This window comes from Pigmentiphaga soli (assembly GCF_039541095.1).
In the GTDB taxonomy this organism is placed as follows: domain Bacteria; phylum Pseudomonadota; class Gammaproteobacteria; order Burkholderiales; family Burkholderiaceae_B; genus Pigmentiphaga; species Pigmentiphaga soli.
In genome coordinates this window covers 55,357-110,039 of sequence record NZ_BAABFO010000017.1, presented here as the reverse complement: position 1 = coordinate 110,039, position 54,683 = coordinate 55,357, and the positions used below count along the sequence as shown (strand labels likewise).

The window sequence follows — 54,683 nt, the reverse complement described above, 5'->3', positions numbered from 1 at the left end:
CCCTCGGCTTCGTGCGACGCGGGCGCGCCGGGGTAGCCGAGGTCGGCCTCGTATTCGACCGGGCCGGCGTGCGCGGCCAGCTGTTCGCCGGCGATCCGGCGCAGCGCGGCGCATGGTTCGGCGCCGAGCAGGCCTGGCACCACTACCAGGCCATCGTTGCGGAGAATCCGGACTTGTTCGTCGACGGGCAGGGTAGCCATGATGCTTCTACTACCGGATAGCGGACGGAAAGGCGGCTAGCATACGCTTTTTGCGCCTAGGGGTGGCCCCTAGCCGTGCAGCGCCGCCATTTGCCGCCGCAGCACGCGCTGCGGCGAACGTCCGGGGTCGGCCATGGCGTCCACTGGCAGCAGATAGGTCTGTTCCAGCATGAACTGGCCGGTCATCGCGGCGTGCGGGGCCTGGTCGGAAAAACAGATCCAGGTGCTGCCGGGCGGGAAGTCGATGCTTTGCTGCAGGCCCTCGCGCTGGTAATCGGCGTCGGCCTTCATGCGGTCGTGCAGATGCAGCATCAGGTGGTCGTATTCGCTGCGCCGGCTCTTGGTGACGCCGACCTTGTGCAGCAGCCATGCCGCGGCCGGGTTGTAGCGCGGGATCGATGCCAGGTAGCGCGCCGCCAGCCCGCCGAAGTCCTCTCCCACCCGCCAGCGCCGGACGTCGCCGTGCGGATTGATGTTGTTGAACACCCTCAGGATCCGCTGCTCGCCGGTGGGCCGCGACGGAAAGGCGTCGACGTGCAGCCGGGTGTCGTCCTTGCGCCACGACGGCTGCCAGGTGCCGATGCGGTGTAGGCGCAGGCTGGTGGTGGGGCTGTGCAGGTGGGCCGCGTAGCCGGGCAGCAGCCGGGCCAGCAGGGCGCGCGTGGCTTCGTAGTAGCGCCGGACCAGCGCGCCGATGGCGTCGCGCCGGGCGTCTTCGACCGCCACGCCCGTAAGCACGCCGGTGCGCGCGTTCAGGCTGATGTTCTTGCGCTTGGGATCGACCAGCGCGGGATCCAGCAGCGCGGTTTCGGCCGCATCGAGCGGGAAGGCCAGCCGCGGAAAATACAGCACCTTGCCTTGTTCCAGGTCGTCGACGGCGCGGTTGTCGTGCGCAATGCCGGGCGCGTCCCAGCGGTCGATGTCGAGCACGACGATGCGATCGGAAAGCATGGCCGGCGCGGTCAGCCCTTCAGCGCTTTCTCGATCTCGGCATGGAACTCGGCCACGTCGGGTTCGCCCAGGTAGCGCTTGACGATGCGGCCTTGCTTGTCGATCAGGAAGGAGGTCGGGGTCAGCTTGACGTCGTCGAAGCGGCGGGCGATCTCGCCCTGCGGATCGAGCGCGATGCGGAACGGCAGCCCGCGCGTTTGCGCGTAGTTCAGCACGTAGTTGGGCGGATCGTAGCTCATGGCGACCGCCACCATCTCGTAGCCCTGCGGGGCGTACTTCTTGTAGGTGTCGATCATCATCGGCATTTCCTTGACGCAGGTTTCGCAACTGGTGGCCCAGAAGTTGACCAGCACCACTTTGCCGCGCAGGCTCTCGGTGGTGAATTTTTCGCCCTGGATGGACGTGAAGGTCGTGTCGGGCACCGGGCTGGCCGGGGCGAGCGTGAACCAGGCGCCGGCCGCCGCGACGGCCGCCAGCGCCAGTGCCGCGGCAAGCCGGGCGGCGCCGCGCTGCGTGCTGGAAACGGGGGCAGACGATGTAGACATGGAAGCGCTCCGGAGAAAACGCGCGAAACCCGCCGGCGATCCGATCCGCCGCCGACGAAACACCCCCATTATAGGCGCCACAGAACAATCACGGTGCCGCCTTGTCCTCATCGGACTTGGTCTTGGCCAGCCCTTGAAGTTCTTCTTCGGTGATGTAGTCGAACACCTTGACCACCTTGTTGACGCCACTGACGCCGGCGGCTATGGCCGCGCCGCGCTTGCCCTCGCGGTCGGTGACGCGGCCCATCAGGTAGACCGTGCCGCGCTCGACGACTATGTGGAAGGAATTGGCGAACAGGTCTTTCGCATCGATCAGCGAGGCCTTGATCTTGCCCTCGATCAGCACGTCGTTGGAGCGGGTGGACAGGGAGCTGGGCGGAGCGACCGCCAGTTCGTTGACCACGCCGCGCACGTTTTCGATCCCCAGTACGACCTGCTCGGCATCCTGCTTGGCGGCATCGGTGGGCACCTCGCCGGTCAGCAGCACCTTGCGGCTGTAGGAGGTGGCGTTGATGTGGCCCTTGTCGCCATAGCGGTTGGACAGCCGGGCCGAGGCCTTGAGCTCGATGTTCTGGTCTTCCACCTGGATGCCGACGGTGCGGCGGTCGGTTGCCGCCATCGTGCCGACCAGGGCGCCGCCCAGCACGACGGGCGCGCAGGCCGACACCGTCATGACGGTCGACGCGGCGGCCAGCCAGAGCGTAAGCGGCCGGGCCAGCGAAAGCAGCTTGCGGTAATGCATCAGAGATCTCCCAGTAATTGCGCGTCGATGCCGTCGCACAGGGCGTGCAGCAGCAGCATGTGGATTTCCTGGATGCGCAGGGTGCGGTCGTGCGGCACGCACAGGTGGATGTCGTCCTCGGTCAGCATGGCGCCGATGCGTCCGCCGCCCTTGCCGGTCAGCGCGATGACGCGGACGTCGCGCGAGTGCGCGGCGTCGATCGCTTCGATCACGTTGGCGGAGTTGCCGCTGGTGGAAATGGCCACCAGCACGTCGCCCGGGCGTCCGAGGGCGTTGACCTGTTGCGAGAAGATCCGGTCGTAGCCGAAATCGTTGCCGACGGCGGTGAGGATGGAGGTGTCGGCGCTGAGCGTGACCGCCGCCAGCGGCAGCCGTTCGCGCTCGAAGCGGCCGACGAGTTCGGCCACGAAGTGCTGGGCGTCGGCCGCCGAGCCGCCGTTGCCGCAGGCGAGGATCTTGCCGTCGTTCGACAGCGCGAAAACCAGGGCGTCGACCGCGGCTGCCGCCGGTCCGGCCAGCGTGTCCTGGCACTGTTCGTGGAGGGCGATGGCATCGCGGAAATGCGCGGCAATACGGGAGATCAGGTCCATCCGGCGATTATCTCATGTGGCCGCTACGGTAACCGTGTTGCCGACGCAGCGCCTGCGCGGAAGTGTTGCGGCTGTAACCATCGGCAGCATAGCGCAGGCCATGGGGCGCCGGCCGTCAGGCCGCGGGGGCGTCAGCTGGCGTCGTTTTCGAAGGCGTCGCGGATCCAGAGCGGCATGCCGGCGTCGATGGCTACGACGTCGAAGCGGCACGGCGGCACCGGGCCGCGCCAGGCGGTTTGCAGGAAGCGTTGCGCGGCCAGTTGCAGCCGGCGCCGCTTGGCGGCGTCGATGCTGGCCGCCGCCCCGCCGTGGCGCTTGCCGCCGCGCGACCGTACCTCCACGAACACCAGCACGCCGCCATGCCGCATGATGAGGTCGATCTCGCCGCCGCGGCACTGGAAATTGCGCGCCAGCAGGCTCAGGCCGGCGGCCTGCAGGTGGCGGCAGGCCACTTGTTCGGCAGCATCGCCGGCGCGCTGGGTAGGCGAGCGTTGCACATCTGCGGTGTCGCGTCCGGGCGGCGCGGCCGGACGCCGGCGCCGGCGGCGGTACGCATGCCGCTGCGCCCGATGCGCTGCGGCGTACAGCGACGCATCGCCCGGTTCCGGCAAGGCCGGGGGTGCAAAGGATGGAGACGCGGAGGTCGGAGACGCAGGGAGCGGGGACGCGGGAATCGGGGAAGCCGGTGGCGGGTCGGCAGGCGCTGGCCTCGGGTATTCTGGCGGCATGGACGATACTTTCGAGAGCGAGGGCGGCTGGACGCGCGTGGCGGGCAGGGTGGCGATGCAACATTGGCCCGCGCCTGCGCTGTACGTGGTGGCCACGCCGATCGGCAACCTGGGCGACCTGACGCTGCGGGCCTGGATGTGCCTGCAGCGGGCCGACGTGATTGCCGCCGAAGACACGCGCCTGACGCGCCCTTTGCTGGACGCCTGGGGCATTCGCACGCCGCTGCTGGCGGCGCACCGCCACAACGAGGCCCAGGCCGCGCAGGCCATCGTGGGCCGGCTGGCCGCCGGCGAGCGGGTGGCGCTGGTGTCGGACGCCGGCGCGCCCGGGGTCAGCGACCCCGGCGCGCGCATAGTGCGCGCCGTGCGCGAGGCCGGTCATCCGGTGGTGCCGCTGCCCGGCCCGAGCGCAGTCGTCGCCGCGCTGATGGCCGGCGGCGTGACTTCGGACGAGAACCCGGCCTTCGCCTTTGCCGGTTTTCCGCCCGCCAAGGCGGCCGCCCGGCAGCGCTGGCTGGCGCAATGGTGCGCGCTGCCGGCGCCGGTGGCGATCTACGAGGCGCCGCACCGCGTGGCCGCCACGCTGGCCGGCCTGCTGGCCGTGTGCGGGCCGGCGCGCCGCGTGACCGTGGCGCGCGAACTGACCAAGCGCTTCGAGGAAATCGCCGCCATGCCGCTGGCCGAGGCCGGGGCCTGGCTGGCCGGCGCGCCGCACCGGGAACAGGGCGAATTCGTCCTGATCGTGGAAGGCGCCCCCGAAAAGCAGGCATCGGCCGCTGGCGCCGACGATCTGCTGCGCGCATTGCTGGAGATGCTCAGCGTGCGCGATGCCGCCAAGGTCGCGGCGCGCGCCACCGGTACGCCGCGCGATGTGCTGTACGCGCGCGCGCTGGCGCTGAAGGACGGTGCGGAGGGCTGACGGCGCGGCGGCCGGGAGGCGGAGAGGGCGCATTGCCCCAGCATGCCGGTCTTGCCATGGCGTGTCGATGGGGCGCATGGACGCTTTTGTCCGGCGTCCGGCCGGTCCGGCAGGCCGTTGCCGCTGGCCCAGTCCGCGAGCCGGAACGCTCAGCGCGCGACGATGACCGGGATGATATCGGTGCGCGCCTGCAGGACGCGGGCCGCCGCCAGCGCGCTCTCGCGGCTGGCGTAGGGGCCGACGTGGATCCGGTGCAGGTTGCCGATGGTGACGATGCGCATCGGTTCGGTCCACGCCCCCACCTGGGCGCGTACCTTCGCCAGCAGATCTTCCGCGTTGCGCTCGCCGCTGAAGGCGCCCAGCTGCAGGAAGACGCCGCCGGCCGGCGACGCGAATGCGGTGTCGGCTCCCGGTGCCGCGAGGGGCGTGGCAGGCGGCGCGGCAGCGGTGGAGACGGGGGGCGCGGCCGGCGTCGCAGGCGTTGCGGCGCCGGCCGGGGAGAGGGCCGATGCGGGGGCCGCCGTGCCGGGGGCTGCGGCGATCGCCGGCGCAGCCCTCCCGGCCGGGGCCGGCATCGGTGCCAGCTCGCTCACCCGGGTCGTGGACGGCGACATCGCCACCGGCAGGGCCGAGGCCACGGCATCGCCGTCGTCCCCTGGCCCGCCCCCCGCGGCCGGGCCGGCGCCGGAGGCCGCAACCGCCGCAGCCGGCGATGCTGCAGCCGGTAATGCCGTGGCTGATGATGCTACGGCCGAAGACGCCGTAGCCGGCGATGCCATGGACGCGGTCATCGTCGACGATGCCAGCGGCGCCGCCGGCGCCGCCGGCGCGGCGGCCAGCGCCGGCTCGCCGCTGCGCTCGGCGCGGATGCGCGCGATTTCGTCGGGCAGCAGACGTTCCACCACCACTTCCGCGCTGCCCGGCCCGAGGATGCCGAGCTTGTAGGCCGCGGTGTACGACAGGTCGATGATCCGGCCGTCGTGGAACGGCCCGCGGTCGTTGACCCGCACCAGCACCGACTTGCCGGTGGAGACCCGCGTGACGCGCGCGTAGCTGGGAATCGGCAGCGTGGGGTGGGCCGCCGTCATCGCGTACATGTCGTAGATCTCGCCGTTGGAGGTGCGGGCGCCGTTGAACTTGCGCCCGTACCACGAGGCGATGCCGCGCTCCCTGTACGGTTGCAGCGTGATGTCGGGCACGTAGCGCTTGCCGAAGATCACATACGGCCGGTTGGCGCCGCTGGCCAGCGGCTCGACCGCCGGCAGCGGATCGGGCACCTGGTCCAGGTTGGACGGCGGGTTGGCCTCGGGCCCGTCATCCTTGTAGTAGCCGCCGCCTCCGCCCCCGCCCTTGCGGGGCGCGCTGCCGCAGCCCGCCAGCAGGATGGCGAGCGCCAGCGCCGCCACCAAAAGCCTGCCGCCCGCGCGGAACCCGCCTGATCGGATCATTTCAATTCCCATGGGGTTGCGGCCCACCGTGGTGCTCCGGTTCGTACAGGTCGAAATGCTTTTGCGCCCGGTGGCGCACCAGCACCTGGCCCTGGTCGGCGAACATCGCGGCCAGCCGCTCGACGACGTAGACGGAGCGGTGCCGGCCGCCGGTACAGCCGATGGCCACGGTCATGTAGCTGCGCGTGTCCTGCATGTATTGCGGCAGCCAGGTGCGGACGAAGCCGGCGATGTCGTCGATCATGCGGCCGACGCTCGGAATGGCTTCCAGGAAGCCGGCCACCGCCGCGTCGCGGCCGGTCAGCGGGCGCAGCACCGGATCGTAGTGGGGATTGGGCAGGCAGCGCACGTCGAACATCAGGTCGGCGTCGAGCGGCACGCCTTCCTTGAAGGCGAACGATTCGAAGGTCAGGATCAGCGGCACGCTGTCGGCCTGGATCACGTTGCGGACCCAGGCGCGCAGTTGGCCCGGCGTCAGGCCGGTGGTGTCGATGACGTTGCCGAGTTCGCGCAGCGGCCCCAGCAGGTCGCGTTCGGCGGCGATGCAGGTTTCGAGCGACGGCGACACGCCCGCGTTGAACAGTTTCTGCGACAGCGGATGGCGGCGCCGGCTTTCCGAATAGCGCTGCACCAGCGTGCCGGTGTCGGCATCGAGGAAGACGACGCGGATCTCGGTGCCGAGCGCGCGCAGCGAGGTGATGATGGCGGGCAGGCGGGCGATGTCGCCGCTCGAACGGGCGTCGATCGAGACGCCGACGCGCTGCAGCCCGTCGTCGTGCGCGGTGGCGATGAAATCGTGCAGGAAGCGGACCGGGAGATTGTCGACGCAGTTGTAACCCGCATCTTCGAGGGTGCGCAGGGCGACGGACTTGCCCGAGCCCGAGATACCGGAGATGAAGACGACGCGCAGCACGTGACCGAAGATTCCTGGGACAGAGGTTCCTGAATGACCGCGCTAGTCTAGCGCGCCCTACCCCCCAGCGGCTACCGCACCCCCAAGCGCCGATTCAGGGCACCGCGGATCCGGCTTTGCCGGTCCGCCAGTGCCGCCCCTTGAGGGGAGCGGCAAGGCCGCTGGGGGTGGGGCTTTCCTTCCGGTCCGCCAGTGCCGCCCCTTGAGGGGAGCGGCAAGGCCGCCGGGGGTGGGGCTTTCCCTTCCGGTCCGCCAGTGCCGCCCCCGGGGGAGCGCGCGTCAGCGCGTAGGGGGGGGACCATTGATCGCGTCGAGTTGCCGTTCCATGAATTCGCTCAACGTGTCGATCCCGCGCAACTGCAGGATGGCGTTGCGGACCGCCGCCTCGACCAGCACCGCCAGGTTGCGGCCGGCGGCCACCGGCAGCACCACCTTGCGGATCGGCAGGGCCAGCACGTCTTCCGTCAGCGCCTGCAGCGGCAGGCGTTCGAACGTGGCCTCGGGCGAAGTGTTGCGCACCAGGTGCACGATCAGCTTGAGCTTCATCTTGCGCCGCACCGAGGTCTCGCCGAAGATCGCGCGGATGTCCAGCAGCCCGAGGCCGCGCACTTCCAGCATGTTCTGCAGCAGCGCCGGGCAGCGGCCTTCGATGATGTTGGGCGCGATGCGCGAGAATTCGACGGCGTCGTCGGCCACCAGGCCGTGGCCGCGCGAGATCAGCTCCAGCGCCAGCTCGCTCTTGCCCAGCCCCGATTCGCCGGAGATCAGCACCCCCATGCCGAGCACGTCCATGAAGACGCCGTGCACGGTGGTGACCGGCGCCAGCCGCTTGGCCAGGTAGATGCGCAGCAGGTCGATCACGTGCGCCGCCGCCTTGGGCGTGGCCAGCAGCGGCACGCCCTGGCTTTCGCAGTGTTCGACCAGTTCCTCGGGCGCGGTCAGGTCGTCGGCCACGATCAGGGCCGGCACGCCGCCCGCGATCAGTTCGTCGAGGTGGTGGGCGCGCTTGCGGGGGTCGAAGCGGCTGTAGTAGGACAGCTCTTCGTGGCCGAACACCTGGATGCGCGACGGATGGATCAGGTTGAGGTGGCCGACCAGGTCGGCCGCCGCCAGACAGGTATCGGGCAGCGGCGAACGGCCGGCGCTGGCGCGGCCGGCCAGCCAGCGCAGCGCGATCTTATCGGCATTGTCGTCGACCAGTTTTTCGATGGTGAGCATGAAGGGCACGCAAAAAGGGAGTGGCGGAGCGGCCCGGACGGGCGCTCAGGCCTCGGACTGCGCCGGTTCCCAGTGGGTCAGCAGGGCATGCACGGCGCTGGCCGAGGATTCGCCGGCCAGCGTTTCGCGCAGGGTCTTGTTCGACAGCATCTGCGCCAGTTCCGACAGGATCTCCAGGTGCTGCTGGGTGGCCTGCTCGGGCACCAGCAGGAACACCATCATCTGCACCGGCTTGCCGTCGGGCGCCTCGAAGCCGATGGGGTGGGCCAGCCGCACGAACGCGGCGATGGCTTCGTCCAGGCCCTTGATGCGGCCGTGCGGAATGGCCACGCCGTGGCCGAGGCCCGTGGAGCCAAGCCGTTCGCGCGAGAACAGGCTGTCGAACACCACTGAGCGGGCGATGCCGTGGTTGTTTTCGAAAAGCAGGCCGACTTGCTCGAAGACGCGCTTCTTGCTGGTGACTTCCAGGTCGAGCAGGATATTCGACGGAGGAAGAATCCGCGAAATCAGGTTCATGGCAGTGGGAATCGGCCGGCGGCGCGGGCTAAAAAAGGGACGGGGCCGGGGACCGAAAAATGGAAGCAACAGAATTTCGATTATAGCCAGCTGAAAAAGTCTGTCACCAATCGGGGTGCCGCCCTGCGCGATCTTGCAACATGCCGCGCGGACGGCACCGGGCTCACTCACGCAGGCGATCGGCCTGCGTGCTGGCGCCGCCGCCCGCTATAGGTTGGCGGCCGCCTGTTTCTTGGGGGCTTCTTCGATGCGGGGGCGCTGGACGCGATCCTTGTACTTGATGACCTGGCGGTCGACCTTGTCGATCAGCGTGTCGATGGCGGCGTAGAGGTTTTCCTCCAGCGCTTCGCAGTGAACGTCTTTTCCTCTGAGGTGCAGGGTGATGTCGGCGCGGTGTTGGAGTTTTTCCACCGAGAGCAGAACCTGGATGTCGATCACGTGATCGAAATGCCGCAGCACCCTGGCTAGCTTGTTCATCACGTACTCGCGGATGGCAGGCGTCACGATGAGGTGATGTCCGCTGATGCTCAGATTCATGTATAGCCCTCCTTGAGCTGTATGCCGGAGACGGGCTCCGGAAACTGCGCGGGCGGCCGCGACGCCGCCTGCGCACCATGGCACGGGCGTGCCACTCTGCTTGGGTCGCGCCGGGAGTTCCCGGACCAGGCCACGCAAGCGAAGTGGCGGGCGCATGCATTCAGCGTTTGGAAACTACATGGGCGCCGGTCCGGCTCGTTCAAGGGCGGGTTTGCCCGAAGCGCGTCTTAGGCGGGCGCCGGGCCGTCGCACGCCCCCTCGGAGGCCATCGTTCGGGGGCCGTTAAGGCGCCCGAACGATCGGGGGCTCCTTCAAATCGCCTTGCGCAATGACACCGGGGGGATCTTGAGGGCTTCGCGGTACTTCGCGACGGTGCGGCGGGCCACCACGATGCCTTGCTCCCCGAGCATCTGCGCGAGCTGGCTGTCGGACAAAGGCTGGGTCGGTTCCTCCGCGCTGACGAGCTGCTTGATGAGCGCCCGGATCGCGGTCGAGGATGCTGCCCCCCCGGTCTCCGTGGCGACGTGGCTGCCGAAGAAATACTTCAGCTCGAACGTACCCAGGGGCGTGAGCATGTACTTCTGCGTCGTCACCCGTGAGATCGTCGATTCATGCAACCCTAGTGTATCCGCTATTTCGCGCAGCACAAGGGGGCGCATGGCCACTTCGCCATGGTTGAGGAAGCCGTGCTGGCGTTCGACGATGGCCTGCGCCACGCGCTGGATGGTGTCGAAGCGTTGCTGCACGTTGCGGATCAGCCAGCGCGCCTCCTGCAGCTGGGAGGACAGCCCGGGGTGGGCGGAGGCGCGTTCGGACTTCAAAATCTGCGCGTACAGCTGATTGACGCGCAGGCGCGGCACGGCCTCGGAGTTGAGGATGGCGCGCCACTGGTTGCCGACCTTGCGCACGACCACGTCGGGCACGACGTAGTCGGCCGCCGGCGACGAATAGCGCGCGCCAGGCCGCGGGTCTAGCCGGCGGATCAGCGACTGCGCGGCGCGCAGGCGGTCATCGTCGCAGCCGAGCGCCTTGCGCAGGCGGGCGTAGTCGCGCGCGCCCAGCAGCGTCAGGTGTTCGTCGACGATGATGCGGGCGCAGGCCAGCGCCTGGGGGTCGCGCGCCTCGGGTAGCCGGTCGAGGTCGGGATCGCGCAGCTGCAGCCGCAGGCATTCCGACATGTTGCGGGCGCCCACGCCGGCCGGGTCGAACGATTGCAGCAGGCCCAGGGCCGAGCGCAGCTCGTCGCAGTCGATCTCGAGTTCCTCGGGGAACAGCGTGGCCAGTTCTTCCAGCGAGCTGCCGAGATAGCCGTTGTCGTCGAGCTCGTCGATCAAGGCGCGCACCAGCGCGCCGTCGCGCGTGGTGACCTGGGTCAGCGACAGCTGCTCCAGCAGGTGCTCGCGCAGCGAGGCCGAGCGGGCCGCCAGCTGCGGCGCGGTGTCGTCGTCGTATTCGCCGCCCGGCCGGTGCAGCTCGGGCAGGTCCGGCACGTCGGGCGCATCGGGCACGTCGTCGACGGCGGCCGGCGCCTCGGACGTTTCGGCGCCGGATTCGGCGGCGCCGTGGTCCGCCGCGACCGTCACTTCATGCACGCTGCCGTCGGCGTCCACGCGCAGCGCGCCGCTCGGGACGTCGTCGTCCCGTTCCAGCAGCGGGTTCTCCTGCAGGATCTGCTCGATCTCGTGTTCCAGTTCGAGCGTGGACAGCTGCAGCAGCTTGATCGACTGCTGCAGCGCGGGGGTCAGCGCCAGGTGCTGCGAGGTGCGAAGTTGAAGGCCGGGTTTGAGCATGGGCTCCGCCTACATGCGGAAATGTTCTCCTAGGTAGACGCGCCGCACGGCCGGATCGCCGACGATTTCCTCGGGCTGGCCGTCGGCCAGTACGGCGCCGTCGCTGATGATGTAGGCGCGGTCGCAGATGCCGAGCGTCTCGCGCACGTTGTGGTCGGTGATCAGCACGCCGATCCCGCGTCCCTTCAGGAAGCGCACGATGCGCTGGATCTCGATCACCGCGATCGGGTCGACGCCGGCGAAGGGCTCGTCGAGCAGGATGAAGCGCGGGTCGGTGGCCAGCGCGCGGGCGATCTCGACCCGCCGGCGCTCGCCGCCCGACAGCGAGATCGCGGCGTTCTGGCGGATGTGGCCGATCTGCAGTTCTTCCAGCAGCGCTTCCAGGCTTTCCTGCACATGCGCGGCGGTCAGCGTCGCGCCTTTTTCGTCGCGCTGCAGTTCGAGCACCGCGCGGATGTTCTGCTCCACCGTCAGGCGGCGGAAGACGGAGGCGTCCTGCGGCAGGTAGGACAGGCCGCGCCGCGCGCGCTGGTGGATCGGCATGCCGGTGATGTCGGTGCCGTCGATGTCGATGGCGCCGGCCTCGGCCGGGACCAGGCCGACGATCATGTAGAAACAGGTCGTCTTGCCGGCGCCGTTGGGGCCCAGCAGGCCCACCACCTCGCCGCCGCGGACCTCGAGGGAGACGTCCTTGACCACCGTGCGGCCCTGGTACGACTTGCGCAGCCCGCGTGCGCGCAGCCGGCCGACGTGCTTGATCTCGCCGGCGATGCCGATGGGGGCGCCGGTTTCGGCCGTGGGGTGTTCCGCGCTGGAGGCCGAGCCTTGCGGGATGGCCTCTTCCGCGTCGGAACCGTATTCGCCTGGCAGCCGCTCGCTCATTGACCCCCCTTGGCCGGCGGCGCCGGGCAGGGCTGCGCAGGCGCGGCGGCGGCGCCGCCGTCCTGCCCTTCCTTGGGCTGGATCACGGTGCGCACGCGCTGGTTCGGCGTGGCGGCGCCGGGGCCGCCGTTGGCGGTGTAGGTTTCGGTGCGCTGGTTGTAGGTGATGCGCTGGCCGCGCACCTCGTCCACCGTCTGTTCGCACACCAGCTTCTTGACCTGAGCGCGGGTGATGAAGTGGATCAGGTCGTTGCGGCCGTCGAATTCGGCGCGTTCGCCCACGCCCTCGATGTATTCGTCGGTGCCTTCGCGGCGCTGGCGCACGAACACCAGCTTGCCCTTGGACGCCGTGGCCACGCCGTACTGGTAGCCGTCGGGGTCTTCGTGCAGTTCGAGGCGGTCGGCGCGCAGCACCAGCGAGCCGCGGGTCAGCACCACGTTGCCGGTGAATACGCTGGTCTGTTTCAGGTCGTCGTAGTGCAGCGCGTCGGCGTCGACCATGGTCGGTTGCTGGTTGTCGGCGCGCGCGGCGGCGGCCGGCGCGGGGGGCATGGCCAGCGCGGCGAGCGCCAGCAGCGCGCCGGCGGCGCGCCGGAAGATCGGCAGAAGATGCACGGTTGTCTTGTTATCCATTCTGGGCGGGCCGTCGTGGCGGGGCGGGGCGCTGGCCGGCCGGCGCGATCTGCACTTGCGTGCGCTGCTGGACGGTGAGCTCCCGCGTGATGTTGTCGTAACGCATGCCCCGGCCCTGGATGCGCGAGCGGCCGTTGACGATGGTCGCGGGCTGGTCGGTGGTGGCCACTTCCTCGTCGGGGTACAGCGTCATGGTATCGCTGCGCACGTCGAGCGCGGGGCGGTCGGCCGTGGCCAGCCGTTCGAAATGCGCGTCGCCGTTCATCACGATGCGCGCGCCGTCCTGGTCCATGCGGGCGCGCTGCGAGGTGGCGACGGTGAGCGGCCGGTCGGCGCGCTGGCTGACGGCCTTGGCCTGGGTCACGGTGGAGGAGTCGTCGTCGGGGTAGTGCTCGAGCCGGGCGCCTTCCATGCGCGAACTGGGGATGCCGTCGGGGCCGCTGCGGACCATGACGAAATCCTCGATGTAGGAATCGATCTCGTGCGTCAGGCGGCGCGGCGGATCCTGCGGCACCGCGCGCTGGGCATAGTCGGCCGCCCACCACGTGCCGGCCACCAGGGCGGCCAGCAGCGCGATCGAGACGAAGGTGGCGAGGCGGTCTTTCATGGCGCAGTCCGTCCGGGCTACTGGGGCGAGCCGGCGGTGGTGAGCGCGCTGCGGCTGCCGCTGGCGATGAAGCCGCCGAGCCGGCCCTGCGCGGCCAGGATCAGGTCGCAGCATTCGCGCGCCGCGCCGAAGCCGGCCGGGCGGGTGGCCACCCAGTGCGCGGCCTGCGCCACGTACACCGGCGCCTCGGCCACGCTGGCGGCAAAGCCCACGCGCTGCATCGCGGCCAGGTCGATGATGTCGTCGCCCATGAAGCCGACCTCGTCCAGGTCGAAGCCGTGGCGCTGGGCCAGCGCGGTCACCGCGGCGCTCTTGTCGCGCACGCCCTGCTGCACCTCGGCCAGGCCCAGGTCGGCCGCGCGCCGCGCCACGGTGGGCGAGTCGCGGCCGGTCATCAGCGCGACCTCGATGCCGATATCGTGCAGCATGCGCAGCCCGTAGCCGTCGAGCGCGTGGAACTGCTTGACGGTTTCGCCGTGCTCGCCGTAGTTCAGCACGCCGTTGGTCAGCACGCCGTCGACGTCGAAGATCATCATGCGCAGCCGCGCGGCGCGCAGGCACACTTCGCGCGTGGCGCGCGCCAGGATCAGCGCTTCGGCGGGATGGGTGGGAAGGGGTTTGATCGCCATCGTATTGTCAGAGCACCTTGGCCGCCATCAGGTCGTGGGTGTGCAGGGCGCCGATCAGCGCGCCGTCGCCGTCGACCACCAGCAGCTGGTTCTTGCGGTTTTCGTCCATCAGGGCCGCGGCCTCGACCGCCAGCGCATCGGGGCCGATCGTGCGCGGGTCGCGGGTCATGCCGCGGTCCACCGTCAGCGCGCGGATGTCGCCTTCGCGCTCGATCAGCCGGCGCAGGTCGCCATCGGTGAAGATGCCCACCAGGCGGCCGCCGTCGACCACCGCCGTCATGCCCATGCCCTTGCGGGTGATTTCCAGCAGGGCCTCGGTAATGGATGCCGTGACCGGCACGGTGGGCACCGCGTCGCCGCGGCGCATGACATCGCTCACGTGGGTCAGCAGGCGCTTGCCGAGGGCGCCGCCCGGATGCGAGCGGGCGAAATCCTCGGGGCCGAAGCCGCGCGCCGCCAGGCAGGCCACCGCCAGCGCGTCGCCCAGCGCCAGCGCGGCGGTGGTGCTGGCCGTGGGCGCCAGGTTGTTGGGACACGCTTCCTGCGCCACGCTCGCATCCAGGTGGACATCGGCCAGCTGCGCCAGTTCCGACCCGGGCCGGCCGGTGATCGCGATCAGCCTGGCACCCATGCGCTTGACCAGCGGCACCACCGTCAGCAGCTCGACGCTGGTGCCGGAATAGGAAATCGCCACCAGCAGGTCGTCGGCCGTGATCATGCCGAGGTCGCCGTGCACGGCTTCGGCGGAATGCACGAAGAAGGCCGGCGTGCCGGTGGAGGCCAGCGTGGCGGCGATCTTGCGGGCGATGTGGCCCGATTTGCCGATGCCGCTGACGACCACCCGCCCGCGGCAGTCCAGCAGCATGCGCACGGCGGCGACGAAGCTGTCGTCGAGCCGGCCTGCCAGATCTTGCAGCGCCTGGGTCTCGATGGCGAGCGTGCGCCGGGCCGAGGCCAGCGCGTCGGCGGCCAGGGAGGCGGGGGAGGAAGCGGTTGCTGTCATGGCTTGCGATTTCAACTGGTGCGCGCCGGCGTTTCGGGCGAAAATGCCTGCGGCCGGGCGCCGCCCGGTCTGCGATTTTACGGCGAGGACCGATCAGTATAGTAGCAAGGGCACGATCCTTGCTTGCGAAATCGCCGGGTCAGCTGCCACTACGCGGGCCGTCTCCTCCGTCTCCGGTTTCCGTCCACCGTCTGCCACACGCCGAGCCCACCATGTTTCTGGACCCGAACTACATCCGCAACCGTATCCGGACCGTGCCCGACTGGCCCGAGCCGGGGGTGTTGTTCCGCGACATCACCCCTTTGTTGCAGGATCCGCGCAGCTTTCGCGTGCTGATCGAACTGTTCGTCTACCGCTACATGAACCAGCGGCTCGACCTGGTGGCCGGCATCGACGCGCGCGGCTTCATCGTCGGCAGCGTCATCGCCCACGAACTGAACCTGGGCTTCGTGCCGGTGCGCAAAAAGGGCAAGCTGCCGTTCGATACCATCGTCGAGCAATACCAGCTCGAATACGGCAGCGCCTCGGTCGAAATGCATGCCGACGCGGTGCGGCCGGGGCAGCGCGTGCTGCTGGTCGACGACCTGGTGGCCACCGGCGGCACCATGCTGGCCGGCATGAAGCTGCTGCAGCGGCTGGGGGCCAACGTGGTCGAGGCCGCCGCGGTGATCGAGCTGCCGCGGCTGGGCGGCGCGCAGGCCATCCGCGAACAGGGGCTGAACCTGTATACGGTTTGCCAATTCGAAGAGTGATGCCCCTGGCCGGCCAACGGCCCTGAACGGGCCATCGGCCGGCTGTCTCCCGAGGGGACGCGCCCAGCTCGGGGCGGCCCGGCGCCCGGCTATCCGGTCTTGCGCAGCTAAGCCGACTTACGGCGCGCCGGCGTGGCCGGCGTTTTCAGCAGGCGGGCCAGGTAGCGCCCGGTATGGCTGCCCGGCGTGCGCGCCACTTCTTCCGGCGTGCCCTGCGCCACCACCCGGCCGCCGCCGTCGCCGCCTTCCGGTCCCATGTCGACGATCCAGTCGGCGGTCTTGATGACGTCGAGGTTGTGCTCGATCACCACCACCGTGTTGCCGGCGTCCACCAGTTGCCCGATCACGTGCAGCAGCAGCGAGATGTCGTGGAAATGCAGCCCGGTGGTGGGTTCGTCGAGGATGTACAGCGTGCGCCCGGTGCCGCGCTTGGACAACTCCTGCGACAGCTTGACGCGCTGCGCCTCGCCGCCCGACAGCGTGGTGGCGCTCTGCCCCAGCCGGATGTAGCCCAGGCCGACGTCGATCAACGTTTGCAGCTTGCGCGCGATGGCCGGCACCGCCTCGAAATACGCCAGCGCCTGTTCCACCGTGAGGTCGAGCACCTCGCTGATGTTGCGGCCGCGGTAGCGGATCTCCAGCGTTTCGCGGTTGTAGCGGCTGCCGTGGCAGACGTCGCACGGCACGTAGACGTCGGGCAGGAAGTGCATCTCCACCTTGACCACGCCGTCGCCCTGGCAGGCCTCGCAGCGGCCGCCCTTGACGTTGAAGCTGAAGCGGCCCGGGTCGTAGCCGCGCGCGCGCGCCTCGGGCACGCCGGCGAACAGCTCGCGGATCGGCGTGAACAGGCCGGTGTAGGTGGCCGGGTTGCTGCGCGGCGTGCGGCCGATCGGGCTCTGGTCGACGCTGATGATCTTGTCGAAGTTCTCCAGCCCTTCGATCGACTCGTAGGGCGCGGGCTCGGTCTGGCTGTTGTACAGATGGCGCGACACCGCCGCCACCAGCGTGTCGTTGACCAGCGTCGACTTGCCCGAACCCGACACGCCCGTGATGCACACCAGGCGGCCGGCCGGAATCCGCAGTTCGACCGATTTCAGGTTGTTGCCGCTGCAGCCCGTCAGCCGCAGCCACGGCAGCTCGGCCTGGCCGTGCACCGGGCGCCGTGCCGGCACGCCGATGGCCTTGGCCCCGCTCAGGTACTGGCCCGTGAGCGATTGCGGGTCGCGCACGATCTGCGCCGGCTTGCCCTGCGCCACCACCTGGCCGCCATGCTCGCCGGCGCCCGGACCCATGTCGACCACCCAGTCGGCGGCGCGGATCATGTCTTCGTCGTGCTCGACCACGATCACGCTATTGCCGAGGTCGCGCAGGTGGCGCAGCGTCTCGATCAGGCGGTCGTTGTCGCGCTGGTGCAGGCCGATCGAAGGCTCGTCCAGCACGTACATCACGCCGGTCAGGCCCGAGCCGATCTGGCTGGCGAGCCGGATGCGCTGCGCCTCGCCGCCCGAGATGGTGTCGGCGCTGCGGTCGAGCGAGAGATAGTCCAGCCCGACGTTGTTCAGGAAGCTCAGGCGCGAGGCGATCTCGCGCACGATGCGGTCGGCGATGTCGCGCCGGGCCCCGGTCAGCGCGAGTTCTTCGAACCAGCGCAGGCAATCGGCCAGCGGCAGCGCCTCCAGCTCGTAGATCGCGCGGCCCTGTTCGCCGTCGCCCACCCGCACGTAGCGCGCCTCGCGGCGCAGGCGCGAGCCGCCGCAGTCGGGGCAGGTCTTGGTGTTGCGGTACTTGCCGAGCTCTTCGCGCACGGCGGCCGACTCGGTTTCCTTCCAGCGCCGTTCGAGATTGGGGATCACGCCTTCGAAGGGATGCGAGCGCACGGTGGTGCGGCCCTTCTCGTTGACGTAGGTGAAGGCGATTTCCTGTTCGCCGGAGCCGTACAGCACCTTTTGCTGCACGGCCTCGGGCAGCGCCTCGAACGGCGTGTCGACGTCGAAGTCGTAGAAGGCCGCCAGGCTGGTCAGCAGCTGGTGGTAGAAGGGGTTGCGGCGGTCCCAGCCGCGGATCGCGCCGCTGGCCAGGCTCAGTTCCGGGAAGGCCACCACCCGCTTGGGATCGAAGAAGCCGACGTGGCCGATGCCGTCGCAGGTGGGACAGGCGCCGACCGGATTGTTGAAGCTGAACAGGCGCGGTTCGAGTTCCGGCAGGCTGTGGCTGCACACCGGGCAGGCGTAGCGGCTGGAGAACAGGTGCTCGCGCGGCGGCTCGGCGTCGAGCTCGAGCACGATGGCGCGGCCGTCGGCCAGGCCGATCGCGGTCTCGAAGCTCTCGGCCAGCCGCTGCTGCGCTTCCGGCCGCACGCGCAGCCGGTCGATCACGATGTCGACGTCGTGCTTTTCGGTTTTCTTCAGCGGCGGCACGCTGTCGATGTCGAGCACCTTGCCGTCGATCCGCACGCGCACGAAGCCTTGCGCCTGCAGGCTGGCGAACTCGTCTTCGAAACTGCCCTTGCGCTCGCGCGCGATCGGCGCCAGGATCGCCAGCCGCGTTTCGGCCGGCAGCGCCAGCGTGGCGTCGACCATCTGGCTGACGCTCTGCGCCTGCAAGGGCAGGTTGTGGTCGGGGCAGTAGGGCGTGCCGACCCGGGCGAACAGCAGCCGCAGATAATCGTGGATTTCCGTGACGGTGCCGACGGTGGAGCGCGGATTGTGGCCGGCCGCCTTCTGCTCGATCGAGATCGCCGGCGACAGGCCCTCGATCAGGTCCACCTCGGGCTTGTCCATCAATTGCAGGAACTGGCGCGCGTAGGCCGACAGGCTTTCCACGTAGCGCCGCTGGCCTTCCGCATACAGCGTATCGAAGGCGAGCGACGACTTGCCTGAGCCCGACAGGCCGGTAATCACCACCAGCCGGTGGCGAGGCAATTCGAGCGTTACGTTCTTGAGATTGTGGGTGCGCGCACCCCTGATCCGGATGACATCCATCGACGATTCCCGAGCGGCGCCGTCCGCGACGCCGGCGCCAAGTCAACTTGGTACTATAGCGCGCTACCGCGCCGCGCGCCTCCCTCCTGATTGCCTGCACCAATGACCGCTTCCGAATCTTTCCGCATGACTCCGACGGAGCGCCGTGCCAGCCTGTCGCTGGCCGGGCTGTTCATGTGCCGGATGCTGGGCTTGTTCCTGCTGCTGCCGGTATTCGCGGTGGCCGCCCGCGGCCTGCCCGGCGGCGACGACCCGGCGCGGGTCGGGCTGGCGCTGGGCATGTACGGCCTGACCCAGGCCTTCATGCAGATCCCGTTCGGGCTGGCGTCCGACCGCTGGGGGCGGCGCCCGGTGGTGGTGGCCGGGTTGTTGCTGTTCGTGGCCGGCAGCGTGCTGTGCGCGCTCAGCCACGACCTGTTCTGGATCACCATCGGCCGCGCGGTGCAGGGCTCGGGCGCGATCTCGGCCGCCGTCACCGCCTGGCTGGCCGACGCCACGCGCGACCAGGTGCGCACCAAGGCGATGGCGATGATCGGCGCCTCGATCGGGATGACGTTCGCCGTATCGCTGGTGCTGGCGCCGCTGGTGGTGGGCTGGGGCGGCCTGGGCGGGCTGTTCTGGACCATCGCCGGGCTGGGCGTGGCGGCGCTGGCGGTGGCGGCCTGGGTGGTGCCGGCGGCGCCGCCCGGCGCGCCGCCGGTAGGCGGCATGCCGGCCGGGCGGGTGCTGACCCATCCCGACCTGCTGCGGCTCAACCTGGGCGTGTTCAGCCTGCACCTGATCCAGGTGGCGCTGTTCGTCGTGGTGCCGGCCACGCTGGTGCACGTGGGCGGGCTGTCGGCCGCCACGCTGTGGAAGGTCTACCTGCCGGTAGTGCTGGGGTCGTTCCTGGTAATGGTGCCCATCATCGCCCTGACCGAACGCTTCGCCGTCCACCGCGTCACGCTGCGCGCCGCGATCGCCGCGCTGGTGCTGGTGTGCGTGGCGCTGCTGTGGGCGCAGGAGCATTACCATGCGCTGGTGGCGGTGCTGGTGGGGTTCTTCTCGGTCTTCAACGTGATCGAGGCGCTGCAGCCCTCGCTCGTGTCGCGGGTGGCGCCGCCGCACCTGAAGGGGCTGGCGCTGGGCTTTTACAATACCAGCCAGGCCATCGGCCTGTTCGCCGGTGGCGCCCTGGGCGGCTGGCTGTTGTCGCACGTGGGCGCTTCCTCAGTGTTCGAGGCGGCCGCGGCGCTCGCGTTAATATGGCTGATCGCCGCCTGGGGGATGAAGCCGCTGCCTGTGCGCCGGCCGGCGGGAAGCGGCAAGGTGTCCAGCCCGGCAGCCTGAAGGCGGACATTCCGGTCCGGGGCTGCGCGTTGCGCGCATTGCATCCGGCCGGTTTTCAACCAATCATTGCGCTGTGCGGCGCCTGTGGCGTTCGTGCCGTGGTCCCCGCGCAGTCGCGCATCGCATACGGAATCAACTGGAGAGTGGCATGGCATCCGTCAACAAGGTAATTCTCGTCGGCAATCTGGGCCGAGACCCCGAAGTCCGGTACAGTCCGGACGGCGCGGCGATCTGCAATGTTTCGATCGCTACCACGTCGCAATGGAAGGATAAGAATACTGGGGAACGGAAGGAAGAGACTGAGTGGCATCGGGTGGTGTTTTACAACCGGCTGGCTGAGATTGCTGGGGAATATCTGAAGAAGGGGCGCTCGGTTTATGTGGAAGGGCGGTTGAAGACGCGCAAGTGGCAGGATAAGGACACTGGCGCCGATCGCTACAGCACGGAAATCGTGGCTGACCAGATGCAGATGCTGGGTGGGCGTGAAGGTGGCGGGGGTGGTGGTGAAAGCTATGGCGGCGGTGATTCGGCGCCGCCGCAGCGTCAGGCTCGGCAGTCCAGCGGTGGCGGGCAGCGCGCCTCGTCGTCCAGCCCGGCGCCCAACTTTGCCGATATGGATGACGACATTCCGTTTTGATCCTGATGGGCTGTATTAAGCTATTGAAACCCGCAGCTGTATGTGCTGCGGGTTTTTTGTATGTGGGAATATGTCGAAGACTGGTATCGGCCAGGAGCGGACAGTCGTTCCGTCCGCAGATTTTTAGGTTTGTCTAAAAGATGGCAGTAGGTTTTGCGCCAATGAGCTCGACTAGATTCTATTTTTTTAAGCGATAAATCGTCACCAGCGGCTTGTCGTCTATTTGTGATCTGTAATTAAGGCCCATGACAAAGTTCAAGCGCACCTCAAACATCACGCCGGAAGAGTACGAGCTCCAAGTAAAGATGTGGCTTGAGTCTGTCGGACACGAGCTGGACTCATTCTCAGCTGCTCACCGCGAGATTCTTAGCGGCGCTGACGGTGAGTACGAAATTGACGTTGTTGTGCGTTTCAAAGCGCTTGGCGGGGTTCAGTTCAAGACGCTCGTTGAGTGTAAAAAGCATAAGAACCCTATCAAGAGAGAGCTAGTTCAAGCCCTACACCAAAAGCAACTATCGCTCGGCGCAAACAAGGCAATTCTTGTTAGTACATCCGCTTTTCAAGAGGGCGCGGTTGAGTTCGCTCGGGCACACGGTATCGCGCTGGTGAGGCTTATCAGCGGAGTTGCCATGTACATACAGGGGAGCAGCCAACGCAGTAGTGCGCCGATTCCGTATATCCCTGCTGACGTCGATCCATATGCTGGGCTGCTGTACTCTCCGCAGGAGGGCCTTATCCCGGAGGGCTTCAATAGCCACAATAACTTGGCATTGGAGCGATACCTTAACGGGCCTGGGCCCTAATATTCTTTTCGGGGAGATCACTCATTGACTGCTTTGGGTCGATAGCAGCCACTCACCATATTCCGCTGGGATAGCCTCAAACAAATTGGTTTGTAGGCCTTCCCTTGGTCGTAAAGACTGCAGGCCTTTTAGTCAGCGTCTTTCATGATTTCTTGCGCTGACCAGCCAGAAATGGTCGATCAACCTGACTGGTCAGCAAGTCGATGTCCGTATCGCTCACGCCGGCATGGCGGAAATGTTCTTTCCAGCCTGCAACGATTGTGCATACCCTCTTTATTTCTACCTCGGCCTCGCCCTTCTTGAAGCCGAATTGCCGGCTCTCGGAAGGCGCGTTTTCCAGCGTCGAATCGGCTGCAGCAGCGCCAACCCTCATCTGTTGAAACCCAAGTGCCTGACCCGACGGCAGCACATCAAAGGCCGGCGAAAGTTCATACTCCCCGCTGTCGGCCATGAGAAGGGCATGGTTTTTTTCATGGTCGTCGGTATGGTCCATCAGGATGTTGAAGACCATGCGCCGGAACAGTTCCCTCATTTGTTCGAGATGCACGCCGCCGGCCGCGACCCCGCGCCTGCGCAGCCATTGGGCCAACTCGGGATAGCCGAGTTCTTCACCCGCCGCCTTGAGCACCACATTGGCGGACAGGGCATGTATGCGTCTGGCTCCGACCCGGTCGAAGCGTTGCACTGCCACGGCATGGCCATGGCGAACCTTCACCGGCAGCGTACGCGCGACCCGGATGCCGGCGCGTTCGGCCAGCGTCATCGTGGCATGCTCGACCAACGACATATCGATGGGTTCGCCGGGTTCGTTGAACTTCAATACCCATGGCTGCCCATTCAGGGCCAGCAGCGCCTTGGGGCGCGCGCCCCCCATGGTTGCGCCTGGCGTAATCAGCCTGCGCTTCTCCTCTGCCACCGGTTCGCCCGACATGACTTGGCAGACGGCTTGTTCAATCTCCGCCACATCTTCAAGCCGGGGAAGCGGGCCCGTGGCGCGCGCCACGTATTGTTCGGCCGAGATGGATACGCCCAGGGCACCGAAACGCTCGTCGCCCGCATAAAAGAGGAAATCCAGCACGGACAGGCGGGGCGGTTTGTCCAGAACGCGGATGACGCGTTCGCCCCAGCGGTCGGGCCGCGCATCGTCGACTGCGCCGGCGGCCGTCTCCTTTTCCCTGGGAAGAAACTCCCAAGCGTGGGGATGCCGGGTTGGCCAGCCACCACAGATAGAGCGATTCGCTGGGCCGGTAGCGACTGAGATCGAACGCCATCATGGCTCGCCACCTTCATCCCTGTCTGGCGTTTCCGGCATGCCATAGAGCGACGGCTGCTTGCGCACGGATCGCGACTTGGCCGCCCGGACCGCTTCTTCCAGCGCACCCCGGTCATGTTCCGGCGCGGCAAGCTCTGGGATGGCTTGAGAGCGGCCGATCAACCACAGGGCCGTAGCATAAACGCCCATGGAGACGCTGGGATCTCCCTTTTCCATCCGCATGAGCGTCGGTTCGGATACGCCGATACGCCGAGCCCATGTTTTCATGGATTCCCGGCGACGCTTGCGTGCGATGGACAGGTTTTCGCCCAGGACGCGCAAGTGCGCCTGCACCGCGGATGGCATGGAGTCGATGGCTTCGGATCGCCTTGCCATAACGTATATTTTATTAAAATAGACTAAAAACAGAAATATATGTTTGTTTGAATCGTCTCGTCAGTGTCTCCATTCCAGGTGTGCGCGCAACTACCTCATGGCTTCTCCTGTGTCGTCGATCTCGCCCGATTCGGCGTCCGTCCGGCTTCGAGCGGCGGCATGCGCTAACATCTCCGCTTCGCCCCTTCCCCTCCAGTCATGGCGCTGCAACGCGTTTTCCCGGCCCTGGCCGAGCCCACACTGCGGCGCTACCTGACGGGCCAAGTGGTGTCGGTGCTCGGCAGCTGGACCCAGAACGTCACGCTCAACCTGGTCGTCTACCACCTGTCGAGTTCGGCGGCGGTACTGGCGCTGCTGAATTTCCTGCTGTACGGCCCTCAACTGATCATCGCGCCGCTTGTGGGCGCGCGGGTGACTTCCGGCAACTCCCGGCGCGCCACGCTGGCCGTGCTGTACGTGTCGATGGGGGTCGCCTGCCTGCTGGCTTTGCTATCGGCCTTCGACATGCTGCGCCTGCCGGTCATCCTGGCACTGGCCCTGGTGATCGGCATCCTGACGGCAGCCGAGTCGCCGGTCCGCCAGGTGCTGCTGGTATCCAGCCTGCAGGATGCCTCGCTGGTGCCGCAGTCGGTGGCGATGAACACCATGGTCTACAACGTCGGCCGCATGGTAGGCCCCAGCATCGCCGCGATCATCTACCCCACGCTGGGCGAAACCGCTTCCTTCCTGTGCTACGCCGCCGCGCTGGTCGTGATGGCGCACTGCGTGCGGTCGATCACGGTGCGCGCGCACATCGAGACCAAGGGCCAGCCGCAAGGCGGCCTGCGCGCGGCGCTGGCCTACGTGCTGGACGACCGCTTCACCGCCAAGTACATGCCCATCCTCGCCTGCATGGGCCTGCTGGCGGGCAGCTACCAGACGCTGGTGCCGTTGCTGGCCGACCAGGTCTTCCACGACGCCGCCGCCTACACCGGCCTGTTCTTCGCCTGCTCCGGGCTGGGCTCGCTGGGCGCGGCGCTGCTGCTGTCGTCGGCTTTGGGCGGATCGCTATCGCTCCGCTTCCTGCGTTTCACGCCATGGGCCTGCTGCGTTGCGCTGGCAATGCTGGCGACCGCCCATGGCGCGGCAACCAGCGCCGCCGGCTTCTTCCTGCTGGGCTTTTCCCTCACCTTCACCGCCACCTCCACCAACGCCACGATGCAGCGCAGCTGCCCCGACGCCGTGCGCGGCGCGCTGGTCGGGATGTACGGCATGGCCTACAACGGCACCATGCCGTTCGGCTACCTGCTGGTGGGTTCGTTCTCGGAGGCGTTCACCGTCACCGGCGCGTTCGCCGTGATGTCGGCGGTGCTGACGGCAGCGGTCGCAGCGATCAGCTTCGCCCACTGGCGCCGGGTCGGACACCAGTAGGCAAGCACTAGCTGCCATTGCGCGCGGCGATATTCCGTCCCGGACCCAGGCAATCCAGCCCGGCCGGGCTGCCGGCGCCGCCTCGTTCAAGCGGAAAACAGCCCCAACCCGCCAGAAGGTGTGCCCTCCCTTTTGTAAAAAAGGGCTCAACCCGGCTGTCAAACTGCCGTAAAGAACCACACGTCCGCTTCGGCCGGACGGGGGTCGACTATAAAAGGTGGGGTTTATGTCCATATCGTTCAGCCTGGGGACGCGTTCCCTGGCCAAACAGGTATTGATTCTGGCGCTGTCGACCTGCGCGGTCGTCTCGATCGTCATGGCGGTCGTGGTTACCGGGCAGGCGGTGAAGGCGGGGCAGCGGACTGTCGAGCGCGAGATGCAGGATGCCCTGGTCAGCACCAGCAACAGCCTGATGCTGGCCTTCGATTCCGCGAAAGTGCGCGTGGAGCGCCAGCTGCTGGTGTTCCAGCGCATGATGGGCGAGCTGCCGTCGCCCGACGGCACCACCACCCCCACCGGCGTGGCCGGCGACATCATGACCGTGCGCGCGGGCGAGAACGTGCTCAACGGCAACGTGGCCCTGCTGCAGCGCATGCGCAGCTACACCGGCGCCGATCCCGAGCTGGTGGTGCGCAACAACAACCGGTGGATCCGCGTGGCCACCCTGCAGCGCGACGCCAACGGCCAGCCGCTCACGGGCACCCCGCTGGATGCCGGCGACTTCGTCGCCACCACGCTCGATGCGGGCCAGCCGGCCACCAACGTCGTCTACCGCAACGGCCGCTGGTACGCCACCTACGTGCGGCCGCTGAACGACGACAACGGCAAGATGTACGGCGGCATTTCGCTGCAGGTGGACCTGACCGACGACGTGGCCAGCGTGCTGAAGTTCGTGCAGGACGCCACCGTGGCCGAGTTCGGCCATCTCTACGTGCTGTCGCAGAAGGTGGACGGCGATGCCGAGTTCCTGCTTCACCCCATCTACCAGGGCAAGAAGATCGGCGACGTGCCGACCGAAGACCGTACTTTCTTCGACCAGATGGTCGATACCGACAGCGGCTTCCTGCAGGCCAAGCTCAGCACCGACGAAGACACCCAGTTCGTGGCCTTCCGCGCCGTGCCGAACTGGGACTGGATCCTGGTGGCCAGCGGGTCGAAGTCGGCCTTCCTGCGCGAGGAATACATCCGCACCGCCATGATCGTGGGGCTGGTGATGATCGGCGGCATCGTGACCGGGCTGCTGATCTTCCTGCGCATGTCGGGGGCGCTGCGTCCGGTGCGCGACGTGGTCGACGGCATCACGCGCCTGGGCGATGGCGACCTGACGCGCGACGTGCCCGCCGGCCCGCGCGGCTCGCGCAACGAGATCCACGTCATGGCCGACCGCATCAACGCCACCCGGCTGCGCATCGCGCAGCTGGCGCAGCAGATGAACTCCACCGGTTCGCAGGTGGCCAGCGCCACCACGCAGACCCTGCAGGCGCTGCACCAGATCGGCCGCGGCACGGAAGTGCAGTCCGAGGCGGCCAGCGGCGTGGCCGCCGCGGTGGAAGAATTGACCGTGTCGATCTCGCAGATCGCCGACAACACCCGCGAGGCCAACGGCTTTTCCAAGGCGTCGACCACGGCGGCCGAGGAGGGCGCGGTGGTGGTGTCGCAGGCCGTGTCCGATACCGAGCGGATGGCCGAGCAGATCGCCAGTTCGGCCGGCGTGGTGCAGGAGCTCGAAGCCTCGTCGCGGCAGATCTCCGCGGTGGTCAAGACCATCCAGGAAATCGCCGAGCAGACCAATCTGCTGGCGCTGAACGCCGCGATCGAGGCGGCCCGCGCCGGCGAGGAAGGGCGCGGCTTCTCTGTGGTGGCCGACGAGGTGCGCGGGCTGGCCGAGCGCACCAAGGCCTCGACCGCGCAGATCGCCCAGGTCATTTCTTCGGTGCAGAAGCAGACCACGGTGGCGGCCGAGGCCATGCGGCAGGTCAATACCGACATGCAGCGTTCGGCCGAAGGCGCCCGCCAGGTGGGCGAGGTGCTGACCCGCATCCGCGAGGCCGCGGCCCGCACGGCCGAGGTCATCGCCGATATTTCGAACGCGGCGATGGAGCAGAAGTCGGCCTCCGAACAGATCGCCAGCCGCGTCGAGCAGATCGCCCAGTATTCGGAAGAGTCGGCGGCGGCGGTGCAGCAGTCGGTGGCGTCGGCCGAGTCGCTGCAGAACCAGGCGCGCGAGCTGGACGAAACGATCCGCACGCTGCGCACCTGATTTTCCCCAGGTTGCGCACCGGCGCGGCAAACAGGGCGGCTACACTCGGGGTGCCGCCCTTTTTCATATCTTTCCGGTCCATCGATGCCTGGTCAGCTTCCCACCCCTGTTGAACTGATCGCCACCGTCCTGTTCGCGATCGCCGTCCTGCATACCTTTTCCGTTCCCTTCTTTGCCCGCCTCGCGCATCGCGGCGGGCCGCATGCCGGCGTCTGGCACCTGCTGGCCGAAGTGGAGGTCGTGTTCGGCGTCTGGGCCTTCGTGCTGCTGGCGGCGATCGCGCTGTTATCGGGCAGCGAGGCGGCCGTGGCCTACATGGACGAGCGCAATTTCACCGAGCCGCTGTTCGTGTTCGCGATCATGGTGATCGCCGCCAGCCGGCCGATCCTGGGCGTGGTCAGCGGCGCCGTCGATCGCCTGGCGGCGGTGGCGCCGGGCCGGCGCCAGGTGTCGGGCTATTTCCTCTTGATGTCGCTGGTGCCGCTGCTGGGTTCCTTCATTACCGAGCCGGCGGCGATGACGCTGGCGGCGGTGATGCTGCGCGATTCGCATTTCCGCCACGTCGGCGATGCCCGCTTCAAGTATGCGACGCTGGGCGTGCTGTTCGTCAACGTTTCCATCGGCGGCGTGCTGACGGCCTATGCCGCGCCGCCGGTGCTGATGGTGGCGTCCACCTTCGGCTGGGACACGGCCCACATGGCCACGCATTTCGGCTGGCGCGCGGCCTGCGCCGTGTTGCTGAACGCCGCCGTGGCGACCCTGGTTTTCCGGCGCCCGCTGGCGGCGGCGCCGGCCGACGCGCCGCGCCCGCGCGCCGCCGCGCCGGTGCCGTGGAGCGTGGCGCTGGTGCACCTGGCCTTCCTGGCCGGGGTGGTGGTCTACGCCCATCATCCGGCCGTCTTCGTCGGGCTGTTCCTGCTGTTCATCGGCTATACCGAGGCCTACAAGCGGCATCAATCCCGGCTGCTGATCAAGGAGGGCCTGATGGTTGCCTTCTTCCTGGCCGGCCTGATCGTGCTCGGCGGGCTGCAGAAGTGGTGGCTGCAGGATCTGCTCGGCGGCCTGCCGCCGGTGGCGCTGTATTGGGGCGCCACGGCGCTGACGGCCATTACCGACAACGCGGCGCTGACTTATCTCGGCTCGCTGGTCGAGGGTACGTCCGACCTCTGGCGCTACATGCTGGTGGCCGGGGCGGTCACGGGTGGCGGGCTGACGGTGATCGCCAACGCGCCCAATCCGGCCGGGTTTTCGATCCTGAAGGGCGAATTTCCCGACGGCACGGTGCGGCCGCTGGGCCTGCTGGCGGGGGCCGCGCTGCCCACGGCGGTGGCGGCCGCCATGTTCTTGTCGTAGAGGTCCCTGCGCGCTTCGCGCGTCCCGGCGGAGCCGGATCCGCCGCATCCTCGATTGGTACGCTGAATAGGCAAAAAAGCCGCTAAAATCCTGGGCTTTGATCAATCATCGCGCGCGGCGCGCCATCGCGGCCGCGCGCCGGCCCGGCCGCGTCCTGCGCCTGTCCGGGCCTTGCCAGGGCGATGCCTCAGGAGCGTTGGCGATGCCTATCTACGCCTACAAATGTACCGCCTGCGGGTTCGAGAAAGACGTGCTGCAGAAGATGTCGGACGCGCCGTTGACCGAGTGCCCGTCGTGCGGGCAGTCGACGTTTGCCAAGCAGTTGACCGCGGCCGGCTTCCAGCTGAAAGGGTCCGGCTGGTACGTGACCGATTTCCGCAACGGCGGCAGCGGCGCCAAGCCGGCCGCCGCGTCGTCCGGTTCGCCGGAGGGCAGGGCCAAGCCGGCGGAAGGCGGGGCCAAGCCGGCCGGCGACGGTGCCGCGTCTTCCGCCGGCTCGTCGCCGGAGTCGTCCGGCGCATCGAAGGCCGCCTCCACGCCGCCGGCCGCCGCCTGACCCCGGCCGGCCGCCGCCCGCGGCCCGCATGCCTTTTCTGGAACCCCGGTGTTCAAACGCTACTTCATTACCGGCCTGCTGATCTGGATTCCCCTGGTGATCACCGTATGGGTGATCGACGTGGTGGTGTCGACGTTCGAAGCCGTGGTGCCCACCATGCTCAGCTCGGAGTCGCTGTTCGGCCGCCACATCCCGGGGTTCAGCTTCGCGCTGGTGGTGGTGGTGATCCTGGCCACCGGCATATTTGCCGCCAACCTGCTGGGGCGCAAGCTGCTGGAAGTATGGGAAGGGCTGCTGGGCCGGATCCCGCTGGTGCGGTCCATCTACACCTCGGTCAAGCAGGTCAGCGACACGGTGCTGGCGCCCAACGGCCAGGCCTTTCGCAAGGCGGTGCTGGTGCAGTATCCGCGCCAGGGCTCGTGGTCGATCGGTTTCCTGACCGGCGCGCCCGGCGGCGAGATCGCCGCCCGCCTGCCGGGCGAGCATGTGAGCGTATACCTGCCCACCACGCCCAACCCGACGTCGGGCTTTTTTCTGATGATGCCGCGTTCCGACGTGATCGAACTCGGCATGACCGTGGACGCAGCCTTGAAATACATCGTGTCGATGGGGGTCGTCGCGCCGGTTCATCCGGCGCGCGGCAATTGATGCGCGGCCGCGCCGGCCGGCCGCCGCAGGCGGCGCCGGCCCTGCCCCGCCCGCCCCGAGCCATCGACACTTACCCAATCTAGACGGAGATCCCATGCGTACCTGCTATACCGGCCAGGTCTCGAGCGAGCACCTCGGACAAATCGTGACCCTGTTCGGCTGGGTGCATCGCCGCCGCGACCACGGCGGCGTCATTTTCATCGACCTGCGCGACCGCGAAGGCCTGGCGCAGATCGTCTGCGATCCCGACCGCGTCGATACCTTCCAGATCGCCGAGCGCCTGCGCAACGAATTCTGCATCCGGGTCACGGGCCTGGTGCGCCGCCGCCCCGAGGGCACCGTCAACCCCGCGCTGAAGTCGGGCGAAGTCGAAGTGCTGTCGCACGAGATCGAGATCCTGAACCCGTCGGTCACGCCGCCGTTCCAGCTCGACGACGACAACCTGTCGGAAACCACCCGCCTCACGCATCGCGTGCTCGACCTGCGCCGGCCGCAGATGCAGCAGAACCTGATGCTGCGCTACCGCGTGTCGATCGAGGTCCGCAAGTACCTCGACAGCCTGGGCTTCATCGACATCGAAACGCCGATGCTGACCCGCAGCACGCCCGAGGGCGCGCGCGACTACCTGGTGCCGTCGCGCGTGCACGCCGGCGAGTTCTACGCGCTGCCGCAATCGCCGCAGCTGTTCAAGCAGATGCTGATGGTGTCCGGCTTCGACCGCTACTACCAGATCGTCAAGTGCTTCCGCGACGAAGACCTGCGCGCCGACCGCCAGCCGGAGTTCACCCAGATCGACTGCGAGACCTCGTTCCTGAACGAGCAGCAGATCCGCGAGATCTTCGAGAACATGATCCGCCACGTGTTCAAGGCGGTGAAGGGCGTCGAGCTGCCCGACCCGTTCCCGGTGATGCCGTGGAGCGAGGCGATGGGCCGCTTCGGCTCCGACAAGCCCGACCTGCGCGTCAGGCTGGAGTTCACCGACCTGACCGACGTGATGAAGACGGTGGACTTCAAGGTGTTCGCCAGCGCCGCCAACAGCGACGGCGGCCGCGTGGTGGCGCTGCGGGTGCCTGGCGGCGCCGAGCTGTCGCGCAGCGAGATCGACGCCTACACCCAGTTCGTCGGCATCTACGGCGCGCGCGGGCTGGCCTGGATCAAGGTCAACGAGCTGGCCAAGGGCCGCGAGGGCCTGCAGTCGCCTATCGTCAAGAACCTGCACGACGACGCGCTGGCCGCGGTGCTGTCGCGCTCCGGCGCCAAGGATGGCGACATCCTGTTCTTCGGCGCCGACAAGGCCAAGATCGTCAACGACGCCATCGGCGCGCTGCGCGTGCGCATCGGCCACAGCGAATTCGGCCGCCGCCAGGGCCTGCTCGAAGGCGACTGGAAGCCGCTGTGGGTGGTCGACTTCCCGATGTTCGAGTACGACGACGAGGCGCAGCGCTACACCGCCGCCCACCATCCGTTCACCGCGCCCAAGGACGGCCACGAAGACCTGCTCACGTCGGATCCCGGCGCCGCGCTGGCCAAGGCCTACGACATGGTGCTCAACGGCTGGGAGATCGGCGGCGGCTCGGTGCGCATCCACCGCGAGGAAGTGCAGAGCAAGGTGTTCCGCGCGCTCAAGATCGACGCCGACGAAGCCCGCCTGAAGTTCGGCTTCCTGCTGGACGCGCTGCAGTACGGCGCGCCGCCGCACGGCGGCATCGCCTTCGGCCTGGACCGCATCGTCACGATGATGACCGGCGCCGAATCGATCCGCGACGTGATCGCCTTCCCCAAGACCCAGCGCGCCCAGTGCCTGCTGACCCACGCACCCTCGCCGGTCGACGAAAAGCAGCTGCGCGAACTGCACATCCGGCTGCGCAACGCCGACATCAAGGCGGTGCAATAAGCGGTTTCATTCCAGACGGAGACTTCCATGTCCAGCATGCCGCTCTTCCATCTCGCGTTCCCGGTCGATGACCTGGCGCAGGCACGCGCCTTCTACGGCGGCCTGCTGGGCTGCCCCGAAGGCCGCAGCTCCGACGCCTGGGTCGACTTCGATTTCTACGGCCACCAGATCGTGGCCCACCTGTCGCCGGGCGAGGCCGGCGCCCGCAGCGCCAGCGCGGTCGACGGCCACGACGTGCCGGTGCGGCACTTCGGCGCCATCCTGTCGATGGCGCAGTGGGAAGCGCTGGCCGACAAGCTGCGCGCCGCCGGCACCGAATTCATCATCGAGCCCTACGTGCGCTTCAAGGGCGAGGTCGGCGAACAGGCCACCATGTTCTTTCTCGACCCCTCGGGCAACGCGCTCGAGTTCAAGGCCTTCGGCGATCTCAGCCAGGTCTTCGCCAAGTAATGCACCTCTATCACCCAGCACCGTCGCCCCCCAGGACGCAGCGCATCCGGCTCCGCCGGTCCGCCAGCGTCGCCCCCTGGGGGGGCGCGCGAAGCGCGTAGGGGGACCTATGCTTACATCTTCACGAGTACTGCTTGCCTTCGCCGCGCCGATGGGGGCGGCAGGCGTCATCCTGGCCGCGATGGCGACGCACCTGGCCGGCGGCGCCATTTTGTCCACCGCGGCGCTGTTCCTGTTGCTGCACGCCTGCGCCGTGCTGGGGCTGGCCGCGCTGATGCCCCACGTGGACCGCGCCCGCCCGGCGCTGACCGCCGCCGCCGTACTGCTGATCGCCGGCACCCTGTTGTTCTCGGGCGACCTGGCGCTGCGCCAGCTGGCCGGCGTCAAGCTGCTGTGGGGCACGGCGCCGTTCGGCGGCGGCGCCATGATCGTGGGCTGGCTGTGCGCGTCGATCCCGACGTTTTTCGGGTTGCCGCGTCAGTAGAGCAAGGCGCAAGGCGGTGGCCCGCCCGGGCGGGCCCCGGCCTCAGCCCACGTGCCGCGTCACGAAGGCGGCGTAGCGGTCGACGAAGCCCTGCACGAAGTTGCGCACGACCTGGTTGGCGATGGCGCCGCTGTCGTCGTACAGGCCTTCGGCATGCTGCACGAACACGAAGGGCTGCGCCAGCGTGGGCACGTCCAGCGCGGCCAGCACCAGCCGCAGATGCTCTTGCGCCAGCGCGGTGCCCACCGGGCTGCCAGAGGCGCCGATCACGCCGGCCGGCTTGTTCGGCCACGAACTCTTGCCCCAGGGGCGCGAGCCCCAGTCCAGCGCGTTCTTCAGCACGCCCGGAAAGGAGCGGTTGTATTCCGGCGTGACGAACAGCAGCGCCTGCGCCGACTCCACCGCCTGCTTGAAGCGCTGCACCGGCTCGGGCAGCGCGGTATCCAGGTCCTGGTTGTACAGCGGCAGGTCGCCGATGGGGATGTCTTCGAATTGCAGCTGCGCGGGGGCCATCTTGACGATCGCGCCGGCCAGCCGGCGGTTGATCGATTCCTTGCGCAGGCTGCCGACGATGAGGCCGACCTTGATCGCGTTCATGGCACAACTCCTTCGGCTTTGTGGACAGGTATCCGGCCGATGATAGCGCCGCCCCCGGCTGCCGCGGGGCCTGGAGTACACTTTTTCGCCATCGTTACTAGGAGTCTCGGTGGGCAGCCTGCGTATCGTCAGCTACAACATCCACAAGGGCCGTTCCGCACTGGGCGGCCGCGAGTCCCTGCACGAACTGCGGCTCGGCCTGCACGGCCTGCGGGCCGACCTGGTCTTCCTGCAGGAAGTGCAGGGGCGCAACGACAAGCGCGGCACGCTGCACGAGCAGCACGAAGTACTGGCCGCCGCGCTGCGGCTGGAGGCCGCCTACGGCCGCAACGCGGTCTATCGCCATACCGATCACGGCAATGCGCTGTTGTCGCGATTCCCGATCGTGTCGCACGTCAACGAAGACATCTCCGACCACGCGATGGAGCAGCGCGGCATCCTGCATGCGTGCATCGACATCGATAATCGCATCGTGCACTGTTTCGTGGTCCATTTCGGGCTGTTCGCCGGCAGCCGCGTGCGCCAGGCCGCCGCGCTGATCGCCCGCATCGAGTCGGAGGTGCCGGCCGGCGCGCCGGTCTTGATCGCCGGCGATTTCAACGACTGGAACAACGTGCTGTCCGGCATCCTGGTGCGCCGCCTCGACCTGCACGAAGTGTTCGCCACGGCGCCGCTGAGAGGAGACCTGGAGCCGCGGCCGCGGATGTCGGTGCGCGCGCTGGGGCAGGCCTTCCGCAACCGCGACCTGTCGATGCTGCGGCCGCCCCTGGTGTCCGCGGCGCCGCTTCGCATCGGCCTGGGCGACCGCGCGCTGACGCCCCGTCCCCCGCGCACTTTTCCCGTCGTCTTTCCCTGGCTGCGGCTGGACCGCATCTACCAGCGCGGCTTCTCGGTGCGCCGCGCCAGCGTGCTGCAGGGCCGGCCGTGGACGCGGCTGTCGGACCACGCGCCGCTGCTGGCCGAACTGGAGCTGCCTTAGTCGTTTTCGACTGTCGGCCGCCGGCCGGAGATCAATTGCGCTGCGTGCCGAATTTCGCCCCGCCCCGCGCCAGGCTGATCGCCGACGATATCAGCAGCAGTACGACCCCGGCGCCGAGGGCCCCGATGTATCCATGGGCCGGCAGGGCGGCAAAGGCGAGGCCGGCGATGGCGGCGCCGCAGGCCATGCCGAACTGGCGCGCCGTGCCCTGCATGCCGCCGGCGCTGCCGCTGCGGCTGCGCGGCGCCGCGGTCAGGATGGTGCGGTTGTTGGGGGTCTGGAACGTGCCGAAGCCGGCGCCGCCCAGGGCCATGAAGGGCAGGATGGCGCCGTTGTGGGCGCCGTCGGGCACCAGCAGCAGGCCGCCGATGCCGGCTGCCATGATGCCGGTGCCGAGCGCGCACAGGCGCGCCGGCGATACCGATTCCGACAGGCGCCCGGCGATCGGCGCCATGACCGCCACCGCCAGCGGCCACATCATCATCAGCATGCCCGTTTCCATCTGCGAACGGTGCATGCCGTGCATGAAATAGAAAGGCAGCGCGATGTAGGCGATCGAATGGGCCGAGAACGCGCAGATCGATGCGCCGATCGAATAGGCGAAGATCTTGATGCGCAGCAGGTCCAGCGGCAGCAGCGGCGCCGGGCGCGGCAATTCTCGCCGCACCAGCGCGAAGCCGGCCGCCACCGTCAGCGCCAGGCAGCCGGCGGCCATGGCGGGCGCCGACAGCAGGCGCTCGACGCCGACGATCAGCGCCACGAAGAACACCGCGCTCAGGCCGGCGCTGATGCCGTCGAAGCGGCGCGCGGCGCGGTCCACCACCGGCAGCGCGCGCATGCCCACGGCCAGCACGTAGACCCCCAGCGGCACGTTGACGCCGAACAGCCACGGCCAGGAGGCCACCGCCAGGATGCCCGAGCCCACCACCGGTCCGGCGGCCGACGACACCGCGATCACCAGCGCGTTGAAGCCGATACCGCGGCCGAACTGGCGCTGCGAATAGATGAAGCGCATCAGCGCCGGCACCACGCTCATGACCGCCGCCGCGCCCAGCCCCTGCACCAGCCGGCAGGCGAGCAGCAACTCGAACTGGCCGGCCAGCGCGCAGCCGGCCGAGCCGGCGGTGAACAGCACCACGCCGCAGCCGAACACCCGCCGGTAGCCGTAGATCTCGCCCAGCGACGCGCACGGCAGCAGCGTGGCGACGATGGCCAACTGGTAGGCGTTGACGATCCAGACCGCGCGCGCCGGCTCCACGCCCAGGCTGGTGCTGATGGTGGGCAGCGCGATGTTGGTGATGGTGGTCTCGAGCACGCACATCGCCATCGCCAGCAGCGCGGCGCTCAAGGCCCAGTATTTGCGGGGGGACGGCAGGCCGTCGGCGGCGCTAGTCATGCGCGGCGCGCGCCCGGGCGGAAAACGATTGCATCAGCGGACGGGAAAATTGAAATAGGTATCGGGATAGGGTTCGTTCTCGAGCGTGTAGTGCCACCACTCTTCCGGCAGGTTGCGGAAACCGTGCCGCGCCATCAGCCCCTTCAGGAAGCTGCGGTTGTGCCGGACGTGTCCGGGCAGGTCGGCGTGCTCGGTGTTGGAGCGAGGGTCGAACAGGTCGAACGGCGTGCCCATGTCGACCTCGCCCTCGGCCGTCAGCGGGCCGCGGGTGGGCAGCCCGGCGCCGTCGGCCTCGGGCTGCAGCGCCGCCAGGGTCAGGTCTACCGTGCTGCCGCGGCTGTGGCTGGAGCGCGCGGCCAGGTAGCCCTTGTCGAACAGCGCTTCCTTGGGCAGGTCGGGATAGAAGTCGGGCTTGGTGCGCTGGTCTTCCGGGTCGCGGCTCCAGGCGACGAAGTCGTTGACCGCCTGCTGTGGCCGGTAGCAGTCGAACACTTTCAGCGTCAGCCCCTGCGGATGCAGCTCGCGCTGCACGGCGAGCAGCCGCTGCGCGGCCTGGCGGCTGAGAATGCAGGTGGGCGCGTCGTAGCCCTGCACCGGCCGGCCCAGGAAGTTGTTGCTGCCGTGATAGCGGATGTCGAGCCGGACGGTTTGCGCGATGTCGGTCAGGTGTACGAAACCGCCCGGCATGTGCCGGGCTTCCTGCGCGGCGGCCGGCGCCAGCAGGGCGGCGGCCGCCAGGCAGGCGCCGGTGGCCTGGGCCAGCGGCCCCGGCCCGGGCTCGTTGGCATGGCGCGGATCGGAAGGCTTTTTCATGGGCGGCGTGCGGCATGGCTTGCGGTGGCGCCTATTATGCCTGCCGAAGCGTCGCGGCAAGCGTGTATACTGGCGCCCGTCATTGGGGAGTAGCCTCCCTCCGCGCGGAGGGGCCTGCGTCAACATGCTTGCCCGCAGGGCATGGCGCAGGCGGGTCGGCAGATCTGGCAAGACCTTTGACCGCGCCGTTTCCGGTAGGGCCGGGGACGCGGCGCGGTCATCGGTTGATCGTCCGGCCCCGGAGTCTCCCACGCATGGAAGCTTTCCTGGTTTCGACCGGCATCGTCGCCCTCGCCGAGATCGGCGACAAAACCCAACTCCTCGCCCTCTGTCTGGCCGCCCGCTGGCGCCGGCCGTGGCCGATCGTCGCCGGCATCTTCGCGGCCACCATCGTCAACCACGCGCTGGCCGGCGCGGTGGGCGCCTGGCTCGCCAGCGCGGTCGGCCCCGACGCGATGCGCTGGATACTCGGCCTGTCGTTCATCGCCATGGCCGTGTGGATGCTGATCCCCGACAAGATCGACGAATCCTGTGAAACGCCGCGCGGCTTCGGCGTGTTCGGCGCCACGGTCATCGCCTTCTTCCTGGCCGAAATGGGGGACAAGACGCAGATCGCCACGGTGGCGCTGGTGGCGCAGTTCCACGCCTATGCGTCGGTGGTGGCGGGCACCACGCTGGGCATGATGATTGCGAACGTGCCGGCCGTTCTGCTGGGCGACCGGCTGGCGCACCGCCTGCCGGTCAGGCTGGTGCACGCGGTGGCGGCGCTGATCTTCGCCTGCCTGGGCGTGATCGCGTTGAGCGGCGCAGTGAAGTTGTGACGCCGCGGCGGTAGACTAGCGCAGGGGCCGGCCCCGGTCCGCACATCGTCAGGAAGCATCATGTCGAATTTCATCGTTCGCAAAGTGGCCGTGCTGGGCGCTGGCGTGATGGGGGCGCAGATCGCGGCCCACTGCATCAACGCCAAGGTGCCGGTGCTGCTGTTCGACCTGCCGGCCAAGGACGGCCCGCGCAACGGCATCGCGGCCAATGCCATCGAACGCTTGAAGAAGCTGGCGCCCGCGCCGCTCGGCGCGCCGGAGCTGGCCTCGCTGATCGTGGCGGCCGACTACGACGAAGACCTGGCCCGGCTGCGCGAATGCGACCTGGTGATCGAGGCCATCGCCGAGCGCATGGACTGGAAGCACGACCTGTACGCGCGCGTGGCGCCGGCCATCGCGCCGCACGCCATCTTCGCCACCAACACCTCGGGCTTGTCGATCGCCGAACTGGCCGCCGGTATGCACGAATCCCTGCAGGAACGCTTCTGCGGCGTGCATTTCTTCAACCCGCCGCGCTACATGGAACTGGTCGAGCTGATCCCCACCGCGCGCACCGACCCCGCCATCCTCGACCAGCTCGAAAGCTTTCTCACCACCACGCTGGGCAAGGGCGTGGTGCGGGCGCGCGACACCCCCAATTTCATCGGCAACCGGGTCGGCGTGTTCGGCCTGCTGGCGGCCTTCATCGAGGCCGGGAAATACGGCCTTTCCTACGACGTGGTGGACGACCTGACCGGCACCCGGCTGGGGCGCGCCAAGTCGGGCACGTTCCGCACGGCCGACGTGGTCGGGCTCGACACGCTGGCCCACGTCATCAAGACGATGGAAGACAAGCTGCCGGCCGACCCGTTCGCGCCGCACTACGGCACGCCGGCGGTGCTGGCCGGGCTGATCGGCCGCGGCGCGCTGGGCCAGAAGACCGGCGCCGGCTTCTACCGCAAGGACGGCAAGGCCATCCTGCAGCTTGACCCGGCCGGCGGCGGCTACGTGCCGGCCGGCGGCAAGGCCGACGACGAGGTGGCGCGCATCCTGAAGACGAAAGACCCCGCCGCCCGGCTGCAGGCGCTGCGCGCCTCGGCCCATCCGCAGGCGCAGTTCGTGTGGGCGGTGCTGCGCGACACCTTCCATTACAGCGCGGTGCACCTGGCCGAGATCGCCGATACCGCGCGCGACGTCGATTTCGCGATGCGCTGGGGCTTCGGCCATGCCGTCGGGCCGTTCGAGCTGTGGCAGTCGGCCGGCTGGGCGCAGGTGGCGCAGTGGGTGCAGGAAGACATCGCCGCCGGCAAGGCGCTGTCGCCGGCGCCGCTGCCCGACTGGGTGCATTGCGGCCCGGTGGCGGCGCGCGGCGGCGTGCACGTGCCCGAAGGCTCGTGGAGCCCCGAGACCGAGGCGTTCGAGCCGCGCTCCACGCTGCCGGTCTACCGTCGCCAGGTGTTCCGCGCGGCGCTCGAAGGAGAGGGCGTGACGCCGCAGACGGCCGGCAACACCGTGTTCGAAGACGAAGCCATCCGGCTCTGGACGCTGGACCTGCTCGGCCTGGACGAGGTGCTGATCGCCAGCTTCAAGACCAAGATGAACACCATCGGGCCGGCGGTCACGGCCGGGCTGCTGCGCGCGGTCGGCCTGGCCGAGCGCGAGTACCGCGGGCTGGTGATCTGGCAGCCGGACGGGCCGTTTTCGGCCGGCGCCGACCTGCAGGCCATGATGCCGCTGTTCCTGAGCGGCGGGGTGCAGGCGATCGCGCCGGAGCAAGAGCGGCTGCAGGAGACCTCGCTGCGGCTGCGCTACGCCCAGGTGCCCACCGTGGCCGCGATCGCCGGCCTGGCGCTGGGCGGCGGCTGCGAACTGGCGCTGCATTGCGCGCGGCGGGTGGCGCATTTCGAAAGCCACCTGGGCCTGGTCGAGACGGGCGTCGGCCTGGTGCCTGGCGCCGGCGGCCTGACCTACGGCGCCCGCCGCGCCGCCGCGGAGCACGCGCTGGCGCCCGAAGCGCCGCTGCTGCATTTCCTGAAGAAATACGCGTTGCAGGCGGCCACCGCGGAGGTATCGAAATCGGCGCCCGACGCGCGCCGCATGGGCTACCTGCTGGAGTCGGACCCCATCGTGTTCAACGTGCATGAAGTGTTGTACACGGCCGTGCGCGAGGCCCGCGCGCTGCACGATTCCGGCTGGCGGCCGCCGCTGGCGGCGCCGTTCGCGGTGGCCGGCAGCCAGGGCATCGCCACGCTCACCTCGCAGCTGGTGAACATGCGCGACGGCGGCTTCATCTCGGCGCACGACTTCCACCTGGGCCGCGCCATCGCCGAGATCATCTGCGGCGGCGAGGTGGCCGCGGGATCGCTGGCGGACGAGGCCTGGATCATGGCAAGCGAGCGCCAGGCCTTCATGGCGCTGCTGAACCATCCCAAGACGCAGGAACGCATCACGGGCATGATGCAGACCGGCAAGCCCGTGCGCAATTGACCGGCGGGCAGGAGACATCATGACCCGACAACTCCAGGACGCCTACATCGTGGCCGCGGCCCGCACGCCGATCGGCAAGGCCCCGCGCGGCGCCTTGCGCACCGTACGGCCGGACGATTTGCTGGCCCATGCGATCCGCGCCGCGCTGGCGCAGGCGCCCGGCCTGGATCCGGCGCGGATCCAGGATGCCGTGATCGGCTGCGCGATGCCCGAAGGGCCGCAGGGTCTGAACGTGGCGCGCATCGCGGTGCTGCTGGCGGGGCTGCCGGACACGGTGGGCGGCATTACGGTCAACCGCTTCTGCGCCTCGGGCCTGGCCGCGGTGGCGATGGCAGCCGACCGCATCCGCGTGGGCGAGGCCGACGTCATGCTGGCCGGCGGCGTCGAGTCGATGAGCATGGTGCCGATGATGGGCAACACGCCCTCGATGAACCCGCGCATCTTCGAGGGCGGCGAGAACGTCGGCATCGCCTACGGCATGGGCCTGACCGCCGAGAACGTGGCGGCCCGGTGGAAGGTGTCGCGCGAAGACCAGGACGCCTTCGCGCTGGCCTCGCACCGCAAGGCGATCGCGGCCCAGCAGGCCGGCGAATTCGCCGACGAGATCGCGCCGGTCGACGTGGCCGAGCGCCGGCCCGATATGCGCAGCGGCGACGTCGCCGTCCTGCGCCGCACGCTCGCGCTCGACGAAGGGCCGCGCGCCGACACCAGCGCCGAGGCCCTGGCCAGGCTGCGGCCCGTATTCGCCGCGCGCGGCAGCGTGACGGCCGGCAACAGCTCGCAGACCTCCGACGGCGCCGGCGCGCTGCTGCTGATGTCGGAACGCGCGCTGCGCGAGACGGGGCTGACGCCGCTGGCGCGCTTCGTCTGCTCGGCGGTGCGCGGCGTGCCGCCGGAGATCATGGGCATCGGCCCGAAAGAGGCCGTGCCGGCCGCGCTGCAGCTGGCCGGGCTGACGCAAGCCGACCTCGACTGGATCGAACTGAACGAAGCCTTCGCGGCGCAGGCGCTGGCCGTCATCCGCGACCTCGGCCTCGACCCGTCGCGCGTCAATCCGATGGGCGGCGCGATCGCGCTCGGCCATCCGCTGGGCGCCACCGGCGCGATCCGCAGCGCCACCGTGGTGCATGCGCTGCGGCGGCACAGGTTGAAGTACGGCATGGTCACGATGTGCGTGGGCACCGGCATGGGAGCGGCGGGTATCTTCGAACGAGTGTGAGCGCCACGCGGCCGGGCCGCTGGTCAAGGGTTTACCCGGGGTGTATCCTTAAAGGGAAATGTCAGACAACGCCCCTGCCTCGTCACCTCCTTCCCCTTCAAGCAGCAGTTCCGCGGCCTCCGCATCGCCGGTCCGCGGCACGCGCCAGACCTTGCTCGCGGTGTTCGGCGTCTGCGCCGTGGTGATGCTGGTGGCGCTCGATTCCACCATCGTCGGCACCATCCTGCCGCAGGTCGCCCGCGAACTCGACGGCATGGCGCTGTACGCCTGGGTCGGCACCGGCTACCTGCTGTCGTCGGCCATCGTCATCCCGATCTTCGGCCGGCTGGGCGATCTGTTCGGGCGCAAGCCCTTCATCCTGGCTTCCATCGTCGTGGTAGCCGTCGGCTCGCTGATGTGCGCGCTGTCGCAGACGATGCCGCACCTGATCGTGGCCCGCACCCTGCAGGGGCTGGGCGGCGGCATGCTGGTGGCCACGGCCTTCGCCGCGCCGGCCGACCTGTTTCCCGATGCCGCGCGCCGCATCCGCTGGCAGGCGCTGGTGTCCACCTGCTATGCCGTGGCCAGCGGGCTCGGGCCGCTGCTGGGCGGCGCCGTCACGCAGGCGATCGGCTGGCGGGCCGCCTTTCTCGTGGTGCCGGCCGTGGCGGTGGTGTCGTTCGTGATGCTGTTCCGCTATTTCCCCCGGCTGGTGCCGCGCCACGAGCGCCGGCCGCGCATCGACTGGCTGGGCGGCGTGCTGCTGGTGGTGGCGGTGGGCGCGCCGATGGCGGCGCTGGAACTGGGCTTCGCGGTCGGGGCCAAGCCGCTGCTGGCGGCGCTGTTCGCGCTGGTGGGCGCGGCCGCGATCGCCGCGCTGTGGCCGTACGAGAAGCGGGTCGAGCTGCCGATGTTCCCGCTGCGCGTGCTGGCCTCGCGCGAGTCGCGGCTGCTGAACGTGGTCAGCGTGATGATAGGCGCGGTGATGTTCAACCTGATGTACTACGGCCCGCTGCTGCTGCAGACCGTGGTCGGCATGACGCCGGCCCAGGCCGGGCTGGTGCTGGCGCCGCTGGTGGCCTGTATTCCTTTGGGCAGCGTGATCAACGGCCGCCTGTTTCCCCGCCAGAGCCAGCCGCAGCGGCTGCTGGTGCTGGGCGCGGCCATCGTCGGCGCCGGCTGCCTGGGTGTGATGGGGCTCGACAGCGGGTCGTCGACGGGCTTCGCCTTCGCGGTGTTCGGGCTGTCGGGAGTCGGGCTGGGCTTCGTGCTGCCGAACCTGACGCTGTTCATGCAGATCATCGCCGACCGGCGCGACGTGGGCGTGGCCTCGGCGCTGGTGCAGACCACGCGCACGCTGGGCAGCGCGGTCGGCACGGCGGTGATCGGCATCATCATCACCCGCACTTCGGTGCCGGCCGGCGTGCACAGCGGGATCGTGATGTCGCTGCTGTTCTGCGCCGTGACGGTCGTGCTGGCGCCCCAGATCAAGATGAAGAACCTGAGGCGGTGAGCCGGCCCCGGCTAGCGGAACAGGATGTGGTAGGCGACCAGCAGCAGGACGATGCCGCCCGCGATCACCCATGAGAACCGGCTGAACAGTTCGCCGTTGTGCGATGGCGAGCCGCCGCCTGCCATGGCCGGGAAGCGGCGCATGTGCGGGGCCTCGGCCTGTTCGGCCGCGCGGCTGGCGCACAGCGACAGCAGGCCGAGGAAGCGGTCGCTCATCTTGCGGGCGATCTTTTCGGCCTGGTCGCCGCGCAGTCCGGCCAGCTTGCCTTGCAGGTCGGCATGGGCCGCATACGAGAGCCGCGTGTTGTCGCCTTCGGGAGTGAGCCTGACGTCGGCGTAGCCGCGGGCGCCGCCGGCGGCAGGCCCTTCGCCTTCGAATTCCAGATGGTAGGAATGCGGCGGCCGGATGTCGGACAACTTGATCCGTCCGTCGAAATGCGCCGATACCGGCCCCACGTCGGCGTGCATCGACACCTTGTATTCGTCGTCGGCGACGCGTTCGACTTTTTCGCAGCCCGGGATGCAGACCTTCAGGGTCTCGGGGGCGATGAGCTTGTTCCAGGTGCGCTGCTGCGACCCCGGAACGAGGCGCGAACCGGTAAGGTCCATGTTTGTCTCCTACGCTTCGGTGGCGCCGGAAGGCCCGGCGCCGCGCTGGATTTTTGTCTAGAGCCGCCGGCTCGGGGCCGGCGTGCGCCACTGGGGCAGCGGAACTGCCCGTGTGGAAAATTTGCCACTATTCGGCGGGAGTGTCCAGCATCCGAGGTGTCAGACGTATCCGTATGCGAATGGAGAGCGAAGCGGCTGGGCTCAGTCCGGCGGCAGCACGCGCGGACGGCGGGCGCCGTCGGTGGCCACGTAGACCACGGTGGCCTCGGTCACCTTGACCACTTCGGCATCGAGCTGGACGCGCTGCGCGTAGACCTCGATGCAGACGGTGATCGAGGTGCGCCCGACGCGCACGATGTCGGTATAGAAGCTGAGCACGTCGCCGACGAAGACCGGCTTCTTGAACACGAAGGAATTGACGGCTACCGTGGCGACCCGCCCCTTGGCGCGCTCTACCGCGGCGATGGCGCCGGCGACGTCGACCTGCGCCATGATCCAGCCGCCGAACACGTCGCCCGACGGGTTGGCGTCGGCGGGCATCGCCATGACCCGCAGCGCGGGGATCTGCCCTTCGGGCAGGCGGTCGGGTTCGGGGGGCGCGTCGTCAGGCAGGGGCACGGCAGCTTCCGGTAGGGCCATGCGCCAAGTGTAGCCCGGCGCCGGGGGGACGAAAATATATCCGCGGCGAAACGGCACGCGCTGCGCAAGACGTGTACTATGGGTTCGTTGATATGTGCAAGACCATCACCTCCCAGGCCTTTCTTCCGCTTCCGGCGTCCTGCCGGCGGATGTGTCGAACCCCTCCTTGTTGATTTTCTTGGCGTCTCTTCGCCGGCCGCGCTCTTGCGTGCCGGCAACTTCGAAAGGAAATCAAAATGGCCACGCAAACCGGAATCGTGAAATGGTTCAACGACGGCAAGGGATTCGGCTTCATTACCCCCGATGACGGCAGCAAGGATCTGTTCGCTCACTTCAGCGAGATCCAGGCAGGCGGATTCAAGACCCTGGCCGAGAACCAGCGCGTGCAGTTCGAGGTCGCGCAGGGCGCCAAAGGCCCGCAGGCCTGCAACATTCGCGCCGTGAGCTGAGCCACGCCGGGCCTTGCCGGCCCGGCATCTGCCCCCACGGTTGCACCGAAGCGCGGCTTTGTCCGCGCTTTTTGATTTTCATGGAGGGCTCTCGCGATGAAGAATCTGCAGGAAGCCACCGAGCGTATCTGCGAGCTCAAGGGCAGCCTGATCGCCATCGACGCCTTGCTGCCGGCATTGCTCGAAACACTGCCGCCTGCCGCCCACGGCGCGCTGCTGCATTCCTTCGAGGCACACGCCGAAGCGGCCCGCACGATCATGCTGAACACCCCCATCTCCGAGCATGTGCTGACCGTCTTCGAGCGCGACATTGCCAGGACACAGGCACTCCTTGCCCGTACCGCGCCGGCGTGCCCCGCGCCGGATCCGGGCCGTACCGCCGAGGCGGTGTTGCTGGCCTCCACGCGCATCGCCACTTACCTGGGGCCTTCCTTGCTGACGGGGGCCAGCGGCTTTTTCTTTCGCCGCGGCGAGCGGCTGTTCCTGGTCACGAACCGGCACGTCTTCGCCGACGAGGCGAGCGGCCATTTTCCGGACCGGATAGAGATCGAACTGCACACCGACGCGCAGGACCTGACGCGACACGCGATCTTCTCGATCCCGCTCTACGAGAACGGGCTGGCGCTATGGCGCCAGGCTGCCGATAGCGCCGGGGCGGTAGACATCGCGGTCATCGAGCTCATGGCCGACCGCTTGCCCCGGTCCACGGTGCTGCAGGCGTTCGATGCGGCGAATCTGGATCCCGGCGGCGAAGACGTGGCGGTCGGCGACAGCCTGACGGTGATCGGGTTTCCGCTCGGGTTCCACGACACGGTGCACCACCTCGCCGTGGCGCGCAGCGCATCGATCGCATCGGCCTATGGCGTGCGCTTCCAGCAGCAGGGCTATTTCCTGACCGATGCCAGGACGCACCGCGGCAGCAGCGGCGCGCCCGTCCTGCGGCGCAGGCACGCAGGCCACGGCGACGATTCGCTGTTGTCCTGGCAGTTGCTGGGGGTGCATTCAACCCGCATGGACATGCGCCCGCGCGACCTGGACGAAGACGAGTCGCTCGGCCTGAACTGCGCCTGGTACGCCGACGTGCTGATGGTGCTGACCGGTTCGCCCTAGCGGGCGGCCCGGCTACGGGTTCCGCCGATGGGCCAGGAAGAACCTCAGCATCTCGGCGCTGGCATCGACGCCGGCCGGGTCCGTATAGCTTCCTTCCGCGCTGCCGCCGGACCAGGCGTGTCCCGCCCCGTGCAACTGCCAGTACTCGGTCGTGCTGCGCCCCGCTTCATCCGTATAGACCGTCCGGGTGTAGCGCTGGCCGCCGCTCGACCGTCCCTCGGCAACGCGGGCCGAAGGCTTGCCGGCCGTCTTGCCGTTCGCGTTGCGGGCCGCTTCGACGATCGCGGCGCCGTTGCTCACGTGGACGGTGGCGTCCGCATCGCCATGAAACACGATGGTGGGCGGCATCGGGCCGCCGGAGACCGCCGGCGCCGCCGGGCGGCCGTTGCGCATGGCGGCGAGCGCCGAGCCGACGTCGCTTGCCGCGCCGCTCGGCAAGCCGGAGTGCACTCCGACCGCCGCGAATACGTCCGGATAGCAGCGCCCGACGATGTCTGCCATGGCGCCGCCCGCCGACAGGCCCGCCACGAACACGCGGGCCGCGTCCACGTGATGATCGGCCGCGATCGTCTGCGCCAGGGCGGCCAGGATCGCCGGTTCGCCGCGCCCGCGCTGCTGGTGCTGCGGCTTGAACCAGTTCCAGCATCTTTGCGCGTTGGCGCGCGGGGTCTGCTCGGGGTAGAGCACGACCACCCCGAGGTCGCGGGCCAGCGCGTTCATCCGCGTGCCGGCCGCGAAGTCGTCGGCATCTTGCGTGCATCCGTGCAGCATGACCACCATGGGGCGCAGCAGGGGGGCGGCAGCGGCTGCGGCGGGCGGAAGATAGAGCTTGTACGCGAGCGTGCGTCCCTGATGCGCGACGCTGCCGGCAATCCAGCGTTCATCGCCACGCGTGCCGGCCTGGTCGGGGTCGATGACAGGCTCCGGGCCGTCGAGCACCAGCGCTTCGCCCGCCGGCCATGGGGCATGCGGGGCGGAGGGCGGCGCAGCAGGCCGGCCGATGCCTGGCCCGCGGGCGGCGCCGCCCCGGAGGGCGCGCTGGATGGCCTGCGTCGCCTCGTGCAGCCGGCCATGGCGGGTCAACTGCGTGGCTTCGGCCATCAGGCGTTGAAGCAAGTGGTTCATGGGGAGTTTCCGTTGTTTCAGTGGATTCTTCCGGCCAACGCGGCCTTGACGGCGCTGCTGGCCTGCAGCGCCCCCAGCACGGTGATGGATTCGATGGTGGCCAGGGCCAGTTCCGGGGTCACGTCCTGGCCGATGCTGGCCAGGCCCAGCACCCGGATCTGCAACTGCTGGCCCGCCGCGCGGGCGGCTTCGAGATCGGCCGCGGAAAAGTGCTGCAGGCCGAGTACCAGCAGCTTGCGGGCGACCGCCTGCTTGAGGACGTCTCCATGCGCCGCCAGCTGGTTTCGGATGGCGGTGCGGATGAAGTCCGTTCGGTTGGCGTAGAAGCTTTCGGCGACCAGCAGGTCGATATGGCCGAGATCGACGAATCCCAGGTTGATGGTGATTTTTTCCGAGTCGGCCGCCTTGGCCGGCCGGTTGAGGGCGGGCGTTCCTTTCATGGAACCATCTTAGCACCATCCATGTGGATGGTTTATGGATGTTGTTTTTCGGTCCGGAGTGCGATCGTCCTAGAGAGCGAGCAGGTCGGCCCCGATGGCTTCGAGTCCGGATGCGCCGCACAGCCGCATGGTTCGTGCCAGCTCGTCGGCCAGGATCGCCAGCGCGTGGCCGGCGCCGCGTTCGCCGCCGGCCACCGCGCCGTACAGCAGCGCGCGGCCCGCCAGCACGCCGGTCGCCCCGGCCGCGATGGCCTTGACGATGTGGCTGCCGCGCCGGATGCCGCTGTCGAGCAGCACCGGGACGCGCCGGTCCACCGCCGCCGCCACCGCCGGCAGCGCGCGGATGCTGGCCATGGCGCCGTCCAGCTGGCGGCCGCCGTGGTTGGAGACGACGATCGCGTCGCAGCCGAGCGCCAGGGCCTTGACCGCGTCGTCGGGGTGCAGGATGCCCTTGACGATGAACTGCCGGGGCCAGCGCTCGCGCAGCGCCGCCAGCTGCTTCCAGTCGAAGGTCGGATCGCTGAAGCGGCCGACCGAGGAGGCGGCCGGGCCGCCGGCCGATGCGGCGGGCGCCATGCCTTCGAGGTTTTTCAGCGGCGGGCGCCCGTGCAGCGCCATCGGCAGCAGCCAGCCCGGATGCCGCAGGAAATCAAGCGTGTTGCGCAGCGAGTGCCGATACTGCATCGCGAACCCGTTGCGCAGGTCGCGCTCGCGCTTGCCGCCGGCGGGCAGATCCACGGTGATCATCAGCGCCTCATAGCCGGCGCCTTCGGCCCGTTCGATCAGGCGCCGCACCAGTTCGCGGTCGCGCAGCACGTAGGCCTGGAACCAGAGGCGGCCGGGCGCGTGCCGGGCCACTTCCTCGATGCTGGCGCTGGACATGGTGGACAGCGTGTACGGCACGCCGGCCGCCGCGGCGGCGCGGGCCATGTCGAGATCGGCGCGGCGCCGTCCGGCGCCGGCCCCGCCGATGGGCGCCACCGCCAAAGGCAGCGCGCTGCGGCGGCCGAACAGCGTCATGCCGGTGTCCACCCGCTCGACGTTATTCAGCACCCGCGGCCGCAGCGCCAGCGCGTCGAACGCATCGCCGTTGGCGGCCAGCGTGCGCTCGTCCTCGGCGCCGCCGTCGAAGAAGTCGAACACCGCGCGCGGCAGCCTGCGGCGCGCCTCTTCGCGCAAATCGGCGATCGAACGATAGCGGGCGAGCCGGTCGCGCCCTGCCTGCCCGGCCGTCATTCCTGCAGGTTCACGGTATCCACGATCTGGCCCCATTGCCGGACGAAGCGGCCCATGCGGCTCGTCAGTTCCGCCGGCCCGAGGTAGTAGGGCATGGTGTCCGAACTGGCGAAGGCCTTGACCAGTTCCGGATCCTTCAGCGCGGCGCGGACCGATTCGGCAATGCGCCGCACGACCGGCTCCGGCGTGGCAGGCGGCGCCACGACGAAGGAATGCGAGACGGCGTCTTCGAAATCCGGGATCCGCTCCGAGAACGATCCCAGCTGCGGCGCGGCCGGGATGCGCGGGCCGCTCATGATGCCGATGACCTTGATGCGGCCGCCTTCCTTTTCGGCCACGTTGCGCGCGGCCACCGAGCTCATGATCGCCAGCTTGATCTGCTGGCCGCTCATCAGGTCGGGCAGGATCTGGCCGGCGCCCTTGTAGGGCACGTGGGTCATGCGCAGGCCGAGATTGCGCATCAGCAGTTCCATGCCCAGGTGGTGCTGGGAGCCGACGCCCGAGGTGGCGTAGAAATACTTGCCCGGGTGGGCGCGCACCTCGGCGATGAAGCCGTCGACGTCGTTGGCCGGAAAACTCGGGTGCGCGGCGATGACGAACGGGCCGCGCCCGACCGAGGCCACCATGGCGAAGCTTTTCAGCGGGTCCAGCGTGCCGGGCTTGCCCGAGGTCTTCTTCTGGACCAGGATGGCCAGCAGGGTCGAGGTCGTGGCCAGCATCAGCGTGTGGCCGTCGGGCGGGGCGTTGGCGACCGCGTCGGCGGCGATCAGCGTGCTGGCGCCCGGCCGGTTGTCGACCACCACCTGCTGGCCGAGGTCGCGGCTCATGGCCGTGGCCAGCAGCCGGGCGGATTCGTCGATATTGCCGCCGGGCGAGAAGCCGACCAGCAGGCGCACCGGCTTCTGTGGATAGGCGTCGGCCGCGGCGGCGGCGCCCGGCTGCAGGGCCAGCGCGACGAGCGGCATGGTCAATAGCGCTTTCAACATGGTCTCCTCCTCGTTCTTGTGTGCCTGGGGAAGCGGCCCCGGGGTATCGGCGAAGTATTGGAGATTGGCGGGCGATCCACAATTGCCGAAGGAATAACCTAGACTTCGCCAGGTGCGAAGCCTGGTGCCGCGGCCGCCGCCCATTCGTGGCCGGGCTGGAGGAGACATGCAATGAGATTCGATCCGATCAGCCTGCGGCTGTTCGCCGTGACCTGCCAGCAGGGGTCCATCACCGCCAGCGCGTCCCGCCTGGGCATGGCGCTGGCCGCGGCCAGCCGGCGCATCGCCAACCTGGAGGCCGACGTCGGCGTGCCGCTGCTGGAGCGGCTGCCGCGCGGCGTGGCGCCGACCACGGCCGGGCAGGCGCTGCTGCGCCACGCGCAGCCCCTGATCGAGGATTTCGACCGCATGAAGACCGAGATGGCGGAGTACGCCAAGGGCGTGCGGGGGCACGTGCGCGTGCTGGCCAACCGGTCGGCGGTGGTCCAGTTCCTGCCCGACGACGTGATGCGCTTCCTGGCCCGCTATCCCGAGCTGAGGATCGAACTCAAGGAGGATGCCAGCGGCGCCATCGTGCAGGCGCTGCGGCAGGAGGCGACCGAGGTCGGCATTTTCGAGTCCACCACCGACAGCCGCGGCCTGCAGATCCACCGCTACCGCAGCGACGAACTGGTGGTGCTGGTGCACCGCGAACACCGGCTGGCCGCGCGGCGGGCGGTGCGCTTCGAGGAATTGCTGGACGAGGAGTTCGTCAGCCTGCGGGTGGGCACGGCGCTCCACACCACCACGCAGGCCCAGGCGCAGCGGATCGGCGCCGCCATGCGGATCCGGATGCAGGTGTACGGCTTCGATTCGATGTGCCAGATGGTCCAGGCGCGGATCGGCATCGGCATCCTGCCCCGGCGCGCGGTGCTGCCGCAGTTGCAAAGCCTGCCCATCCGCGGCATCCGCCTGGCCGAGGAATGGGCCGTGCGGCAGCACTGCATCGGCTACCGCGACTACGATACCTTGTCGAAGCCGGCCAGGTCTTTCGTCGGCTTCCTGCGCGACTGCGCGGCGCAGGCGCCGGAGGCCCCGGACGCGCCCGCGCGGGCCGGCGCCCCGCGCCGCCGGCGGCCGGGCTCAGCGGGCGAATTCGGCTAGCGCGGCCGGGTCGGGCTCGAAGCCGAAGCCGGGCGCTTCCGGCAGGCGCAGATAGCCGCCTTCGAGTTCCGGCAGGCCGACGAAGACCTTCTTGCACACTTCCACCGACAGGTGGTGGTATTCCACCATCGTGCCGTGCGCCAGCCCGGCATGCAGGTGCATGTTGTGGAAAGGCCAGGCGCCGCCGTTGACGATCGGCACGTTGAACGCCTGCGCCAGGCCGGCGATGCGCACGCATTGCGTGATGCCGCCGCCGATCACCACGTTGGGCTGCAGATAGTCCACCGCGCCGGCCAGCAGCAGGTCGCGGAAGCGGTGGATCAGGCCTTCGTTCTGGCCGGCGGCCAGCGCCACGCCGGTGCGCCGCCGCAGGTCCGCCATCTGGCGGACGTCGTTCTGGGTGACGGGTTCTTCGAAGAAGGCGATGCGGTCCGCCTCGATCAGCCGGCAGAGGTCGGCGGCGTGCACGGCGTCCAGGCTGCAGTTGGCGTCGATGTAGAGGCTGGCCTCGTCGCCCACCGCCTGGCGCACCGCGTGCACGCGCCGGGCGTCTTCCGCGACGATGGCCGCCGGCGGGCGGCCGGCGTCGCGATTCTGCAGGCCCTGGAAGCCGACCACCATCTTCAGCCGGTGTTCGCCGCGGGCGTGCCAGTAGCGCGCGGCCTGCGCCAGTTCGTCGATGTCGAAGAAGGGATAGCCGAACGTGACGTAAGCCTGCACCTTCTCGCGCGCGGCGCCCAGCAGGCGCCAGATCGGCGCGCCGAAGCGCTTGCCGGCGATGTCCCACAGCGCGTTGTCGACGGCGGCGATGGCGTGGCTGGCGTGCCCCGTCTGGCCGCGCGGGCTCAGCAGCCAATAGAGCCGGTCCCAGATCATTTCGCGCCGCAGGGGATCCAGCCCGGCCAGCGCTGGCGCCGCGACGTGGTTGACCGCCGCCGCCACCACCGCCTCGTTGCTGATCGCGCTGATGCCGTGGCCCACCAGCCCGTCGTCGGTTCTGACCGACGCCAGGCACAGCCCCATGCTCGACGATTTGCGTATGCCGGCGAAATCCAGCGTCACCGGCACCCGCAGGGCCTTCGCTTCGATGTGTTCGATGATCATGCAGTCGTCCTCCGCTCCCCGCTTTGGTGCGGGAGCGCAGACTGTATCGACTGCGCCGCGGGCGGCACAATTGCCCGGTGGAGAACGTACGCTTCGCAGAACGCGAAGCGTGGGAGGCGGCCCATGGCCATTGCCGTTCCCGCCTTGCGCCTGGCATAAATTCATGACGGCGGATCGAGGTTGTTTGCTAAACTCGACCACACTTTCACCGGAAAGGAGATTCCATGAAGAAGTTCGTGCTGTTCTCCGCCGCGCTGGCCCTGGCGGCCGGCTCCGCCACCGCGCAAGACCTGACCGGCCGGCTCAAGAAGATCAAGGACAGCGGCACCATCACGCTGGGCTACCGCGACTCCTCCATTCCGTTCTCCTACCTCGACGACAATCAAAAGCCCATCGGCTATTCGATGGACATCTGTTACAAGATCGCCGATGCCGTCAAGGCCGCGCTGAAGCTGCCCAAGCTCAACGTGGCGCTGTCGCCGGTCACCTCGGCCACCCGCATCCCGCTGGTCGCCAACGGCACGGTCGATCTCGTGTGCGGCTCCGCCACCAACAATCTCGAGCGCCAGCAGCAGGTTTCCTTCGCCCCCACCACCTTCGTCACCGCCACCCGCTTCGTGGCCAAGAAGTCGTCCAACTACAACGACCTGGCCGACCTGAAGGGCAAGACCGTGGTTTCCACCGCCGGCACCAGCAACCTCAAATGGCTGACGGAGGCCAACGGCAAGCAGAACCTCGGCATGAACATCATTCCCGCCAAGGACCACGCCGACGCCTTCCTGATGGTCGACAGCGGCCGCGCGGCCGCTTTCTTCATGGACGACATCCTGCTGTACGGCCTGGTCGCCAATTCGCGCAATCCGGCCCAGTGGATGGTCAGCAGCGAGGCCTACACCGTCGAGCCCTACGGCGTGATCGAGCCCAAGAACGATCCGGCCTTCAAGAAGGTGGCCGACGACGCCGTCATCGCGCTGATGAAGTCCGGCGAACTGAACAAGCTGTACGACAAGTGGTTCAACTCGGCGATCCCGCCGCGCAACATCAACCTCAAGGTGCCGCTGAGCGAGCCGCTGAAGAAGGTCATCGCCAACCCGACCGATTCGGGCAACCCCGACGACTACCGCTGATCCGCGCCCGCGGCCGGCCGGCAACCCATCCGACAGAGGACCTTCGCGGTCCTCTGTCGCGTTATGGGCCCGGCGGCGGCGCTGCGCCATCCTGCAGGATGCGCCATGGACTACCACTGGAACTGGAATATCTTCTGGCAGCAGTCGCCCGATGGGCACGGCACCTACTTCGACACCTTGATCTCGGGCACCGGCTGGACCCTGGCGGTCTCGCTGCTGGCCTGGCTGATCGCGCTGTCGATGGGCTCGCTGGTGGGCGTGCTGCGCACCACCCGCGTCGGCTGGGCCCGGGCCGTGTGCACCGCCTATGTCGAGCTGTTCCGCAACATTCCGCTGCTGGTGCAGCTGTTCCTGTGGTATTTCGTCCTGCCCGAACTGCTGCCGCAGCGGCTGGGCGACGCCATCAAGCAGATCGCGCCGCCGTGGGGCGCGTTCTGGCCGGCGGTGCTGTGCCTGGGCTTTTTCACCTCGTCGCGCGTGGCCGAGCAGATCCGCGCCGGCATCGAGTCGCTGCCGCGCGGCCAGCGGCAGGCCGCCACCGCGCTCGGCCTGCGCGGCGCGCAGGTCTACCGCTACGTGCTGCTGCCGATCGCCTACCGCGTGGTGCTGCCGCCGCTCACCTCCGAATTCATGAACATCATCAAGAATTCGTCGGTGGCGCTGACCATCGGCCTGCTCGAAATCACCGGCCGCGCCCGCTCGATGCAGGAGTTCAGCTTCCAGGTGTTCGAGGCCTTCACCGCCGCCACGCTGCTGTACATGGTCATCAGCCTGGTGGTCGTCATGCTGGCGCGCTGGCTGGAGCGCCGCGTGGCGGTGCCGGGCTTCATCGGCCCCGCCGGCCAGGCCGGCCACTAGGAGGCGCGCATGTTCTCCGACTTCGATTTCGACGTCATCCGGCGCTCGCTGCCCTACCTGTTCCGGGACGGCATGACCTTCACGCTGACGCTGACCGCGCTGGCCACGCTCATGGGCGTGGCGCTGGGCACGCTGCTGGCGATGATGCGGCTGTCGCGCTTCGGCTGGCTGTCGGCCATCGCCGGCGGCTACGTCAACCTGATGCGCTCGCTGCCGCTCCTGCTGGTGATCTTCTGGTTCTACTTCCTGGTGCCGTACATCGGCGCGTGGATCATCGGCTCGCCCACGCCGATCCAGGTGGGTCCGTTCTGGTCGTCGCTGATCACCTTCACGATGTTCGAGGCGGCGTTCTTCTGCGAGATCATGCGCGCCGGCATCCAGTCCATTTCGCGCGGGCAGGTGGCGGCCGGCTACGCGCTGGGGCTGAACTACTGGCAGATGATGGGCAGCGTGGTGCTGCCGCAGGCCTTCCGCAACATGATCCCCATCCTGCTCACGCAGACCATCGTGCTGTTCCAGGACACCTCGCTGGTGTATGTGCTGTCGATCACCGATTTCCTGGGCGCGGCTTCCAAGGTCGCCCAGCGCGACGGCCGGCTGGTCGAGATGTACCTGTTCGCCGCGCTGGTGTATTTCGTGATCTGCTTCGCCGCCTCGAGGCTGGTGCGCGTGCTGCAGCGGCGCGTGGCCATCGTCCGCTGAGTCTGAGTCTTTCAATGCCTGTTACCGGAGCCCCGGAATGATCGAGATCAAGAACGTCAGCAAGTGGTACGGCAGCTTCCAGGTGCTGGACGACTGCTCCACGTCGGTTGCCAAGGGCGAGGTGGTGGTCGTGTGCGGGCCCTCGGGCTCGGGCAAGTCGACCCTGATCAAGACGGTCAATGCGCTGGAGCCGTTCCAGAAGGGCGAGATCATCGTCGACGGCATTTCGGTGGGCGATCCGAAAACGGACCTGCCCAGGCTGCGGTCGCGGGTCGGCATGGTGTTCCAGCATTTCGAGCTGTTCCCGCACCTGTCGGTGACCGACAACCTGACGCTGGCGCAGGTCAAGGTGCTCAGGCGCAGCCGCGAAGAGGCGGTGGCGCGCGCCGGGCGCCTGTTGCAGCGCGTGGGCCTGGCCGCGCACAAGGACAAGTTTCCCGGCCAGCTGTCGGGCGGCCAGCAGCAGCGGGTGGCGATCGCCCGCGCGCTGTCGATGGACCCGGTGGCGATGCTGTTCGACGAGCCCACCTCGGCGCTCGACCCCGAGATGGTCAACGAGGTGCTCGACGTGATGATCGACCTTGCGCGCGAGGGCATGACGATGATGGTCGTCACGCACGAGATGGGCTTCGCGCGCAAGGTGGCCCATCGCGTAGTCTTCATGGATGCCGGGCGCATCGTCGAGGATTGCGCCAAAGACGAATTCTTCGACAGCGCCTCGCAGCGCTCCGAGCGGGCGCAGCAGTTCCTGTCGAAGATCCTGTCGCATTAGGCCCCCACGCGCTTCGCGCGCCCCCAGGGGCGACGCTGGCGGACCGGCGGAGCCGGATCCGCGGCGCCCTGGACCGAGCTGCGCGCATGCGAGCGTCGTGCGACTCAAGAAGCCGGGAGCGATGGCATCGCGTGTCACAATACGGACTGGCCGCCAGGAGTCCGTTTCCATGTCCGAACTGTCGCTGTTCGAATGCCGCCTGCAGCATTTGCGCACGGGCGAGATCGCTACCGCCGTGCGCGTGGCGGGCACGGGCCCGGCCTTGCTGCTGCTGCACGGCCATCCGCAAACCCATGCGATGTGGCACCGGCTGTGGCCGGCGCTGACCGAGCATTTCACCTGCGTGGCCGCCGACCTGCGCGGCTACGGCGACAGCGGCCATCCGGAGGATGCGCCGGATCACGCCACCTACTCGAAGCGTGCGATGGCCGCCGACGCGCTGGCGCTGATGCAGTGCCTGGGCTACGAACGGTTCAGCGTGCTGGCCCACGACCGCGGCGCGCGCGTGGCGCACCGGCTGGCGCTGGACCATCCCCGCGCCGTCGA

General features: G+C 68.7%; 56 protein-coding genes, 1 pseudogene and 1 riboswitch (2 of these 58 only partly in view). Of the genes and pseudogenes, 26 read left to right on the top strand and 31 right to left on the bottom strand.

The window, feature by feature from the left end:
* From ABD927_RS17125 to ABD927_RS17100, 6 genes are all read right to left on the bottom strand, one after another.
* On the bottom strand, positions 1-200 hold the 5' end (the start) of the coding sequence (locus ABD927_RS17125) for a phytanoyl-CoA dioxygenase family protein (protein WP_345251054.1). 562 nt of this gene lie to the left of the window's left edge; 200 of the gene's 762 nt are visible here — the first part of the coding sequence; its start codon is at positions 198-200; the stop codon falls past the left edge of the window.
* A gap of 69 nt (positions 201-269) precedes the next feature.
* Positions 270-1,151, bottom strand: coding sequence for a Kdo hydroxylase KdoO (gene kdoO / locus ABD927_RS17120; RefSeq protein ID WP_345251053.1), 882 nt, complete (start codon positions 1,149-1,151; stop codon positions 270-272).
* 11 nt (positions 1,152-1,162) lie between these two features.
* Entirely contained in the window at positions 1,163-1,696 is a 534-nt protein-coding gene (locus ABD927_RS17115; protein WP_345251052.1) for a TlpA disulfide reductase family protein, read from the bottom strand.
* An 88-nt stretch (positions 1,697-1,784) separates the two neighbouring features.
* On the bottom strand, positions 1,785-2,438 hold the full coding sequence (locus tag ABD927_RS17110) for a BON domain-containing protein (RefSeq protein ID WP_345251051.1): 654 nt from the start codon (positions 2,436-2,438) through the stop codon (positions 1,785-1,787).
* Positions 2,438-3,028 carry a phosphoheptose isomerase gene (locus tag ABD927_RS17105; protein WP_345251050.1) on the bottom strand — a complete coding sequence of 197 codons (591 nt, stop codon included), beginning with the start codon at positions 3,026-3,028 and terminating at the stop codon, positions 2,438-2,440. Before ABD927_RS17105 ends, ABD927_RS17110 begins: the two co-directional genes overlap by 1 nt.
* 131 nt (positions 3,029-3,159) lie before the next feature.
* A complete protein-coding gene (locus ABD927_RS17100; protein WP_345251049.1) occupies positions 3,160-3,525 on the bottom strand; it encodes a YraN family protein in 366 nt (121 codons plus the stop codon).
* A gap of 229 nt (positions 3,526-3,754) precedes the next feature.
* Between ABD927_RS17100 and rsmI the strand changes: the two genes are divergently transcribed.
* On the top strand, positions 3,755-4,675 hold the full coding sequence (rsmI, locus tag ABD927_RS17095) for a 16S rRNA (cytidine(1402)-2'-O)-methyltransferase (protein ID WP_345251048.1): 921 nt from the start codon (positions 3,755-3,757) through the stop codon (positions 4,673-4,675).
* A 149-nt stretch (positions 4,676-4,824) separates the two neighbouring features.
* On the opposite strand, the gene ABD927_RS17090 is transcribed toward rsmI, so the two are convergent.
* From ABD927_RS17090 to ABD927_RS17035, 12 genes and pseudogenes are all read right to left on the bottom strand, one after another.
* On the bottom strand, positions 4,825-5,250 hold the full coding sequence (locus tag ABD927_RS17090) for an SPOR domain-containing protein (protein WP_345251059.1): 426 nt from the start codon (positions 5,248-5,250) through the stop codon (positions 4,825-4,827).
* 102 nt (positions 5,251-5,352) lie between these two features.
* Positions 5,353-6,123: pseudogene (locus ABD927_RS17085) on the bottom strand (septal ring lytic transglycosylase RlpA family protein); the annotation flags it as partial.
* Between the two features lies 1 nt (position 6,124).
* Entirely contained in the window at positions 6,125-7,036 is a 912-nt protein-coding gene (rapZ, locus tag ABD927_RS17080; RefSeq protein WP_345251047.1) for an RNase adapter RapZ, read from the bottom strand.
* Positions 7,037-7,315: 279 nt separating this feature from the next.
* Complete coding sequence (gene hprK / locus ABD927_RS17075; protein WP_345251046.1) at positions 7,316-8,254, bottom strand: HPr(Ser) kinase/phosphatase; 939 nt, start codon at positions 8,252-8,254, stop codon at positions 7,316-7,318.
* Between the two features lie 45 nt (positions 8,255-8,299).
* Complete coding sequence (gene ptsN / locus ABD927_RS17070) at positions 8,300-8,770, bottom strand: PTS IIA-like nitrogen regulatory protein PtsN (RefSeq protein ID WP_345251045.1); 471 nt, start codon at positions 8,768-8,770, stop codon at positions 8,300-8,302.
* Positions 8,771-8,977: 207 nt separating this feature from the next.
* Positions 8,978-9,307 carry a ribosome hibernation-promoting factor, HPF/YfiA family gene (gene hpf, locus ABD927_RS17065; protein ID WP_345251044.1) on the bottom strand — a complete coding sequence of 110 codons (330 nt, stop codon included), beginning with the start codon at positions 9,305-9,307 and terminating at the stop codon, positions 8,978-8,980.
* A gap of 311 nt (positions 9,308-9,618) precedes the next feature.
* Positions 9,619-11,097, bottom strand: a complete 1,479-nt coding sequence (locus tag ABD927_RS17060; RefSeq protein ID WP_345251043.1) for an RNA polymerase factor sigma-54 — start codon at positions 11,095-11,097, stop codon at positions 9,619-9,621.
* Positions 11,098-11,106: 9 nt separating this feature from the next.
* Complete coding sequence (gene lptB / locus ABD927_RS17055; RefSeq protein ID WP_345251042.1) at positions 11,107-11,979, bottom strand: LPS export ABC transporter ATP-binding protein; 873 nt, start codon at positions 11,977-11,979, stop codon at positions 11,107-11,109.
* The gene (gene lptA / locus ABD927_RS17050) at positions 11,976-12,611 is read right to left on the bottom strand and encodes a lipopolysaccharide transport periplasmic protein LptA (RefSeq protein ID WP_345251041.1); all 636 of its coding nucleotides are present in this window, start codon (positions 12,609-12,611) and stop codon (positions 11,976-11,978) included. Before lptA ends, lptB begins: the two co-directional genes overlap by 4 nt.
* The gene (gene lptC, locus ABD927_RS17045) at positions 12,604-13,218 is read right to left on the bottom strand and encodes an LPS export ABC transporter periplasmic protein LptC (protein ID WP_345251040.1); all 615 of its coding nucleotides are present in this window, start codon (positions 13,216-13,218) and stop codon (positions 12,604-12,606) included. The genes lptA and lptC overlap by 8 nt, the downstream gene beginning before the upstream one ends.
* A 17-nt stretch (positions 13,219-13,235) precedes the next feature.
* Positions 13,236-13,847: a KdsC family phosphatase gene (locus ABD927_RS17040; RefSeq protein WP_345251039.1), complete on the bottom strand. Its 612-nt coding sequence runs from the start codon at positions 13,845-13,847 to the stop codon at positions 13,236-13,238.
* Between the two features lie 7 nt (positions 13,848-13,854).
* Complete coding sequence (locus ABD927_RS17035; protein WP_345251038.1) at positions 13,855-14,850, bottom strand: KpsF/GutQ family sugar-phosphate isomerase; 996 nt, start codon at positions 14,848-14,850, stop codon at positions 13,855-13,857.
* Between the two features lie 212 nt (positions 14,851-15,062).
* Here ABD927_RS17035 and ABD927_RS17030 point away from each other — a divergent pair, with 212 nt between their 5' ends.
* Entirely contained in the window at positions 15,063-15,602 is a 540-nt protein-coding gene (locus ABD927_RS17030; RefSeq protein ID WP_345251037.1) for an adenine phosphoribosyltransferase, read from the top strand.
* A 107-nt stretch (positions 15,603-15,709) separates the two neighbouring features.
* Here the strand turns inward: ABD927_RS17030 and uvrA are convergent, their stop codons facing one another.
* Entirely contained in the window at positions 15,710-18,583 is a 2,874-nt protein-coding gene (uvrA, locus tag ABD927_RS17025) for an excinuclease ABC subunit UvrA (RefSeq protein ID WP_345251036.1), read from the bottom strand.
* Between the two features lie 102 nt (positions 18,584-18,685).
* Here uvrA and ABD927_RS17020 point away from each other — a divergent pair, with 102 nt between their 5' ends.
* The 3 genes from ABD927_RS17020 (at position 18,686) to ABD927_RS17010 (ending at position 21,352) form a co-directional block, all read left to right on the top strand.
* A complete protein-coding gene (locus tag ABD927_RS17020) occupies positions 18,686-19,912 on the top strand; it encodes an MFS transporter (RefSeq protein WP_425570286.1) in 1,227 nt (408 codons plus the stop codon).
* Positions 19,913-20,060: 148 nt separating this feature from the next.
* Positions 20,061-20,549 (top strand): single-stranded DNA-binding protein, encoded by a 489-nt coding sequence (gene ssb / locus ABD927_RS17015; protein WP_345251034.1) that lies wholly within the window; start codon positions 20,061-20,063, stop codon positions 20,547-20,549.
* Positions 20,550-20,794: 245 nt separating this feature from the next.
* Positions 20,795-21,352, top strand: coding sequence for a restriction endonuclease (locus ABD927_RS17010; RefSeq protein WP_345251033.1), 558 nt, complete (start codon positions 20,795-20,797; stop codon positions 21,350-21,352).
* A 142-nt stretch (positions 21,353-21,494) separates the two neighbouring features.
* On the opposite strand, the gene ABD927_RS17005 is transcribed toward ABD927_RS17010, so the two are convergent.
* Positions 21,495-22,430, bottom strand: a complete 936-nt coding sequence (locus tag ABD927_RS17005; RefSeq protein WP_345251032.1) for a type II toxin-antitoxin system HipA family toxin — start codon at positions 22,428-22,430, stop codon at positions 21,495-21,497.
* A 192-nt stretch (positions 22,431-22,622) separates the two neighbouring features.
* A complete protein-coding gene (locus tag ABD927_RS17000) occupies positions 22,623-23,000 on the bottom strand; it encodes an XRE family transcriptional regulator (protein ID WP_345251031.1) in 378 nt (125 codons plus the stop codon).
* Between the two features lie 198 nt (positions 23,001-23,198).
* On the opposite strand from ABD927_RS17000, the gene ABD927_RS16995 reads away from it, so the two are divergent.
* From ABD927_RS16995 to ABD927_RS16960, 8 genes are all read left to right on the top strand, one after another.
* Entirely contained in the window at positions 23,199-24,410 is a 1,212-nt protein-coding gene (locus ABD927_RS16995) for an MFS transporter (protein ID WP_345251030.1), read from the top strand.
* Positions 24,411-24,636: 226 nt separating this feature from the next.
* Positions 24,637-26,670, top strand: coding sequence for a methyl-accepting chemotaxis protein (locus ABD927_RS16990; RefSeq protein WP_345251029.1), 2,034 nt, complete (start codon positions 24,637-24,639; stop codon positions 26,668-26,670).
* Between the two features lie 84 nt (positions 26,671-26,754).
* The gene (locus tag ABD927_RS16985) at positions 26,755-28,023 is read left to right on the top strand and encodes a putative Na+/H+ antiporter (protein WP_345251028.1); all 1,269 of its coding nucleotides are present in this window, start codon (positions 26,755-26,757) and stop codon (positions 28,021-28,023) included.
* A 202-nt stretch (positions 28,024-28,225) separates the two neighbouring features.
* Entirely contained in the window at positions 28,226-28,579 is a 354-nt protein-coding gene (locus ABD927_RS16980; RefSeq protein ID WP_345251027.1) for an FmdB family zinc ribbon protein, read from the top strand.
* 48 nt (positions 28,580-28,627) lie between these two features.
* Positions 28,628-29,227 carry a DUF502 domain-containing protein gene (locus ABD927_RS16975; protein WP_345251026.1) on the top strand — a complete coding sequence of 200 codons (600 nt, stop codon included), beginning with the start codon at positions 28,628-28,630 and terminating at the stop codon, positions 29,225-29,227.
* 94 nt (positions 29,228-29,321) lie between these two features.
* Positions 29,322-31,121 (top strand): aspartate--tRNA ligase, encoded by a 1,800-nt coding sequence (gene aspS, locus ABD927_RS16970; protein ID WP_345251025.1) that lies wholly within the window; start codon positions 29,322-29,324, stop codon positions 31,119-31,121.
* A gap of 27 nt (positions 31,122-31,148) precedes the next feature.
* Positions 31,149-31,571, top strand: coding sequence for a VOC family protein (locus ABD927_RS16965; protein WP_345251024.1), 423 nt, complete (start codon positions 31,149-31,151; stop codon positions 31,569-31,571).
* A gap of 109 nt (positions 31,572-31,680) precedes the next feature.
* Complete coding sequence (locus ABD927_RS16960; RefSeq protein WP_345251023.1) at positions 31,681-32,055, top strand: DUF423 domain-containing protein; 375 nt, start codon at positions 31,681-31,683, stop codon at positions 32,053-32,055.
* A 42-nt stretch (positions 32,056-32,097) separates the two neighbouring features.
* On the opposite strand, the gene ABD927_RS16955 is transcribed toward ABD927_RS16960, so the two are convergent.
* A complete protein-coding gene (locus tag ABD927_RS16955) occupies positions 32,098-32,652 on the bottom strand; it encodes an NADPH-dependent FMN reductase (RefSeq protein ID WP_345251022.1) in 555 nt (184 codons plus the stop codon).
* 109 nt (positions 32,653-32,761) lie between these two features.
* Here ABD927_RS16955 and ABD927_RS16950 point away from each other — a divergent pair, with 109 nt between their 5' ends.
* Complete coding sequence (locus tag ABD927_RS16950; RefSeq protein WP_345251021.1) at positions 32,762-33,631, top strand: endonuclease/exonuclease/phosphatase family protein; 870 nt, start codon at positions 32,762-32,764, stop codon at positions 33,629-33,631.
* Positions 33,632-33,662: 31 nt separating this feature from the next.
* Here the strand turns inward: ABD927_RS16950 and ABD927_RS16945 are convergent, their stop codons facing one another.
* The gene (locus ABD927_RS16945) at positions 33,663-35,027 is read right to left on the bottom strand and encodes an MFS transporter (protein ID WP_345251020.1); all 1,365 of its coding nucleotides are present in this window, start codon (positions 35,025-35,027) and stop codon (positions 33,663-33,665) included.
* Between the two features lie 33 nt (positions 35,028-35,060).
* Complete coding sequence (locus ABD927_RS16940) at positions 35,061-35,840, bottom strand: M15 family metallopeptidase (RefSeq protein WP_345251019.1); 780 nt, start codon at positions 35,838-35,840, stop codon at positions 35,061-35,063.
* A gap of 65 nt (positions 35,841-35,905) precedes the next feature.
* A riboswitch (yybP-ykoY riboswitch) is annotated at positions 35,906-36,080 on the top strand.
* Between the two features lie 14 nt (positions 36,081-36,094).
* Between ABD927_RS16940 and ABD927_RS16935 the strand changes: the two genes are divergently transcribed.
* The 4 genes from ABD927_RS16935 to ABD927_RS16920 are packed head-to-tail and all read left to right on the top strand — an operon-like array spanning position 36,095 to position 41,838.
* Complete coding sequence (locus ABD927_RS16935; RefSeq protein WP_345251018.1) at positions 36,095-36,661, top strand: TMEM165/GDT1 family protein; 567 nt, start codon at positions 36,095-36,097, stop codon at positions 36,659-36,661.
* 60 nt (positions 36,662-36,721) lie between these two features.
* A complete protein-coding gene (locus tag ABD927_RS16930) occupies positions 36,722-39,127 on the top strand; it encodes a 3-hydroxyacyl-CoA dehydrogenase NAD-binding domain-containing protein (RefSeq protein WP_345251017.1) in 2,406 nt (801 codons plus the stop codon).
* A gap of 19 nt (positions 39,128-39,146) precedes the next feature.
* Complete coding sequence (locus ABD927_RS16925; RefSeq protein WP_345251016.1) at positions 39,147-40,346, top strand: acetyl-CoA C-acyltransferase; 1,200 nt, start codon at positions 39,147-39,149, stop codon at positions 40,344-40,346.
* 58 nt (positions 40,347-40,404) lie between these two features.
* Entirely contained in the window at positions 40,405-41,838 is a 1,434-nt protein-coding gene (locus ABD927_RS16920; RefSeq protein WP_345251015.1) for an MFS transporter, read from the top strand.
* An 11-nt stretch (positions 41,839-41,849) separates the two neighbouring features.
* On the opposite strand, the gene ABD927_RS16915 is transcribed toward ABD927_RS16920, so the two are convergent.
* Complete coding sequence (locus ABD927_RS16915; RefSeq protein ID WP_345251014.1) at positions 41,850-42,446, bottom strand: SRPBCC family protein; 597 nt, start codon at positions 42,444-42,446, stop codon at positions 41,850-41,852.
* Between the two features lie 201 nt (positions 42,447-42,647).
* A complete protein-coding gene (locus ABD927_RS16910) occupies positions 42,648-42,992 on the bottom strand; it encodes an acyl-CoA thioesterase (protein ID WP_345251058.1) in 345 nt (114 codons plus the stop codon).
* A 329-nt stretch (positions 42,993-43,321) separates the two neighbouring features.
* Between ABD927_RS16910 and cspE the strand changes: the two genes are divergently transcribed.
* Complete coding sequence (gene cspE, locus ABD927_RS16905; protein WP_345251013.1) at positions 43,322-43,534, top strand: transcription antiterminator/RNA stability regulator CspE; 213 nt, start codon at positions 43,322-43,324, stop codon at positions 43,532-43,534.
* Between the two features lie 96 nt (positions 43,535-43,630).
* Positions 43,631-44,644: a trypsin-like serine peptidase gene (locus ABD927_RS16900; protein WP_345251012.1), complete on the top strand. Its 1,014-nt coding sequence runs from the start codon at positions 43,631-43,633 to the stop codon at positions 44,642-44,644.
* A 12-nt stretch (positions 44,645-44,656) separates the two neighbouring features.
* Here the strand turns inward: ABD927_RS16900 and ABD927_RS16895 are convergent, their stop codons facing one another.
* From ABD927_RS16895 to ABD927_RS16880, 4 genes are all read right to left on the bottom strand, one after another.
* The gene (locus ABD927_RS16895) at positions 44,657-45,769 is read right to left on the bottom strand and encodes an extracellular catalytic domain type 1 short-chain-length polyhydroxyalkanoate depolymerase (RefSeq protein ID WP_345251011.1); all 1,113 of its coding nucleotides are present in this window, start codon (positions 45,767-45,769) and stop codon (positions 44,657-44,659) included.
* Between the two features lie 17 nt (positions 45,770-45,786).
* On the bottom strand, positions 45,787-46,209 hold the full coding sequence (locus tag ABD927_RS16890; RefSeq protein WP_345251010.1) for a CopG family transcriptional regulator: 423 nt from the start codon (positions 46,207-46,209) through the stop codon (positions 45,787-45,789).
* A gap of 69 nt (positions 46,210-46,278) precedes the next feature.
* Complete coding sequence (locus ABD927_RS16885; protein ID WP_345251009.1) at positions 46,279-47,445, bottom strand: alpha-hydroxy acid oxidase; 1,167 nt, start codon at positions 47,443-47,445, stop codon at positions 46,279-46,281.
* Entirely contained in the window at positions 47,442-48,431 is a 990-nt protein-coding gene (locus tag ABD927_RS16880) for a Bug family tripartite tricarboxylate transporter substrate binding protein (protein ID WP_345251008.1), read from the bottom strand. The genes ABD927_RS16885 and ABD927_RS16880 overlap by 4 nt, the downstream gene beginning before the upstream one ends.
* A gap of 171 nt (positions 48,432-48,602) precedes the next feature.
* Between ABD927_RS16880 and ABD927_RS16875 the strand changes: the two genes are divergently transcribed.
* Positions 48,603-49,574 (top strand): LysR family transcriptional regulator, encoded by a 972-nt coding sequence (locus tag ABD927_RS16875; protein WP_345251007.1) that lies wholly within the window; start codon positions 48,603-48,605, stop codon positions 49,572-49,574.
* Here the strand turns inward: ABD927_RS16875 and ABD927_RS16870 are convergent.
* On the bottom strand, positions 49,554-50,678 hold the full coding sequence (locus ABD927_RS16870; protein WP_345251006.1) for a mandelate racemase/muconate lactonizing enzyme family protein: 1,125 nt from the start codon (positions 50,676-50,678) through the stop codon (positions 49,554-49,556). The two genes, ABD927_RS16875 and ABD927_RS16870, sit on opposite strands and share 21 nt — an antisense overlap.
* A 224-nt stretch (positions 50,679-50,902) precedes the next feature.
* Between ABD927_RS16870 and ABD927_RS16865 the strand changes: the two genes are divergently transcribed.
* The 5 genes from ABD927_RS16865 to ABD927_RS16845 form a co-directional block, all read left to right on the top strand.
* Positions 50,903-51,805: an amino acid ABC transporter substrate-binding protein gene (locus ABD927_RS16865; RefSeq protein WP_345251005.1), complete on the top strand. Its 903-nt coding sequence runs from the start codon at positions 50,903-50,905 to the stop codon at positions 51,803-51,805.
* A gap of 105 nt (positions 51,806-51,910) precedes the next feature.
* Positions 51,911-52,663, top strand: coding sequence for an amino acid ABC transporter permease (locus ABD927_RS16860; protein WP_345251004.1), 753 nt, complete (start codon positions 51,911-51,913; stop codon positions 52,661-52,663).
* A gap of 9 nt (positions 52,664-52,672) precedes the next feature.
* Positions 52,673-53,365 (top strand): amino acid ABC transporter permease, encoded by a 693-nt coding sequence (locus ABD927_RS16855; RefSeq protein ID WP_345251003.1) that lies wholly within the window; start codon positions 52,673-52,675, stop codon positions 53,363-53,365.
* 37 nt (positions 53,366-53,402) lie between these two features.
* Positions 53,403-54,137, top strand: a complete 735-nt coding sequence (locus ABD927_RS16850; protein WP_345251002.1) for an amino acid ABC transporter ATP-binding protein — start codon at positions 53,403-53,405, stop codon at positions 54,135-54,137.
* Positions 54,138-54,306: 169 nt separating this feature from the next.
* Positions 54,307-54,683 carry the beginning of an alpha/beta fold hydrolase gene (locus tag ABD927_RS16845; protein WP_345251001.1) on the top strand. It continues 538 nt past the right edge of the window, so the window shows 377 of its 915 coding nt (coding positions 1-377); the start codon lies at positions 54,307-54,309; the stop codon falls past the right edge of the window.

What these genes read in the sequence shown, in the direction of transcription:
- kdoO (WP_345251053.1), bottom strand. Translation starts at nt 1,151, where the DNA reads ATGCTTTCCGATCGCATCGTCGTGCTCGACATCGACCGCTGGGACGCG.
- ABD927_RS17115 (WP_345251052.1), bottom strand. Translation starts at nt 1,696, where the DNA reads ATGTCTACATCGTCTGCCCCCGTTTCCAGCACGCAGCGCGGCGCCGCC.
- ABD927_RS17110 (WP_345251051.1), bottom strand. Translation starts at nt 2,438, where the DNA reads ATGCATTACCGCAAGCTGCTTTCGCTGGCCCGGCCGCTTACGCTCTGG.
- ABD927_RS17105 (WP_345251050.1), bottom strand. Translation starts at nt 3,028, where the DNA reads ATGGACCTGATCTCCCGTATTGCCGCGCATTTCCGCGATGCCATCGCC.
- rsmI (WP_345251048.1), top strand. Translation starts at nt 3,755, where the DNA reads ATGGACGATACTTTCGAGAGCGAGGGCGGCTGGACGCGCGTGGCGGGC.
- ABD927_RS17090 (WP_345251059.1), bottom strand. Translation starts at nt 5,250, where the DNA reads ATGCCGGCCCCGGCCGGGAGGGCTGCGCCGGCGATCGCCGCAGCCCCC.
- hprK (WP_345251046.1), bottom strand. Translation starts at nt 8,254, where the DNA reads ATGCTCACCATCGAAAAACTGGTCGACGACAATGCCGATAAGATCGCG.
- ptsN (WP_345251045.1), bottom strand. Translation starts at nt 8,770, where the DNA reads ATGAACCTGATTTCGCGGATTCTTCCTCCGTCGAATATCCTGCTCGAC.
- hpf (WP_345251044.1), bottom strand. Translation starts at nt 9,307, where the DNA reads ATGAATCTGAGCATCAGCGGACATCACCTCATCGTGACGCCTGCCATC.
- ABD927_RS17060 (WP_345251043.1), bottom strand. Translation starts at nt 11,097, where the DNA reads ATGCTCAAACCCGGCCTTCAACTTCGCACCTCGCAGCACCTGGCGCTG.
- lptB (WP_345251042.1), bottom strand. Translation starts at nt 11,979, where the DNA reads ATGAGCGAGCGGCTGCCAGGCGAATACGGTTCCGACGCGGAAGAGGCC.
- lptA (WP_345251041.1), bottom strand. Translation starts at nt 12,611, where the DNA reads ATGGATAACAAGACAACCGTGCATCTTCTGCCGATCTTCCGGCGCGCC.
- lptC (WP_345251040.1), bottom strand. Translation starts at nt 13,218, where the DNA reads ATGAAAGACCGCCTCGCCACCTTCGTCTCGATCGCGCTGCTGGCCGCC.
- ABD927_RS17040 (WP_345251039.1), bottom strand. Translation starts at nt 13,847, where the DNA reads ATGGCGATCAAACCCCTTCCCACCCATCCCGCCGAAGCGCTGATCCTG.
- ABD927_RS17035 (WP_345251038.1), bottom strand. Translation starts at nt 14,850, where the DNA reads ATGACAGCAACCGCTTCCTCCCCCGCCTCCCTGGCCGCCGACGCGCTG.
- ABD927_RS17030 (WP_345251037.1), top strand. Translation starts at nt 15,063, where the DNA reads ATGTTTCTGGACCCGAACTACATCCGCAACCGTATCCGGACCGTGCCC.
- uvrA (WP_345251036.1), bottom strand. Translation starts at nt 18,583, where the DNA reads ATGGATGTCATCCGGATCAGGGGTGCGCGCACCCACAATCTCAAGAAC.
- ABD927_RS17020 (WP_425570286.1), top strand. Translation starts at nt 18,686, where the DNA reads ATGACCGCTTCCGAATCTTTCCGCATGACTCCGACGGAGCGCCGTGCC.
- ssb (WP_345251034.1), top strand. Translation starts at nt 20,061, where the DNA reads ATGGCATCCGTCAACAAGGTAATTCTCGTCGGCAATCTGGGCCGAGAC.
- ABD927_RS17010 (WP_345251033.1), top strand. Translation starts at nt 20,795, where the DNA reads ATGACAAAGTTCAAGCGCACCTCAAACATCACGCCGGAAGAGTACGAG.
- ABD927_RS17000 (WP_345251031.1), bottom strand. Translation starts at nt 23,000, where the DNA reads ATGGCAAGGCGATCCGAAGCCATCGACTCCATGCCATCCGCGGTGCAG.
- ABD927_RS16995 (WP_345251030.1), top strand. Translation starts at nt 23,199, where the DNA reads ATGGCGCTGCAACGCGTTTTCCCGGCCCTGGCCGAGCCCACACTGCGG.
- ABD927_RS16990 (WP_345251029.1), top strand. Translation starts at nt 24,637, where the DNA reads ATGTCCATATCGTTCAGCCTGGGGACGCGTTCCCTGGCCAAACAGGTA.
- ABD927_RS16985 (WP_345251028.1), top strand. Translation starts at nt 26,755, where the DNA reads ATGCCTGGTCAGCTTCCCACCCCTGTTGAACTGATCGCCACCGTCCTG.
- ABD927_RS16980 (WP_345251027.1), top strand. Translation starts at nt 28,226, where the DNA reads ATGCCTATCTACGCCTACAAATGTACCGCCTGCGGGTTCGAGAAAGAC.
- aspS (WP_345251025.1), top strand. Translation starts at nt 29,322, where the DNA reads ATGCGTACCTGCTATACCGGCCAGGTCTCGAGCGAGCACCTCGGACAA.
- ABD927_RS16965 (WP_345251024.1), top strand. Translation starts at nt 31,149, where the DNA reads ATGTCCAGCATGCCGCTCTTCCATCTCGCGTTCCCGGTCGATGACCTG.
- ABD927_RS16960 (WP_345251023.1), top strand. Translation starts at nt 31,681, where the DNA reads ATGCTTACATCTTCACGAGTACTGCTTGCCTTCGCCGCGCCGATGGGG.
- ABD927_RS16955 (WP_345251022.1), bottom strand. Translation starts at nt 32,652, where the DNA reads ATGAACGCGATCAAGGTCGGCCTCATCGTCGGCAGCCTGCGCAAGGAA.
- ABD927_RS16945 (WP_345251020.1), bottom strand. Translation starts at nt 35,027, where the DNA reads ATGACTAGCGCCGCCGACGGCCTGCCGTCCCCCCGCAAATACTGGGCC.
- ABD927_RS16940 (WP_345251019.1), bottom strand. Translation starts at nt 35,840, where the DNA reads ATGAAAAAGCCTTCCGATCCGCGCCATGCCAACGAGCCCGGGCCGGGG.
- ABD927_RS16935 (WP_345251018.1), top strand. Translation starts at nt 36,095, where the DNA reads ATGGAAGCTTTCCTGGTTTCGACCGGCATCGTCGCCCTCGCCGAGATC.
- ABD927_RS16930 (WP_345251017.1), top strand. Translation starts at nt 36,722, where the DNA reads ATGTCGAATTTCATCGTTCGCAAAGTGGCCGTGCTGGGCGCTGGCGTG.
- ABD927_RS16925 (WP_345251016.1), top strand. Translation starts at nt 39,147, where the DNA reads ATGACCCGACAACTCCAGGACGCCTACATCGTGGCCGCGGCCCGCACG.
- ABD927_RS16920 (WP_345251015.1), top strand. Translation starts at nt 40,405, where the DNA reads ATGTCAGACAACGCCCCTGCCTCGTCACCTCCTTCCCCTTCAAGCAGC.
- ABD927_RS16915 (WP_345251014.1), bottom strand. Translation starts at nt 42,446, where the DNA reads ATGGACCTTACCGGTTCGCGCCTCGTTCCGGGGTCGCAGCAGCGCACC.
- ABD927_RS16910 (WP_345251058.1), bottom strand. Translation starts at nt 42,992, where the DNA reads ATGGCGATGCCCGCCGACGCCAACCCGTCGGGCGACGTGTTCGGCGGC.
- cspE (WP_345251013.1), top strand. Translation starts at nt 43,322, where the DNA reads ATGGCCACGCAAACCGGAATCGTGAAATGGTTCAACGACGGCAAGGGA.
- ABD927_RS16900 (WP_345251012.1), top strand. Translation starts at nt 43,631, where the DNA reads ATGAAGAATCTGCAGGAAGCCACCGAGCGTATCTGCGAGCTCAAGGGC.
- ABD927_RS16895 (WP_345251011.1), bottom strand. Translation starts at nt 45,769, where the DNA reads ATGAACCACTTGCTTCAACGCCTGATGGCCGAAGCCACGCAGTTGACC.
- ABD927_RS16890 (WP_345251010.1), bottom strand. Translation starts at nt 46,209, where the DNA reads ATGAAAGGAACGCCCGCCCTCAACCGGCCGGCCAAGGCGGCCGACTCG.
- ABD927_RS16885 (WP_345251009.1), bottom strand. Translation starts at nt 47,445, where the DNA reads ATGACGGCCGGGCAGGCAGGGCGCGACCGGCTCGCCCGCTATCGTTCG.
- ABD927_RS16880 (WP_345251008.1), bottom strand. Translation starts at nt 48,431, where the DNA reads ATGTTGAAAGCGCTATTGACCATGCCGCTCGTCGCGCTGGCCCTGCAG.
- ABD927_RS16875 (WP_345251007.1), top strand. Translation starts at nt 48,603, where the DNA reads ATGAGATTCGATCCGATCAGCCTGCGGCTGTTCGCCGTGACCTGCCAG.
- ABD927_RS16870 (WP_345251006.1), bottom strand. Translation starts at nt 50,678, where the DNA reads ATGATCATCGAACACATCGAAGCGAAGGCCCTGCGGGTGCCGGTGACG.
- ABD927_RS16865 (WP_345251005.1), top strand. Translation starts at nt 50,903, where the DNA reads ATGAAGAAGTTCGTGCTGTTCTCCGCCGCGCTGGCCCTGGCGGCCGGC.
- ABD927_RS16860 (WP_345251004.1), top strand. Translation starts at nt 51,911, where the DNA reads ATGGACTACCACTGGAACTGGAATATCTTCTGGCAGCAGTCGCCCGAT.
- ABD927_RS16855 (WP_345251003.1), top strand. Translation starts at nt 52,673, where the DNA reads ATGTTCTCCGACTTCGATTTCGACGTCATCCGGCGCTCGCTGCCCTAC.
- ABD927_RS16850 (WP_345251002.1), top strand. Translation starts at nt 53,403, where the DNA reads ATGATCGAGATCAAGAACGTCAGCAAGTGGTACGGCAGCTTCCAGGTG.